Genomic DNA, 43,039 nt, shown 5'->3' with positions numbered 1-43,039 from the left:
ACGCAGCAGAACGCGGCGCTCGTCGAGCAGGCGGCGGCCGCCGCAGCGTCGCTCGAAGACCAGACGCGTCAACTGAAGGACGTGGTCAGCCAGTGGCAGATCGAGGGCGCAGCGCCCGCGCGCGGCGCGGCGAAGCCGAGCGCGGCCGTGGCGGCGGCGCGCCTGAACGGCGCCGCACCGCGCATCGAGCCGGCGCCGCTCAAAGCAGCCAGGCGGGACGATGCTGCGAAAGTTGCATCCGAGCCTAACGTCGCTGCGATTCGCGCCGTTAATCATGTAACAGGGCGGGTGACAGGGCAGGTGACAGGGGCGGCGAGCGCGAAGCCGCGCACGACGGCGGCATCCGCCGCCGCGGCGCCGGCCGCGGCAACCCGCACGGCGCGAGCCGCCATCGCCGCCGACGGCGACTGGGAAACCTTCTAAGGCAGTGTGACACGACCATGCAGGCTTTCGGCATCTCGTCCAGCAGCGGGCGATTCATCGAAGCGCGCGAACGCAACACGCATCGGGCCGCATGGCCGTTGAAAACCAGCATCGCGGCGGCAGTGCGCGATCGAGGACGAGGCAGCAACGAGGCATCATGATGGCAACGCGCCAGGCACGCATCGACACGAATGAGCGTCCGAGGACCTCGGATGTCGAACGCGATTTCGAATTCACAGCGGCGGACTTCGCCCGCATCCGCGAGCTGATTCACCGGCGCGCGGGCATCTCGCTGTCCGATCACAAGCGCGACATGGCGTACAGCCGCCTTGCGCGGCGCCTTCGCGCGTGCGGCATCGATACGTTCAGGCAGTATCTCGACCGGCTCGAAGCGCAGCAGGAGAGCGACGAATGGGAAGCCTTCGTCAACGCGCTGACCACCAACCTCACGGCGTTCTTTCGCGAGTCGCATCACTTTCCGATCCTCGCGGACTTCGTGAAAGGGCGTCAGCAGCCGGTGTCGGTGTGGTGCTCGGCGGCATCGACCGGAGAAGAGCCGTACTCGATCGCGATGACGCTGATCGAAGCGCTCGGCGATCACGCCGCACGCCAGTGCAGCGTGCTGTCCACGGATATCGACAGCCAGGTGCTCGCCAAGGCCGACGCGGGCGTGTATTCACTCGATCAGGTCAAGCACCTGAGCACGGAGCGCCTGAAGCGCTTCTTCCTGAAGGGCACGGGCGCGCACGCCGGGCTCGTGAAGGTGCGCCCGGAAGTGCGCGCGCTCGTGAAGTTCGAGCGCCTGAATCTCACCGAGGCGAACTACAACCTGAGGAGCCCGTTCGACGCGATCTTCTGCCGCAACGTGATGATCTATTTCGACAAGCCGACGCAGGCGCAAGTGCTCACGCGTTTCGAGCCGCTGATGAAGCCGGGCGCGCTGCTCTTTGCCGGGCACTCGGAGAACTTTACCTACGTGACGCAGGCGTTCAGGCTGCGCGGCCAGACCGTATACGAACTCGCGGGCGACGCGAAAGGTGCGGCCGCGCCGAGAAACGCGCGCGCGCTCGCCGGGGAAGTCGCATGAGCGGGCTGCCGATCGCGTCGAATCTCTACTTCGACACGCATTTCCAGAAACCCGGCGTGAAGCTCCTGCCGAACGAGTTCTACATGACGAGCGAGGACATGGTGCTCGTCACCGTGCTCGGCTCGTGCGTCGCGGCGTGCATCAACGACCGCACCGCGGGCATCGGCGGCATGAATCACTTCATGCTGCCCGACGACGGCTCGGACGCGTCGTACGCATCGTCGGATTCGATGCGCTATGGCGCCTACGCGATGGAAGTGCTCATCAACGAACTCATCAAGCGCGGCGGACGGCGCGAGCGCTTCGAGGCGAAGGTGTTCGGCGGCGGCGCGGTGCTCGCGGGCATGACGACTATCAACATCGGCGACCGGAACTCGGAGTTCGTGCGGCGCTATCTCGCGCTGGAAAAGATCCGCATCGTCGCGGAAGACCTGCAGGGCATGTATCCGCGCAAGGTCGCGTTCATGCCGCGCACCGGTCAGGTGATGGTCAAGAAGCTGAAGACGCAGCAGGACCCGAGCGTCGTCGAGCGCGAGCAGGCGCTCGCCACCCGCACGCCGGAAGAGCGGGCGGAACGGCTCGCGCGGGCGCGGGCGCGCGTGGAGTTGTTCAATCAGGCGGGCGTGGCCGCCGCGAAGGCGCGCATCGAACTGTCTGGCGCGCCGGCGCAGCGCGCGGAACCCGCCGGTACCGCAAAGGCGGCCGCGAAGCCGCGCATCGAATTGTTCGGGGCGGGCGCGAGCGTCATCGCGCGCAGCGAGCGCAGCACGAAGACGGCGGAGGAAGCATGACCACGACCCAGCATGCAGGGCACAAGATCAAGGTGCTGTGCGTCGACGATTCGGCGCTCGTGCGCAGCCTGATGACGGAGATCATCAATTCGCAACCCGACATGCACGTGTGCGCGACCGCGCCCGATCCGCTCGTCGCGCGCGAACTGATCAAGCAGCACAACCCGGACGTCCTGACGCTCGATGTCGAAATGCCGCGCATGGACGGCCTCGACTTTCTGGAAAAGCTGATGCGCCTGCGGCCGATGCCGGTCGTGATGGTGTCGTCGTTGACGGAGCGCGGCTCGGAAATCACGCTGCGCGCGCTCGAACTGGGCGCGGTGGATTTCGTGACGAAACCGCGCGTCGGCATCCGTGACGGCATGCTCGACTACGCGGAGAAGCTCGCCGACAAGGTGCGCGCGGCGTCGCGCGCGCGCGTGCGGCAGACGCCGCATGCCGCCCACGCGGCGGGCGGCGCGGCGGGCGTGCTGGCGAAGCCCGCGCCGCTCTTCAACAACCCGCTCGTGAGCACGGAGAAGCTGATCATCGTCGGCGCCTCGACGGGCGGCACCGAAGCGATCCGCGAACTGCTCGTGCCGTTGCCGCCCGACGCGCCCGCGGTCATGATCGCGCAGCACATGCCGCCCGGCTTCACGAAGTCGTTCGCGCAGCGCCTGAACGGCTTGTGCCGCATCGCGGTGAAGGAGGCCGAGCACGGCGAGCGCGTATTGCCGGGCCATGCGTATATCGCGCCGGGCCACGCTCACCTCGTGCTCGCGCGAAGCGGGGCGAACTATGTTGCGCACCTGTCGGATGCGCCGCCGGTGAACCGGCACCGGCCGTCGGTGGACGTGCTGTTTCGCTCGGCGGCGCAGCATGCGGGCAAGAACGCGCTCGGCGTGATCCTGACCGGCATGGGCCGCGACGGCGCCGCGGGCCTGCTCGACATGCAGCAGGCGGGCGCCTGGACGTTCGCGCAGGACGAGGCGAGCTGCGTGGTGTTCGGCATGCCGCGCGAGGCGATAGCAGCAGGCGGCGTGAGCGAGATCGCGCCGCTCGCGGAAATGAGCCGGCGCGTGATGGCGCGGCTCGCGTCGATGGGCGAACGCGTGCAGCGCGTCTGAGCGGCGGCGCAGGAATTCGAATGGAACGCGGCGAGAAGCCGTATTGAGAACACACTGGAGTGAGTGATGATGGACAAGAACATGAAGATCCTCGTCGTGGACGACTTCCCGACGATGCGCCGTATCGTGCGCAACCTGCTGAAGGAACTGGGCTATTCGAACGTCGATGAAGCCGAGGACGGCGCCGCCGGACTCGCCCGCCTGCGCGGCGGCGGCTTCGAATTCGTGATCTCCGACTGGAACATGCCGAACCTCGACGGCCTCGCGATGCTCCAGCAGATCCGCGCCGACGCGACGCTCGCGCATCTTCCGGTGTTGATGGTGACGGCGGAATCGAAGAAGGAAAACATCATCGCGGCGGCGCAGGCCGGCGCGAGCGGCTACGTGGTGAAGCCGTTCACGGCCGCCACGCTCGACGAGAAGCTCACCAAGATTCTCGAGAAGATGGCCAAAGCCGGGAGCTGATCGTGAACGATCTGACCAATCAAAGCGAACTCGCGGCCGCCACCGTCGAAAGCGACGGCGACACGTCGAGTGACCGCATCCTCGCGCGCATCGGCCAGCTGACGCGCACGCTGCGCGACTCGATGCGCGAACTCGGCCTTGACAAGCAGGTCGAGGCCGCCGCGCAAATGGTGCCCGACGCCCGCGACCGGCTGAAGTACGTCGCAACGATGACCGAGCAGGCCGCCGAGCGCGCGCTCACCGCGATCGAACTCGCCAAGCCGATGCAGGAAGCGATGCAGCGCGACGCGCAATCGCTCGACGCGCGCTGGGGGCAGTGGTACGAGGCGCCGCTCGGCCGCGCCGAGGCGGGCGCGCTGATCGCCGATACGCGCGGCTTTCTCCAGCAGGTGCCGGAAACCACGCAGGCGACCAACACGCAGTTGCTCGAGATCATGCTTGCGCAGGATTTCCAGGATCTGACGGGGCAGGTCATCAAGAAGATTACGGACGTCGTGTATCTGATCGAGCAGCAACTGCTCGGCGTGCTGCTCGAAAACATCGCGCCGGAGCGGCGCGAGCAGTTCGCGGCGTCGGCGGCGGCGCTGGTCTCGGCGAGCGGCAGTCCCGATACGCTGTTGAACGGCCCGCAGATCAATCCTGAAGGCCGCACCGATGTGGTCCAGGACCAGTCGCAGGTCGACGATCTGCTCGCGAGCCTCGGCTTCTAGCCCGCGCCTTCGTCTTGTCTCTGTCGCTTCGACGCATCGCGCGGGGCCGCACGGCAGTGCGGCTCCTCGTTTTTCCGGCTCGGCTTCTCCTCGCACGGCCCGCCTGACAAACCGCTCGGGCGGCGTGCGCTTCCAGACTCGGGACGGCCGGGCGGGGCTGGCATACTGCAATCTGTTACATCCTTCTGTCGCGATGATGGGGCATCATGGACGTTCGAGGGGTCATCCACTCCCCGGCCCCAGCCCATGGCCGGCGAAACACAGAGGAGACGAAGTGAAGCAAGCGATTCATTCCCGCAAGCGCCGCCTGGCCGCAGTGCTCGCCAGGCTGGCCGGTCTCGGCGCCGTGCTTGCCGCGGCGCCGGCGCACGCCGTGCTCGGCGGCGCTCCGATGGCGACGCCGCCCGGCGCCACGTCGAACCAGGCGGTCGCACGGGCGGCCGTGCAGGCGTCGGCACCGGCGTCCGGCACGTCGATGCCGGCTACGCCCGCGTCCTACACGGTGCGCAGCACGACGCTCGGCAATGGCACGGTGGTGAACGAATACGTATCGGCGGACGGCGTCGTGTTCGGCATCGCGTGGCAGGGGCGCCAGATGCCTGACATGCCGAGCCTGCTCGGCAGCTATTTCCCGCAGTACCTGCAGGGCCTGAACGCGCAGCGTGCGGCGCGCGGCAGCCGCGGGCCCGTGAGCGTGCAGGATTCCGGGCTCGTCGTGCATTCGGGCGGCCACATGGGTTCGTTCGTCGGCACGGCCTACCTGCCTGAAGCACTCCCCGCCGGCGTCAGCGGCAGCGACATCCAATAACGGACGGAGACCCGCACATGCGTCCGACGCCCTTCAGCATCGACCCATCCTCCCGCCGTTCCATGCGCTTCGTGCGCTGGCTGACCACGTTGTTCGTCGTGCTCGCGCTCGGGGCGTGCGGCGGTGGCGGCGGCGACAGTTCGAGCAGCAGTTCCGGCAGCGGATCGGGCGGTTCGGGTGGCTCCGGCGGCGGCTCGGGCGGCGGCTCGGCGAGCAACGCGAACAGCCAGCCGATCCCGGCGAACGGCTCGAACGCCGTGCCCATCACCGTCAACGCCGGGGCGGCGAAATTCGTGAATATCCCGAATGTCTCGGTCACGGTCTGCGCGCCCGGCACGACGACCTGCCAGACCATCGACAACATCCAGCTCGACACCGGCTCGTACGGCCTGCGGCTCGTAAGCGGCGCGGCGCAGCAGGTGCTCGGCAGCCTGCCGGTGAGCAGGGCGCAGGCGGGCGGCCAGCTCGCCGAATGCACGCAGTTCGCCGACGGCTTCACCTGGGGCACGGTGCGCCAGGCCGACGTGAAGATCGGCACCGAGGTAGCGAGCAACATTCCGATCCAGATCATCGGCGATCTCGCGACATCGACCGTGCCCGCCACCGGCTGCGTGAACGGCAGCAATGAGCGCACGACGGCCGACATCGGCGCGAACGGCATCCTCGGCGTGGGCACCGCGACCTTCGATTGCGGCACGTCCTGCCTCAACGCGGCGGACAGCATGTACTACTCGTGCCCGAACGGCGCGAACTGTACGCTGACGAGCGCGCCGCTCGCGCAGCAGGTCGTGAATCCGGTCACGCGCTTCGCCGTGAACAACAACGGCGTGATCGTGACGATGCCGCCGATTCCCGACAACGGCGCGGCGTCGGCGACCGGCACGCTCGTGTTCGGCATCGGCACGCAGAGCAACAACGCGCGCACCGGCGTGACCACCTTCGCAACCGACGGCTTCGGCAACCTGTTCGGCACCTACAAGAACACGTCGCCGACGACGTTCTTCGATTCCGGCTCGAACGGCAATTTCTTCGTCGACAGCACGATTGCCTTCTGCTCGTCGTCGAGGTTCTACTGCCCGGCTTCGGAACTCGCGCTGTCCACGGGAATCCGCGGACTCGACGGCACGACGGGCACCGTGAACTTCAGCGTGGTGAGCGCGCTCGCGCTCACGTCGGGCGGCGGGAAGTTCGCATTCGACAGCCTGGGCGGAAGTTTCGGCGACTCGCGCTTCTTCGACTTCGGCCTGCCGTTCTTCTACGGCAGGCACGTCTATTTCGGCTTCGACCTGCCGGGAACAAGCACGCCGTACGTGGCGTTCTGAAGGAAGCGGTCAGGACGAGACCCGGCCGATGCCGCCAGCATCGGCCGGGTTTTTCATTTCACGCGATGCTAGTGCGACGCGTCGCCTTTGCGCGGCTTGCGCGGCGCCTTTTCGAAGAGCATGTCGTAGAGCCAGCGCGGGGTCGCGTGCAGCAGCGCGCCCGCCACGCGCATCTGCCAGGGAAAGGTGGCGTAGCGCGCCTTGCGCTCGATCGCGTCGGCGGTCTTGCGCGCGAACGTGCTGGCGTCCATCAGGAACGGCATCCGGTACGGATTGTGCGCCGTCATTTCCGAGCGCACGTAGCCCGGCGCGATCGTCACCACCGATACGCCCAGCGGGCGCATCTCCACGCGCAGCGCTTCGAGATACCGCGCCGCCGCCGCCTTCGACGCGCTGTACGCGCCCGATCCCGGCAGCCCGCGCACGCCCGCCACGCTCGCGATGCCGACGAGCGTGCCGCGCCGCGCGGCGGTCATCGCCGGGACGAACGGCTCGAACGTCGCGACCATGCCGTAATAGTTGATGTTCATCACGTCGCGGAACGTGTCGAGATCGCCGTGGCCGGTCAGCGCGCCGCGGGAGATGCCCGCGTTCGCGATCACGACGTCCACCGGGCCATGCCCGGCGACGAAGCGCGCGGCGGCGTCGGCGAGCGTGGTGGCATCGCGCACGTCGGCGGGATAGATCGAAATGGGGGCGTGGGGAAAGCGTGCGGCGAACGCCGCGAGAGCGTCGGCGCGCCGGGCGACGAGGCCGACAGCGGCCCCGCGCCGGACATATTCCTCGGCGAGCGCGAGGCCGATGCCGCTGGACGCGCCGGTAATGAAAACCTTCAGCCGGGCGGCGTTCGCGCCGGCGTCCGTGGCGGCATTCGGGTTCACATCTTCTTTGCGCGAACCTGCTCGACCAGGAAGTCGAGCACCTGGATCGTGCCCGGCAGGCTGTTCGTCGCGGCCGGGCCGGTCTCGTACTTGCCCTGCACGGCGAGGGTCGGCACGCCGTCGATCTTGTAGTCCTGCAGGAGCTTCGCGTCGCGCTGCACCGCGCTTTGCGTCGAGAACGAGTTGTACGCGTCCATGAACTTCTTCTTGTCGACGCCCTGCGTCGCCAGGAAGTCGGCTTGCGCCTGCGGCGTCAGCAGGTAGTTCTTCTTCACGTGGATCTCGTTGAAGACGGCGGGCGTAAGCTTTTCCGCAAGACCGAGCGCGTCGAGCGCGTGGTAGAGCTTAGAGTGCGGGATGAAGTCGTCGCGGAAGGCGACCGGCACGCGCTTGAACACCACGTCCGGCCCCTGCTTCTTCGCCCATGCTTCGAGATACGGCTCGAATTCGTTGCAGTGCGGGCAGCCGTACCAGAAGAACTCGATGACTTCGACCTTGCCGGCGGCGGCATCGACGGGCTGGGCCGCCTGCAGCACCGTGTAGTCCTTTCCGGCGACCGGCGCGGCATGCGCCGCGTTCATGGCGCCCATCGCGCCGAATGCGATACCGAAGGAGATAGCGAGCGCACTAAGCAGTTTTTTCATGATGACGGAGAAGGTGCGTGAATTGGCGAAAATGGGATGGCGGAAGAACGTGGAAGGAACGTAAGTGGGACACAGGACCCTTAAGTCACACTTAAACGGCGCGTCGGACCCGCGCCGCGCCGCAATTTTCAGGGGCGCGGGTCCGCGATGCGCTGCTTATTGCTTCGAGAAACGGATCACGGCGGTATCGACGCCCGCGTCGGACAGGCGCTGGCGCACGTTGTTCATGTCCTCGAACTTCGTGAACGGGCCGATCCGCACGCGATAGTACGTGACGCCGCCCGCGTCGCGCTGCGTGACCTTCGATTCGAAGCCCTGGAAGCCGAGCCGCGCGCGCTGCTGCTCGGCGTCGGCCTGCGTCTTGTAGGCGCCGACCTGCAGGAAGTAGCCGGTATTCGCGTCGCCGGGCGCGGGCGGCGTGGCCTTCGCGGTGGCGGGCGCGGACGGGGTCTTCGGTGCCGCGGCGGTATCCGTGCCGTTTGCGCCAGGCGCGCTCGCCGGCGGCTTTTTCGCGATGGCCGGGCTCGCGCCCTGCGACGGCGAAGCTGCCTTCGGCGCATTGGCCGACGGCGGCACCTCGACGATCTGCGGCTCGTCGAGCATGCCCGACGACTGCGTCTGGTTGGTGGTCTGGCCCGGCGCGGTATTCGGCGGCGCGGGCTGGGCGGCCTGCGGCGGCACGGCTTGTCCCGGCGTCTTGCCCTGCAGCGGACGGTTAGGGTCGTAGGGCTGGCCCGTGGCCGGCGCGGCGCCGGACTCGGACGCGGGCGGCGCGACCTTCGCCACGAACGGCGTGGGCGCGCGCGTGATGTACAGCGCCACGATCACTGCGATTGCAAGGCCGACAATCAAGCCCAGCACGATACCGAGAAAGGTGCCTCCGGTCTGTTTCGACTGCTTCGACGTGCCGCGTGGTTTTGCCATCGTATGAATCACCTGCAAAAAGTCTTCTGAATGGCCGACGATTATAACGGCGGTCCGAAGCGGGGCAGAGCAAGGCCGTGCCGCCCGCGCGCGCCGAAAGCGGCTGATTGCGCGGCAGGCGGAGAGGCCGATGCACCGAGTGACAGTTACATCTTGACGGGAGCGGACACGCCGATCGTGGCCAGGCCGTTCGCGAGCACCTGACGCGTCGCCGCGAGCAGCGCAATGCGCGCGTTGCGCGGCGCTTCCTCGTCGACGAGAACGCGCTCCGCATTGTAGAACGAGTGGAATTCGCCCGCGAGGTCGCGCAGATAGAATGCGACCGCGTGCGGGGCCAGTTCGTCGGCGGCGTGAGCGAGCATGTCCGGATATTCGGCGAGCTTGTTGAGGAGCGCCATCGCGCGTTCGCTTTCGAGCGGCGCAAGACCGGCGTGCCCCGCCTGCGACAAGTCGCCGCCGTAGCGCGACTGCCAGTCGGCGAGGATCGTGCTGATGCGCGCATGCGCGTACTGCACGTAATACACCGGATTTTCGTCGTTCTGCTTGAGCGCGAGATCGATGTCGAACACGAACTCCGTATCCGCCTTGCGCGAGATCAGGAAGAAGCGCACGGCGTCGCGGCCGCGGCGGATCGTGTCTTCGTCGAGTTCGTCCGGTGCGGTTTCGCTGCCCGGCGCCATGCCGCCCGACCACTCGATCAGGTCGCGCACCGTCACGTAATTGCCCGCGCGCTTGGAAATCTTCACTTCCTGGCCGTCGCGCATCACCGTGACCATCTTGTGCAGCACGTAGTCGGGATAGCCTTTCGGAATGCCGACACCGAGGCCCTGCAGCCCGGCGCGCACCCGCGCGATCGTGCCGTGGTGGTCGGAGCCCTGCACGTTGATGACCTTCGTGAAGCCGCGCTCCCATTTGGCGACGTGATACGCGACGTCCGGCACGAAATAGGTGTACGAGCCGTCGGACTTGCGCATGACGCGGTCCTTGTCGTCGCCGTCGTCGGTGGTGCGCAGCCACAGCGCGCCGTCCTGCTCGTAGGTCTTGCCCGCGGCGACGAGCGCGTTCACGGTCGCTTCCACGCGGCCTTCCTTGTACAGCGACGACTCCAGATAGAACTGGTCGAATTTGACGCCGAACGCGGTCAGGTCCATGTCCTGCTCGTGGCGCAGATAGGCCACGGCGAACACGCGGATCGCTTCCAGATCCTCCACGTCGGCGCGGCCCTTGACCGGCTCGCCGTCCTTCGCCGCGACAGTCGCGCCAGCCAGGTAATCGCGGGCGATATCGGCGATGTACTCGCCGTTGTAGGCGGCCTCCGGCCAGCCATCGTCGCCCGGCTTCAGGCCACGGGCGCGCGCCTGCGTCGAGATCGCGAGATTGTTGATCTGCACGCCGGCGTCGTTGTAGTAGAACTCGCGGTGGACCGCGTAGCCCTGCGTCGCGAGCAGGTTGGAGAGGGCGTCGCCGAGCGTGGCCTGGCGGCCGTGGCCGACGTGCAGCGGCCCGGTCGGGTTGGCGGACACGAACTCGACCAGCACGCGCTTGCCGGCTTCACGCGACGAGCGGCCGTACGACACGCCTTCCGCGAGCACGGCCGGGACCACGGCTTGCTTGGCCGCTGCCGAGAGACGCAGGTTGATGAACCCGGGCCCGGCGACTTCGGCGCTCTCGACGAGGCCCTTCGCGAGCGGACTGGCGAGCACCGCATCGACGACCTGCTGCGCGAGCTGGCGCGGATTCGCGCGCAGCGGCTTGGCGAGCTGCATCGCGACATTCGACGCGACGTCGCCGTGCGCGGCGACCTTCGGGCGTTCGAGCACGATCGCCGGTTCGACGAAGGCGGCTTCGGTGGCGCCTTGAGTGGCGGCGGCGACCTGCCTGACGGCGTCGCCGAGCAGCGTTTCCAGGGTTTGTTTGTGTGCGGGCAGCATGCTGATTGTGATCCAGTGGAACGCGTCCGGTGTGGTGTGGCTCGACGTGGGCGCCGCGCGTCCCGGGCGTGCGCGCGAGCGTGAAATCGGGTTGTTGCCTGCGAGCGGCAATGCGCTTCAGGCACTCGCCAGATGCTTTTCAGGCGCGGCCCGGCGATTGTGATGCATCGAACACGTCGGCAAGTATGCGAATTGTCTTAGATACTAAAAGGGGATTTTAGCAGGTGCTAATATGTCGAATCAGGGTCGTAGTCAGGGAGACCGGCTCACCGCGGCGCTGCTGCGCGGCGTGTTTCGCTAACAACCCACTATAAGGAAGGACCTTGCCATGCTGATCACCTTCAAAACCAGCGCAGCACCGGACGTCATGATGCTGGAAAATCTGGCGGAATATCTGCTGGGCATCATCGGCAAGCATCTTGGCGAGCGCGGCGTCATCACTCACGACGAATTGCCCGCAGCGATCAAGAAGCTGGAACAGGCGGTCGTCGTCGACAAGAAAGAGCGTGAAGAACACGACGGCCATTTCCACGAAGGCGAAGAAGGCCACGAGCCGCACGAGATTCCGATCGGCCTCGCGCAGCGCGCCTATCCGTTCCTCGACATGCTGCGTCTCGCGCAAAAGGCGAATACCGATATTCTCTGGGGCGTATGACGCCCCGGGTGCGGCCGGCGTCGCTCAGGCGGCTGGCCCGCGGGGTTACCCGGTTCGGGGTTGCCCAGTTAAGCGGACGTTAAAAAAACCCGCATCGGCGACGATGCGGGTTTTTTTGCGGCGAAAGCGGGCAGGGACGCAACTGGCCGTGCGCGATTCACTGACTCTGGCCGTTGGTCGGCGCGACAGGCGCGCTCGCGCCCTTCTTCGCGGTCTTCTTCTTGGGCTTCTTCTTGTGCTCGGTCATCGGCGGCGAATACGACGACACGCTGCTGGCAGTCTGCTGCGCGAGGGCGACTGAGCCGCCGGAGGTGAACAGAATTGCGGCGGCAACGGCTACGGCGGGCGTCAGCTTCTTCATTCGGCATTCTCCGTGACAAGGCAAAGGGTGCGTGACCGTCGCCATGACGGACATGCGCAGCGCCAGTCTACGGAAATCAAAAATTCCTGACCGCGCCGTGCGGTGTTTTTCCCTATCACACGGCGCGTATGTTGGTCAGCGCAGCGGCGCGAGCGCCCGCTCGGCATCCGCCCGCGAAAGCGCCATGCGCTGCGCGAAGCTTTCCACCTGATCGTCGCCGATCTTGCCCACCGAAAAATACGTGCTGTCCGGATGCGCGAGATAGAAGCCCGAGACGCTCGCAGCCGGGAGCATCGCGAGCGATTCGGTCACGCTCATGCCGATCTCGCCCGCTTGCAGGATGTCGAACATGTCCTTTTTCACGAGGTGATCCGGACACGCCGGATAGCCCGGCGCCGGACGGATGCCGCGATACTTCTCCGCGATGAGCGCCGCGTTGTCGAGCGTCTCGCCTGCCGCGTAACCCCACAGCTCGCGGCGCACGCGCGCGTGCAGCGCCTCGGCGAACGCTTCGGCGAAGCGGTCAGCGAGCGCCTTCAGCATGATCGCGCTGTAGTCGTCGTGATCGGCTTCGAACTGCTGCTCTTTCTTGTCGACGCCGATTCCCGCCGTCACCGCGAAGAGGCCGATGTAGTCCGCAACGCCCGAGTCCTTCGGCGCGATGAAGTCCGCGAGCGACCGGTTCGGCCGCATCACGCCGTCTACGACGGGCCGCACGCTCTGCTGGCGCAGGTTGCGCCACGTCATCGCAACTGCGCTGCGGGATTCGTCGGTGTAGATCTCGATGTCGTCGTCGTTGACCGTGTTCGCGGGCAGCAGCATCAGGACGCCGTTCGCCGTCAGCCAGCGGCCCTGGATGATGCGCGAGAGCATAGACTTGCCGTCCGACAACACGCGCCGCGCCGATTCGCCGACGACCTCGTCGTTCAGGATCGCAGGATAGGGGCCGGCCAGATCCCAGGTCTGGAAGAAGGGCGCCCAGTCGATGTAGTTCGCCAGCTCCGCCAGATCGTAGTTCCTGAAGACGCGCCGGCCGATGAACGTCGGCTTCTTCGGCGTGTAGTTCGCCCAGTCGATCTTCGCCCTGTTCGCGCGCGCCTCGGCGTAGGTCACCATCGGCTGCGCCTTCTTGTTCGCGTGCTGCGTGCGGATGCGGTCGTAGTCCGACTTCAGTTCGTCCAGGTATTTCGCGGCGCCTTCGTCGGAGAGCAGACTCGACGCCACCGACACCGAGCGCGACGCATCCGGCACGTACACCACCGGCCCTTCGTAGTTGGGCGCGATCTTGACCGCCGTGTGCACGCGCGAGGTCGTCGCGCCGCCGATCAGAAGCGGCGTCTGCTTGCCGCGGAAATAGTCGTCGCGCTGCATTTCCGACGCGACGTAGGCCATTTCCTCGAGACTCGGCGTGATGAGCCCCGAGAGCCCGATGATGTCCGCGCCTTCCTCCTTCGCCTTCTGGAGGATGGTCGCGCACGGCACCATCACGCCCATGTTGACCACTTCGAAGTTGTTGCACTGGAGCACGACCGACACGATGTTCTTGCCGATGTCGTGCACGTCGCCCTTCACCGTGGCGATCACGATCTTGCCTTTGGGCCGCACGTCGGCGCCGGCGTCCGCCATGCGCTTCTTTTCTTCCTCGATGAAAGGGATCAGGTGCGCGACGGCCTGCTTCATTACGCGCGCCGACTTGACCACTTGCGGCAGGAACATCTTGCCCGCGCCGAACAGGTCGCCGACGACGTTCATGCCGTCCATCAGCGGCCCCTCGATCACGTTGATCGGGCGACCACCCGCCTTCTCGATCTTCGCGCGCACCTCCTCGGTGTCTTCGACGATGAAGTTCGTGATGCCGTGCACGAGCGCATGCGAGAGCCGCGCCTCGACCGGCTGGTTGCGCCATTCGAGGTTCTCTTCCTTCTTCGCGGCGCCGGTCTTGAACTTGTCGGCGATTTCGAGCAGCCGGTCCGTGCCGTCGTCGCGGCGGTTCAGCACCACGTCTTCGACGCGTTCGCGCAATTCGGGATCGAGGTCCTGATAGACGCCGAGTTGTCCGGCATTGACGATGCCCATGTCCATGCCGGCCTGAATCGCGTGATACAGGAACACCGTGTGGATCGCCTCGCGCACGGGATCGTTGCCGCGAAACGAGAACGACACGTTCGACACGCCGCCGCTCACCTTCGCGTAGGGCAGGTTCTGCTTGATCCAGCGCGTCGCGTTGATGAAATCGACGGCGTAGTTGTTGTGCTCCTCGATGCCCGTCGCGATCGCGAAGATGTTCGGATCGAAGATGATGTCTTCGGGCGGGAAGCCGACTTCGTTCACGAGGAAGTTGTAGGAGCGCTTGCAGATTTCGGTCTTGCGCTGGAAGGTGTCGGCCTGGCCCTGCTCGTCGAAGGCCATCACCACGGCGGCTGCGCCGTAGCGGCGGATCAGCGTTGCGTGATGGCGGAACGGCTCCTCGCCTTCCTTCAGCGAGATCGAATTCACAATCGCCTTGCCCTGCACGCACTTCAGGCCTGCCTCGATTACCTCGAACTTCGACGAGTCGATCATGATCGGCACGCGCGCGATATCCGGTTCGGACGCGATCAGATTCAGGAAGCGGACCATGGCCGCCTTCGAATCGAGCATCGCCTCGTCCATGTTGATATCGATCACCTGTGCGCCGTTTTCGACCTGCTGGCGCGCGACCGCGAGCGCTTCGTCGAACTGGCCGTTCAGGATCATGCGCGCGAACGCCTTCGACCCGGTCACGTTGGTGCGTTCGCCGACGTTGATGAAGAGGGAGCCGTCGGTGACGTTGAACGGCTCGAGGCCGGAGAGGCGCATCGTGTGATCGGTCATGGTGTGCTGTGGGTGGTTGTCGTGATCAGGCGGCATCGCGATAGTGTGACGGCCATTTGCGCGGCTTCACGTCGGCGAGGGCTTTGGCGATTTCCGCGATGTGCTCCGGCGTCGTCCCGCAGCACCCGCCCGCGAGATTCACGAGTCCCGCTTCGGCAAACTCCTTCAGCAAGCCCGAGGTTACGTCGGGCGTTTCGTCGAAGCCCGTGTCGCTCATCGGATTCGGCAGGCCCGCGTTCGGATAGCACGAGACGTACGTGTCGCAGAGCTTCGCCAGTTCGGCGATGTACGGGCGCATCAGCGCCGCGCCGAGCGCGCAGTTGAGCCCGAACGTCAGCGGCCGCGCATGGCGCAGCGAATTCCAGAACGCCTCGACCGTCTGTCCCGACAGAATCCGCCCCGACGCATCCGTCACCGTGCCCGAGATCATGATCGGCACGAGTTCGCCGGTGTCCTCGAACAGCTGGTCGAGCGCGAAGAGCGCAGCCTTTGCATTCAGCGTGTCGAAGATCGTCTCGACGAGAAACAGGTCGCAGCCGGCGTCGAGCAGCGCCTTCGCCTGCTCGTAGTATGCGTCGCGCAGTTCGTCGAAGGTCACGTTGCGCGCGCCAGGATCGTTCACGTCGGGCGAGATGCTCGCCGTTTTCGGCGTCGGCCCGATCGCGCCCGCGACAAAGCGCGGCTTTTCCGGTGTCGAATATTTGTCGCAGGCTTCGCGCGCGAGCTTCGCCGACGCCGCGTTCATCTCGGCGGCGAGATCCTCCATGCCGTAGTCGGCCTGCGCGACGCGCGTGGCGCCGAACGTGTTCGTTTCCACGATGTCCGCGCCCGCGGCGAGATACTGGTCGTGAATCTCGCGGATCACCTGCGGCTGCGTGATCGACAGCAGTTCGTTGTTGCCCTTGATGTCCCGCCCGTAATCCTTGAACCGCTCGCCGCGATAGGCGGCTTCGTCGAGCTTGTAGCGCTGGATCATCGTGCCCATCGCGCCATCGAGAATCAGGATGCGTTGTTGCAGCAGTGCGGGCAGCGTGGCGCCGCGCGTGTGCTCGCGACGGGGCGTGCGCGCCGCCGAGGGGGCGGTGGGAATGGCGGTCTGGGTCATGGCAGGCAAGGCTCGTACCGGTATCGGAATAGGCTGACATTGTAGACGCAGCGGCGCCGTGCCGCCGTGGGCGCGGGCACGTTCACGGCACGTATGCGCCCACGCCGGCCGTAAACGAAAAACCCCGCCGGTGCGGCGGGGTATCCTGGGGTGTCGCCTGGTACGGTGTCGACGCAGGGCTCTTCGCGGCTGTCAGTGAAGGGTCAGTGAAGGATCACCGGCTGGTTCATCAAGATGTCGAACTGGCCGAGGAACTCGTCGACGTCTTCTAGCGACTGTTCTTCCTCGATCAGTTTTTGAACATGCTCACGAAAGCTGGCCGCCAGTGCGCCGTCGATGAAAATTTCCCGCTGCATGTTCTTGTCTACGATCTCGTAGCCACCCGCCTTCATGGCGATGTGGTTGTCCTGCGGCGGAAATTCGACAACACAATAATTAGGGCTGTTGTAGATCATTTGCATGGCGACACTCCTTATTCCTGATTGCTCCTGGCATTCCTTCACCATATCTGGAGCGTTTGGGGTGGAATTCAAGGGGTGGCCTCGACGTGTTGCCAAAAGCCCATCGAGGCTTTCTTTTAGACAGAACTCCGCAAAAATGTTTCAAGAATCGCAGTAAATCGCTGAGAATCTTCGATCGGTGACAAATGTGCCGCGTCGAGTATTTCAAATCGCGCGCCGGGCACCGTGTCGGCGATCACCTTTGACGCAGCATTCGGCGTGCCCGAGTCATGTTTTCCCGCCACGACGAGCGTGGGCCTGGCGACGGACGCAAGCCTGCCGCGCACGTCGAAGTCGCGGACCGCTTCGGCCGCTCGCGCGAAGCCCTCCGCCGGCGTGCGCGCGATCGTTTCCGCGATCTGCTCGACGACCTCCGGATGGGCACGGCGAAACCCCGTCGTGAGCCATCGTTCGAGCGTCACTTCCACAATACTCGCAGTCCCGCTTTGGCGCACGGATGACGCGCGCTGCCCGAATGTGGGGCGCGCTTCCTCCGGCGTGAAGGCCGGGGCGCCGACCACTGTCAACGTATCGACGCGCGCCTGATGATCCGCCGCGAACTGCTGCGCGACCATCCCGCCGATCGACAGCCCGACCACGTGCGTGCTCGGCGCGCCCAGGCGGTCGAGGAGTTCGGCGAGGTCGTCGGCGAGTGTCGCGATGCTGAACGCGTCGGGCGAAACCGCCGTCTGGCCGTGCCCGCGCAGGTCGTAGCGCAGCACGGTGTAGTCGTTGCGGAAGTAGCCGGCCAGTTGGTCCCACACAGACAGGTCGCCCGCCAGTTGGTGAATGAACGTCAGCCAGGGGCCGCCGCCTTCGTTGCTAAGCACGTAACGCGTGTCGATGCCGTTGATCGTCACCTGCATGTTGGCTCCGGAAAGAATGCGGTTGGTCGGGGCGCGAGCGCCGCCCGTGCCAGGGTCAGGGCTTGTCGGGCTGCGCGGGCGCGGTTTCCCGGGACGCATCCGGCGTGCCCGGTGCAGCCGGTGCCGTGACGCCACCCGGAGCGGCGTCGTTCGACGCGCCCGGGCCGTTCAGGCCAGCCGGCGCATCGGGCGTCGGGATTCTGCCGCGCCAGAGCAGTTCGATCTGCATGCCGCTCGGCTCCGTCTGCACGATGCGCACGGGCAGCCAGCCGAGCGATTGCGCGAGCCAGATGTCGAGGCGCCGCCGGTCGCCCTCGCGGCGCGGCAGGCGCACGAAATGCCGCGCGGTCACGGGGCCGCCGCGCACCTGAACGGTTTCGTCGCCGACTGTCTGAATCGGCCACATTTCGCTGCTGTCGTTGTCCGCCACGCTGAACTGGCGCGTGACACCCGGTTTGTACGTGTCTGGCGCGCCGCGCACGAGGCTCGCAAGCTGCATCACGACGCTGAAGCGGTCCTGAGCGCCGTCCGCGAGCGGCTGGTTCGCCGGCGTGCGCGTGTAGACGAGCTGCTTCGTTTCGCGGTTGAAGATGGTCACGTCGGCGGCGCGGCGGCCGCGCTGCTCGGAATACTGCTCGGGCGCGATGCCGAAGCGGTCGATGTGGCCCTTGCTCGAATAGACGTACGGACCGACGAACGGCAGCGGGATCGACACGATCATCTCGTAGTGCTGGCCGTCGTTGGTCCAGTGAATCGTGCCGGTCTGGTTCATCATGCCGTTCACGAGCGTGTCGTAGCGCAATTCGCCGCTTGGCGGGACGTCGAATTTGTCGCCCGGCGCCGCCTGCGCCGCGGCGGCGGCCGAAGCTGCCGCGGCCTGAGCTGCAGCAGCCTGGGCCGCCGCGGCGGCCTCGGACGCGGCCTGGGCGGCGGCTGCCTCGCTTGCCGCGATCGCTGCCGCCTGCGCGTCCGCTTCGTGTCGCTCGACGCTCAAAACAGGCGCGGGCTTCGGCGCCGGCTTCGGTGCGGGTTTCGGCGCAGGCGCAGGGGGCGGCACGGGTTGAGGCGCAGGCTGTGGCGCCTGTTCGACCGGCTTCGGCGTCAGCAGCTCGACTTGCACCGGAATATCTCCGGCGGGCGGCGGATTCGACACGCTCTTGCCGCGCTCGATCCAGCGTGCCGCGCTCCAGTGCAGCGCGGCGACGGCTGCGAGCACGAGCACCCAGCGGCCCCAGCGGCGCGGGGGCGCGGAAAAGGGTGCATGGCGGGGCGGCTCCTCGGAAGCGGGGCGCGGGCGGCGAAACGGGGAAAACGGCATCGACTTGCTCGGGGACGCTCGTGGCGTGGGGGTGAAACGCGTATGACATGCGGCGTCGGAGCGATGTTCCGCGCGGGCTTCTGGCTCACCGAACGATCGGGATTGCATCGGTGCAGGCGCGAATCACATCGACGCAACGCGTGCGCGCCACATGATGCACGCTCAGCGCTCGCCGGGCTTGTACCCCAACTGATAGGACAGGTTCCCGGCGCATTCGCGCAGTTCGGTGTCGATTTCGCCGCCCCAGCGCGTATCGAACGCGCCTTCATGACCGAGCGCGATGAGCCCGAGCGCCAGTTCGCCGTTCGAATCGAACACGGGCGTGCAGAACGCGTGAATCGTCGGCAGCAGCATGCCTTCGACGCGCGCCGCGCCGTGTTCCCGCACCTCGGCGAGCAGCGGCTCGATGTCCGCCATCGACTGCCGCGTGGCGGCGAGTTCGCGTTGAAGCATCGCGTCTGTCTTGCTGCGGGGCAGATACGCGGCGAAAAGCAGCCCCGTCGCCGAGGAGAGGAGCGGCATCACGTCGCCCAGCTTGAGCGACGCCTTCGCCGGATAGCTCGACTCCATCCAGTGCACGACAGTCGGTCCCTGATTGCCCCACACCGCGATGCCGACGGTCTGATCGAGCCGGTCGCGCAGTTCGGTGAGCGCGATGCGCGCGAGCTTCACGCCATCGACGCGTGCAAGCCGCGCAAGCCCCATCTGCAGCGCGAAGCCGCCGAGTTCGTAGCGTCCCGACACCGGGTCCTGCGACGCGAGCCCGAGCCGCTGGAAACTCACGAGATAGCGGTGCGCCTTCGCCGGGCTCATGCCGGCGCGCTGCGCGAGGTCGCGCAGCATCATGGCGCGCGGCTCGTTGGTCAGCACGTCGAGCAGGCGAAATCCCACTTCGATCGACTGGATTCCCGAGCGCGACTTTTCCTCCGTGCCTTCAACGGCATCGGCCGCGTCATCGGTGTCCTGCGCTTCGTCGGCGTCGTCGGCCGGAGGGGAAAATTTGGCGGGCATCGCGTTTTGGGCCATCTTGGGGCCGTCCTGAACCATCGTTTGTGGCGGGCGGCGTATCCGCCCATGATTCATCATCGTAAAATAGATTTACTTTATCGTCACCCGACGTCAACCCACTACACCAGGCTTTATGAAACTTGCCACGCTGAAGGACGGCACGCGCGACGGACAACTGATCGCCGTTTCGCGCGACCTGCGCACCGGCGCGATCGCCGATGCGATCGTGCCGACACTGCAATGCGCGCTCGACGACTGGGCCTTCTACGCGCCGCAATTGCTCGATCTCTATGACGCGCTGAATCAGGGCCGCGCCCGCAACGCGTTCGCGTTCGACCCGAAATCGTGCATGGCGCCGCTGCCGCGCGCCTTCCAGTGGGCAGACGGCTCCGCGTATGTGAATCACGTCGAGCTCGTGCGGCGTGCGCGCGGCGCCGAGATGCCGCCCGAGTTCTGGACCGACCCGCTGATGTATCAGGGCGGCAGCGACGACTTTCTCGGCCCGGCCGACGACATCGTCTGTGCATCCGAGGCGTTCGGCATCGACTTCGAGGCGGAGATCGCCACGATCACGAGCGACGTGCCGATGGCGGCGACCCCCGACGCCGCGCTCAGGCAGGTGCGCCTGCTGATGCTCGTGAACGACGTGTCGCTGCGCAACCTGATTCCGGCCGAGCTGGCGAAGGGCTTCGGCTTCTTCCAGAGCAAGCCCGCGACGGCGTTCTCGCCGGTGGCCGTCACGCCCGACGAACTCGGCGGCGCGTGGCGCGAAGGGCGCGTGCATCGCCCGATGATCGTGCACTGGAACGGCAGCAAGGTCGGCCAGCCGGATTGCGGCACGGACATGGTGTTCCACTTCGGCCAGCTGATCGCGCATGCGGCGAAAACGCGCAACCTGCGCGCCGGGTCGATCGTCGGCTCGGGCACGATCTCGAACAAGGACGCGAAGCGCGGCTATTGCTGCATCGCCGAGAAGCGGTGCCTCGAAACCATCGAGCACGGCGCGCCGCAGACCGAATTCATGAAGTTCGGCGACAGCGTGAAGATCGAGATGTTCGATGAAGCCGGCAAGTCGATCTTCGGGGCGATCGATCAGGCGGTCGTCCCGCTGCACGGCTGAGCGTGCCGCGCGGCGCAACGGGTTTCGCCCGATGCGCCCGAAGCGCCCGCCGCCTTACACTTGCCGCAGCGCAAAACGCGCACAAGACAAGAACAAAACGAAAAGGAGCTTGCGATGGGTCAGTGGGGATCGATGGTGAGGCGCCTCGTGGCGGGCGTGTCGATGACGATATCGGCGGCGGCTTTCGCACAGGCGCCGCACGTGAAGATCGGCCTGGTGCTCTCGCTCACGGGGCCCGCCGCCTCGCTCGGCATTCCCGCACGCGACACCGTCGCGCTGCTGCCGAAGGAAATGGGGGGAAGGCCGGTCGACTACATCGTGCTCGACGACGCCTCCGACACGACCCAGGCCGTGCAGACCACGAAGAAGCTGATCTCGGAAGATCACGCTGACGCCGTCATCGGTTCCTCGATCACGCCGAACTCGCTCGCGATGATCGACGTGGTCGCCGAGGGCACGACGCCGATGATCTCGCTCGCGTCGTCGTCGAAGATCATCGAGCCCGTCGACGCCAAGCGCCACTGGGTATTCAAGACCCCGCAAACCGACGCGATGATGGCATCGGCCATCGCCGAGCACGCGAGCAATCACGGCGTGAAGACGATGGCCTACATCGGCCAGGCCGACGCGCTCGGCGAGACGTTCTACGTCGAGGTCGCGAAGTTCGCGCAGCTGCACAAGATCACGATGGTCGCGAACGAGCGCTTCAACCGCACCGATCCGAGCGTGACCGGCCAGATTCTCAAGATCCTGGCGGCGAAGCCGGATGCGGTCGTCGTCGGCGCGGCCGGGACGCCCGCTGCATTGCCGCCGAAGACGCTCGTCATGCGCGGCTACAAGGGCAAGATCTATCACAACCACGGCACCGGCAACCGCGACTTCCTGCGCGTGTGCGGCGCCGACTGCAACGGCACGTTCCTGCCGGCGAGCCCGGTGCTCGTCGCCGCGCAGCTGCCCGACGACCATCCCGCGAAACGCCTCGCGCTCGCCTACATCAAGCTGTACGAGGCGAAACAGGGGCCGGGGTCGGTGTCGGCGTTCGGCTCGTATGCGTGGGACGCGGGCATGCTGCTCAATCGCGCGGTGCCGGTCGCGCTGAAGGCGGGCGAGCCCGGCACGCCGGAATTCCGCCGCGCGCTGCGCGACGCGCTGGAAGGCACTCAGGGTTTCGCCGATACCAACGGCCTCGTCAACATGACGCCGACCGATCACATCGGCCTCGATCAGCGTGCGCGCGTGATGGTGGAAATCCGCGACGGAAAGTGGGTGTACCAGCCGCGCTGAAGGCCCTTTCCACGAGCGATGAGCGAGGAGGCAACCGACATGAGCGATTTATCTTTCTACGCGAACTACACGGCGCTGGAATTGCGGCGGCATCCGCACGGCGTGCTCGAAATCGTGATGAGCGGCGTGGGCACGAACAAGAGCGGACTCTCGACCGCCGATGCGTCGCTGCATCGCCAGCTGGCGGAAATCTGGCGCGACATCGACCGTGATCCGGATACGCGGGTCGCGCTGATCCGCGGCGAGGGCAAGGGCTTTTCGGCGGGCGGCGACCTCGGCCTCGTCGAGGAGATGGCGGCGGATTTCGACGTGCGCACGCGCGTCTGGCGCGAGGCGCGCGATCTCGTCTATAACGTGATCAACTGCAGCAAGCCGATCGTGTCCGCAATGCACGGGCCGGCGGTCGGCGCGGGGCTCGTGGCGGGGCTGCTCGCCGATATCTCGATTGCGTCGAAGTCGGCGCGCATCATCGACGGTCACACGCGGCTCGGCGTGGCCGCGGGCGATCATGCGGCGATCATCTGGCCGCTCCTGTGCGGCATGGCGAAGGCGAAGTACTACCTGCTGCTGTGCGAGCCGGTGAGCGGCGAGGAGGCGGAGCGCATCGGCCTCGTATCGCTTGCCGTCGAAGAGAACGAACTGATGCCGAAGGCGATCGAAGTGGCGAACCGGCTCGCGCAGGGTTCGCAGACCGCGATCCGCTGGACCAAGTACGCGCTGAACAACTGGCTGCGCTCGGCGGGCCCGGCGTTTGACGCATCGCTTGCGCTGGAGTTCATGGGCTTCGCCGGGCCCGACGTGCAGGAAGGCATACGTTCGCTGCGCGAGCGGCGCCCGCCGGATTTTCCGGGCGGATCGCCCTTCTGAAGCGGGCACGATCAAACATCCGCGGGACGCGCCTTGATCATCGGCGTCCCGCTTATCTGGAGCAGGAGAGCATGACCGATATCCCCGGCGGCACGCCGCCATTTGGAAGTTTCCCCGGCTTTCCCGGCTTTTCTCAACAGGACATGATGGAAAAAATGTGGGATCTGATGCGCCTCAATCCGTTTGCCGCCGCGGCGATTCCGGGCGGCGCGCAGGGCATGGGACCGTCGCTGTCGATGATGTCGGACATGCTTGCGCCGCTCGCGAGCATCGAGGAAATCGACAAGCGCGTGACCGACATGCGCGCCGTCGAGCAATGGCTCAAGCTCAACCTGAACATGCTGCAATCGGCAATCCAGGCGCTCGAGGTGCAGCGCGCGACGCTTGCCACGCTGCGCGCGTTCGGCGCGTATGCGCAGACATCGGTGGAGAAGGCGCAGGCGCCCGCCGAGAAGCCGAAGGCACCGCCCGGATGGCCGATGAACAAGCCGGAGCAGAAGGAAGCGCCGAAGGCGGCCGAGGAACCCGCGCGGGCTGCGGACAGGCCCGAGGAGCCGAAGACCTCGGGTGAGGCAAGCGGCAACGAGGTGACGTTCGATCCTTCGGGCTGGTGGAACGTGCTTCAGACGCAGTTCAACCAGCTTGCGAGCCTCGCCATGACGCAACCTGCCGGAATGGTCGCGCCCACGCCCGCTCAGGGGGCGGCCGGCGGTGCGAAGGAGGAAAAGGCGGGTGAACCCAAGCGCGCGGCGGTCGCGAAGAAGGCCCCTGCGAGAAAGCCGGCGGCGAAGAAAAAGCCCGAGTGAGCGGGCCTGGCGGTGGGTCTGCCACGGTGTCTGCCACCGTGTCCGCAGGTAGGTGAGGCGACCTCTGGAAAGCGCGGCGCGAGGCGCGCGCCGCGCTTTCCGAAGCCTTACTGCTTCATCGGCGACGATGCGGCGTGGTCCATGCTCATCGCGTCCTTCTTCATGCCGTCGTGCGGCTTTTTCATCGCGTCTTTCGACATGGCGTCTTTCGACATGGCGTCTTTCGACATCGAGTCCTTCGACATCGCGTCCTTCGACATCGAATCGTGGGACATCGCGCCGCTCTGCTGAGCGAACGCCAGCGAGCCAGTCAGAGCGAGCGTTGCAGCCATTGCTGCGGTCACAAAGAATTTCATTTCAACCTCGTTTTTGTATCAAAGCAATCCGGTCCAGCCGGGGCGAATCGAAGATCCGTCGCGTCGATCGAGTTCGGCGCGTCAGGAGCCTCCGAACCAGTTGTATCCCTGATCGACCCAATAGCCGCCGGGGAACGTGTTGGTGACAAAAATCTCCATGACGTGCTTCGGATTCTTGTAGCCGAGCTTGGTCGGCATCCGCAGCTTCATCGGATATCCGTATTTCACCGGCAGCGTTTCGCCGTCGTAGGTGAAGGTGAGGAGCGTCTGCGGATGCAGCGCCGTCGCCATGTCGATGCTTTCGTAATAGTCGTCCGCGCACTTGAAGCCGACGTACTTCGCGCTCGTATCCGCGCCCACGCGCTTCAGGAATTCCGAGAACGGCGTGCCGCCCCAGCGGCCGATCGCGCTCCAGCCTTCCACGCAGATGTGCCGCGTGATCTGCTCGGCGTGCGGCAGCGCGTAGAGCTCGGTCAGCGTCCAGGCCCGCCCGCTCGCGACCAGCCCGCTCACCTTCAGGCGAAAGTCGTCGCCGTCGACCACGGGGGCTTTGTCCACGCCGTAGAACGCGTTGAACGGAAACGGCCGTGTCATTTCGGCACGGGTGTAGGTCGGCGCGAGGCGGTTCGGGTCGAAAAGCCACCCCTGCACGCCGTCGTTCAGGCGCGATACGCGGGCAAGGAAGGTCTCGACCGACTTGTTGTCGGAAAGACTGCAGCCGGTCAGCATCGCAAGTCCGCCGAGCGATATCAGCTGCTTGCCGAAGAGCCGCCGCGAAGGCATCTTCAGTTCGCGCCGCGCGTCGATTAGGAGCAATTCGCGGTCGAGTTCCGGCGCGATCAGGCTGGCCTTGCGGCCGGGTTCGTCGAATTTCATGGTGAGGTCCTCGATGTACTGTCTTGTCGCGCGGGCGTGGCGTTCAGCGTCCGCGAATCATCGTGAGCAGCGAGCGCGGCACGAGCGCGACCATCGCCACATGCACGACGATGAAGCCGACGATCAGCGCCATCGCGCAGAAGTGGACGACGCGCGCTCTGTCGTAGCCGCCCATCAGCTCGCGCAGCAGCGGGAACTGCACGGATTTCCAGATCACGAGCCCGGACAGCACGAGCACGACGAGGTCCACGATTGCGACGAGATACGCGAGCTTCTGCACCGCGTTGTAGCGGCTGAGATCGTCGTGCGTCAGGTGGCCGGTGAGCGCGAGCCGCAGATCGTTCAGGACCGCGCGCGGCGACAGCGGCAGGAACTTGCGCGCGAAACGGCCGGTGACCGCGTTCATCACCAGATAGAAGATGCCGTTGAAGAACAGCAGCCACATGGCGGCGAAGTGCCATTGCAGCGCGCCGCCGAGCCAGCCGCCCATCGTGATGCCCACGGGAATCATGAAGCCCTTGAACACGGGCGACGCATCATAGATGCGCCATCCCGAGAGGATCATCACAACCACGGCCACCGCATTGAGCCAATGCGAAATCCGCAGCCAGATGGGCTGAATGGTGCGGGCGTGTCCGGGCGAGCCGTCGTGCGAATGTTGCGCGGTCATTTCCGTTTCCTTTAAGCTGTATCGTGCTGCAGCGTGATGGGTTGCTGTTTAGTCGCACGGCGGTCCGGCGCATTACATCGTCGGGAAAAGAATCTTATCGGCGGGCGGTTTCGGCCCCCACGGTCCTGTTACGAAACGTTGCGTTTGCCCGGGCGCTCTTTCAAATTGCTGACGTAAAGCAATCCTTGCTGTCTTCTCATGAGTGAACTCACTTCAATCGGCTTTAATCCCGATCTCGGGCGTCTGCGCGACATGCTGCTGCGTTTTGCGATCCTGCAACTGCGCGATCGCACCGAAGCCGAGGATGCGGTTCAGGAAGCGATGCTCGCGTCGGTGGCGCGCATCGGTGAATTTCGCGGCCAGGCACAGTTCAGTACCTGGGTTTTCGCGATTCTCAAGAACAAGATCATCGACACGTTTCGCTCACGAGCGCGCAATACCGCGGCACGCGTCTACGAGGACGAGCTCCCGGCGGATGCCTTCGATGCCCTTTTCACCGACCACGGCCACTGGAAGAAGGAAGATCGTCCGTCGCCGTGGGGCGACCCCGAGGCGACGCTCGCACAGAACCAGTTCTGGACCGTGTTCCAGGTGTGCCTCGACAACCTGCCGCCCGCGACCGCGCGCGTTTTCATGATGCGCGAGTTCCTCGACGTATCGGTCGACGACGTGTGCATCGAGCTCGCCATCACGAAATCCAATTGCGGCGTGATCCTGCATCGCGCGAAGATGGCGCTGAGGCTGTGCCTGCAGAACCGCTGGTTCGACGAAAAGGGTGAGTGATGCTCAACTGCAAGGAAGCGACCCGGCTGATGTCGGATGAAATGGACGAGCGGCCGACGCTGCACGAGCGCAATCGCCTGCGCCTGCATCTGATCACCTGCAGCGGCTGCCGCAACTACCGGCGCGATCTGCAGCTGCTGCGGCGCGCGTGCCGCTCGATGGTCCAGCGTACCATCGACGTCTCATCAGACGAATGACGAAAGTTTGTCTAACCCTTGGAAGAATCTCGTCTATGATGGAAACGTCCTGTACGGGCGCTTTTCCGTATTAAATAAGACGCATACCCGATTTGCCCGGCTGCACAACCTGGTCAATTTCGCGTTTTGTCCATGACAAACCCATCAGAGTCGAATCCCGGCACCGCCAGCCACGACGAGGCGTTTTCACCCGCGCTCTCGGGTATCGGCATTGGCGCGATCGCGCATGAAATCGGCCTCACGAAGGATACGCTGCGCGTGTGGGAGCGCCGCTACGGCTTTCCGCAGCCGTCACGCTCGGCGGGCGGCGAGCGTCTCTACCCGCAGGAGCAGGTGACCAAGCTCAGGCTCGTCAAGCGCCTGCTCGACGCCGGGCACCGGCCGAGCAAGGTGCTCGCCCAGTCGATCGAGGTGTTGCAGCAGCTGGCGGAGTCGTCGGGCGTGGGGCAGGATGCGCCGGATACCGAGCTGGATCACCTCGTCGCGCTCCTGCGCGCGGGCGCTTACGACGATTTCCGCTTCGAACTCCTCAAGCGCGCGACCCGCGACGGGCTCGAGCGCTTCGTGATCGATGTCGCGGCGCCGCTGTCCGCGCGGGTCGGCAACGCGTGGGCGGCGGGAACGCTGCAGGTCTACCACGAGCACCTGTTCAGCGAGGCGATGCAGGTGACGCTGCGCACGCTGCTGCGCCCGCTCTCCGACGCGCTGCGCGGGCGCGGCGGCAAGCCGCGCATGCTGCTCACCACGCTGAGCGGCGAGAGCCACGGGCTCGGCATCCTGATGGCAGAGGCGATGTTCTCGCTCGCGGAGTGCGAGTGCATCGGGCTCGGGCCGCAGACGCCGCTGCACGACATCGTCAACGCGGTGACCGCGCACGACGTGGATATTGTCGCGCTCTCATTCACTGCCGTGATGCCGGCGCAGGCCATTGCGAGCGGGCTTGGCGAACTGCGCCATCTGTTGCCGCCCGAGGTGCAGATCTGGGTGGGCGGCAGCAGTCCGGCGCTGCGCCGCAAGCTTCAGGACGGTGTCACGCACGTGCCCGGACTTACCCCGATCGACGATGCCGTCGCGCAATGGCGTCAGGCCGCCGTGCTATGATCGATAAGGCTTTCGCGCCGGCTGGCGGCGGTTTCTGACTCGCCACGCGGCGGCGCAAGGCGTACGCAAGCGGAATGCGGCGCAGGCGCAACAGCGGCACCGCGACACAACGCGACACACGAATGTCACTTATGTCACTTAAGGCGCGCGCCATGCGGATCGCACGGCTGTAATGCGCGGCAGGCATGCTGCGCATTCGGCGCGGATGCGCCATGCGTCGGCTTTGACTTCGTTCATACCTCAGGCACAGGTTTCGCTCCTCACCCACGGTTGAAAAAAACGCAACGTCGCACTGGAAGTGCGGTGTTCCTGCAACGGGCAAAATGTCGCAGGGCATCGCGGCAGGCGCTGATTGCGGTTTTATCGCGTTTGGGCGTCTGATTCCCGCGTAAAATTGAAAGCTTGGTTGCTCGGCGCGTGAGCCCTCGCGCGCCGGGCCGAAAGTAACTACAGACATAATGTCGCACTAAGTGGCAGATCAGGGGTGGACTATGAACACCATGCTTTATCCGGAACTTTATAAATCGCTGGAATCGGTCCGTTGGGATATGGAGAAGGACATCCCCTGGGACAAGTTCGATGCGTCCCTGCTCACCGACGAGCAGGCGAAGACCATCAAGATGAACGCGATCACCGAATGGTCCGCACTTCCCGCAACCGAGATGTTCCTGCGCGATAACCACCACGACAGCGATTTCTCCGCGTTCATGAGCGTGTGGTTCTTCGAGGAGCAGAAGCATTCGCTCGTGCTGATGGAGTACCTGCGGCGTTTCAAGCCGGATATGGTCCCGTCGGAGGAGGAACTGCACGCGGTCCGCTTCGAGTTCGATCCGGCGCCCCCGCTCGAAACGCTGATGCTGCACTTCTGTGGCGAGATTCGCCTGAACCACTGGTATCGCCGTGCCGCCGAGTGGCACACGGAGCCCGTGATCAAGCACATCTACGAGACCATCTCGCGCGATGAAGCCCGCCACGGCGGCGCGTATCTGCGCTACATGAAGAAGGCGATGGCGCAGGCGGGCGACACCGCGCGCGCGGCGTTCGCGAAGATCGGCGTGCTGATGGCGTCGGCGCGGCGCACCGAAAAGCCGTTGCACCCGACCAATCTGCACGTCAACCAGGCGCTCTTTCCGCGCGACACGATCCAGTCGCGCCTGCCGGACCCGGAATGGCTCGAGCGCTGGCTCGACGACCAGATCCGCTTCGACGACAGCTGGGAAAAGAAGGTGGTCGAGCGGATTCTGCACAACCTGTCGCTTTTGTTCGAACGCTCGTTCGTGACCGCGCAGGAACTGAACCGCTATCGCAAGGAAGTGGTGCAGCGCATCCAGGCTGCGCCGGGATCGGCCGGCCAGCAGCCGGCCTGAATCCGCATTTTTCGCAAGACTGCGGGACAGAAAAAACCCGCCGGACTGAGTCCGGCGGGTTTTTTTTAGCGCGCGTGTTCGGGGCGCTTGAGCCGCGCAAGCCGCGCGAGCCCGAGAACCTCCGCCGCGTCGGGAAAAGGGGCGTCCGTTCCCGGACGCCGGCCACGCGATTGCGCCAGCCGGCCCGGCCGCGCGAACGCTCGTGGCAAAATGCGCCCTGTTCCAATCCTTCAACGAGCGCCGCGATGCCCGCCATTTTCGAACGCAAGATCACCACACGCGACGCACTCGCAGCCCTTCGCCCGACGCTCTCCGGCCCGGTCGTGTTCACGAACGGCGTCTTCGACATCCTGCATCGCGGCCATGTCACGTATCTCGCCGACGCCAAGGCGCTCGGCGCGACGCTGATCGTCGGCGTGAACAGCGATGCGTCGGTGCGCACGCTCGGCAAGGGCGACGACCGCCCGATCAACCGGGAAGACGACCGCATGGCGCTGCTCGCGGCGCTGGAAAGCGTCGACTGGGTCGTGAAATTCGAGGAAACGACGCCCATCGAGCTGATCGGCGCACTGCGCCCCGACGTGCTCGTCAAGGGCGGCGACTACGACATGGACAAGCTCGCCGAATCGGCGCTCGTGCGCAGCTGGGGCGGCAAGGCGCTCGCCATCGCGTTCGAGCACGACCGGTCGACAACCGCGCTTCTGAAGAAAGTGCGAGCCGCGAACCAAGAGGCGGACTGAACGGCGAACCGGGACCGCTACTGCCCGAGCGGCGACGATGTCACCGGCGCCGCGGGCGCCGGGCCGCCCACCACCGGCTGGTCGGCTTCCTCGGCGCGCAGCGCACGGGTCGTCAGCCATTCGGGATGCACCTGCTGCAGCAGGTGATGCGGCTCGCGGGCTCCCGCCGACGGCAACGGCCCGAACCCGCCGTGCGCCACGGCGAACATCAGCAGATTGGCCAGTACCAGAAACGCGATCAGCCAGCGCAGCATGTCGGATGCTCCGTCAGGAAAGGGTGCACGCCGCCGGCTCCCGCGCGATCAGCGCGAGCCCGGACAGCACGAGTGAGTCATGGCGCGTGTGCGGCACGCGCAGCACGCCGGCAATCTCGCTTGCCGCGCCGCCGCCGAGGACGAGCCGCACGTCCGCTTGCCAGTCGGCGCGCAGGTCCTGCCACGCGCGCTCGATCAGCCCCGCCTGCGCGAGCAGGCATCCCGACGACAGCGCCGTGCGCGTATCGGTGGCGAATGCGCTGCGGGCTGTGTCGAGCGCGCGGCGGGCGGAATCGGCGTTGAGCGTCGGCAACTGCGCGGTGTGGGTGCCGAGCGAATGCATCATCAGCGACCAGCCCGGCGCGATCAGCCCGCCCGTGAACGTGCCGTCGGCGCAGAGCGCCTCGAGCGTCGTCGCGGTGCCGAAGGTCGCGATCAGCAGGTTTTCGCCGGGAAACGCGGCGCGGGCGCCGATGAGCCCGGCCCACCGGTCGCTGCCGAGCGCCGACGGTTCTTCATAGCAATTCGTCACGCCGCACTGGCGCGCCTGGGCGCGAATGGTCGTGCGCGGCAGGCCGGGCCAGCGGGCGTCGATCAGCCGGTCGATGCGCCGCGCCACCGCGTCCCCTGCGACGTTGGATATCCACGCGTCCAGCGGCTTCGGCAGGGCGGACCACTCGGGCACGGCCGTGTCGGTGGCGTCCGCCCGTTCGTGCTCGAACGCGCCGCCGGGCGCCGCGCCGTCGTCCGCGATCAGCGACCACTTGATCCGGCTGTTGCCCGCGTCGATCAGCAGACGCGCCGCCGCGTTCACGGACGCTGCTCCGCGAGCCGCAGCGTGACGTCGCCGGTCGCGGCGGTGCGCAAGCCAGCGGGCGTGTCGATCTGCAACTGGCCGTTGTCGTCGACGCCCGTCGCGACGCCGCGCGCCACTTCCACGCCCTGTTCGAGCAGCACGACTTCCTGGCCCGTGTAGGCGTGCGCCGCGAGCCACGGCTGGCGAAACGGCCGAAAACCCTCGGCTTCGAAGCGCTCGAGGGTCACATCGAGTGCGTTGAGGAGCGCGGCGAGCGTATCGGTGAGATTGGCGTTGGGCCAGGCCCGCGACAGCGCCGTCGGCGCATTGCCCGGCGCGAGGCTGCTCGCGTGGCGGTTCGCCTCGTCGACCTGCGCGGCGAGCTCGGCCGCGCCGTGCAGGTTGATGCCGATGCCGATCACGACGGCCGTCGCCTGCGGGGTGTTCCAGGCCGTCTCGATCAGGATGCCGGCGAGCTTGCCGTCGTCGATCAGGACGTCGTTCGGCCACTTGAGCGCGAGTCGCGCCGATGCCGAGAGCGGCAGGGTGGCGAGCGCATCGAGCACGGCGGTGCCCACCGCGAGGCTCAGGCCCGCGAGCCCCTCGATCGGCCGTTGCAACACGCACGCGGTCGAAAAAAGCAGCGCATTGCCCGGCTGCGCAACCCACGGACGCCCGCGCCGCCCGCGCCCCGCCGTCTGCGAGTACGCGACGCGCACGAGCGGCGCGGCCGGCGCACCGGCCGGCGCTGCCCGCGGCAGTTCTTTCATCCGCGCCATCAGGTCCGCATTGGTGGACCCGGTTTCATCGACGATTTCGACCGGCCAGCCGCGCACCGGGCGCGCGGCCAGCAGTGTTGCGAGCCGCTCGCGGTCGATGCGCCACGGGGCGTCGAGCGGAAAGGACGATTGAGCTGAGTTCATGACCCTATTGTAGCGGGATGCCGCCGAACGCCAATCCCAACGGCGCTTTCGACCGTATGTGCCCAATGCGCCGACCAACCTTCGCTACAATGTCTTCTCCCTTTCCCCCGAGCGATTTCCTTCCTTGAACTTCGACACTCCGCCCCGACTGCGAGTGGAAGCCGGTAAGCAGGGCAAGGTGGTCCGGCTCTCCGGCCAGTGGACGGCGCTCGCCCTCGCGCGTGACCGGGCGAAGAGCGGCGTCACGCGGCGCTTGCGCGCGATCGGCAGGGAAGCCATTCCAAACTGGGATCTGCTCGCGATCGAGCGGCTCGATCACGTCGGCGGCCAGGCGCTGTGGCGCATCTGGGGCCGGCGCATGCCGGCGGTCGTGGCGCTGTCGGATACGCAGCGCGAGATATTCGAGCGCGTCGCGCTCCTCGATGCCGAGCGCGAGGAGCCGGAACCCGTCGATCGCACGAATCCGGTCACGCGCTTCGGCCTGCTGCTGTTTTCGTTCTTCGAGCACCTGCACGGCGGCCTTGCGATGTTCGGCGGCTTCGTGCTCGACCTGATCGGCCTCGTGCGGCGCCCGAAGCGCGTTCCGTGGACGGAAATCTCGGCCAACATCTACAGCGCCGGCACCCAGGCGCTCGCGATCACGGCGCTCGTCGCGTTCCTGATCGGCATCGTGCTGAGCTACCTGTCCGCGCAGCAATTGCGCGTATTCGGCGCGAACCAGTACATCGTGAACATTCTCGGGTTGTCGGTGATTCGGGAACTCGGGCCCGTGCTGTCCGCGATTCTCGTCGCGGGCCGCTCGGGGTCGGCAATCACCGCGCAGATCGGCGTGATGCGCGTGACCGAGGAACTCGATGCGATGCAGGTCATGGGCATCCCCCACGGCCTGCGCCTCGTGCTGCCGCGCGTGATCGCGCTCGGCATCGCGATGCCGCTGCTGGTAATGTGGACCAACATCGTCGCGCTTTCCGGCGGCGCGCTCGCGGCGAAGCTCGTGCTTTCCATCGACGTGTCGTTCTTCGTGCGGTCGCTGCCGAGCGTCGTGCCGATCGCCAACCTGTGGATCGGGCTCGGCAAGGGCGTCGTGTTCGGCATGCTGATCGCGCTCGCCGCGTGCCACTTCGGCTTTCGCATCAAGGCGAATTCGCAGAGCCTCGGCGAAGGCACGACCACCTCGGTGGTCACCTCGATCACGATCGTGATCCTCGCGGACGCCGTGTTCGCGATCCTCTTCCAGAACGTGGGGCTCTGATGTCGACGACGCTTGCCACCGCAGTTCGCCACCAGCCGCCGCCCGTCATCGCGGAGCCGGTCATCGAAGTCGTGGACGTCACGAAGCGCTATGGCCGCACGGTGATCCACGAGCATCTGAACCTGCAGGTGCGGCGCGGCGAGATCGTGGCGCTGCTCGGCGGCTCCGGCTCCGGCAAGACGACGCTCGTGCGGCAGATTCTCGGGCTGGAATCGCCGAGTTCGGGCCGGATCCGCGTGCTCGGCGAGGAGTGGGCGAACATGGACACCGAGACCGCGCGCATCCTGCGCACGCGCTCCGGCATGATGTTCCAGCAGGGCGCTCTGTTTTCGTCGCTGTCGGTGTACGACAACATCGCGCAGCCGTTTCGCGAGCTCGGCAAGATTCCGGAGGACCTGATCCGCGAGTTTGTGATGCTGAAGTTGGAAATGGTCGGGCTGTCGTGCAAGCACGCGAGCAAGATGCCCGCGGCGCTCTCGGGCGGCATGATAAAGCGCGTGGGCATCGCGCGGGCGATTGCGCTCGAGCCCGAACTGCTCTTTCTCGACGAACCGACCGCCGGGCTCGACCCGAAGGCGTCCGATGAGTTCGTCGACCTGATCGCCACGCTGCATCGCGCGCTCGGCCTGACGGTCGTCATGGTGACGCACGATCTCGATACGATGGTCGCGCTCTCCACGCGCGTCGCGGTGCTGGCCGACCGGCGCGTGCTGGTCGCCGCGCCCGTGGAGGAGGCCGTGGCGGTCGATCATCCGTTCATCCGCGAATATTTCCTCGGCCGGCGCGGGCGGCGCGCGCTGCAGGCGCTGCCGTCCGAGCGGCGCGCGAGGCTGCCGGCCGTCGCGCTGGAAGAAGCGCCGCTCGATTGAAATGACGCGCGTGCGGGCGCATGCAAGCGCATAAAGAGCAAAGAAAGGGAACGAAGAGGAACCTGTCGATGGAAAACAAATCCCATGCGTTCTGGGCCGGGCTGTTCACTATTGCGCTCGCAACGGCGATCGGGCTGACGGTGTTCTTTTTCAACGTCGATCGCACGGTGCGCGTGCCGTATGACCTGATCGCGCGCACCAACGTGACGGGGCTCTTCACCGATGCCGCCGTGCGCTACCGCGGGCTCGGCGTGGGCAAGGTGGAGTCGATCCGGTTCGACCGGGCGCATCCGGGGCAGATCCGCATCCGGATCCTCGTCGACAAGAACGCGCCGATGACGCACTCCACCTTCGCCACGCTCGGCTTTCAGGGCGTGACGGGCATCGCGTTCGTGCAGCTCGACGACACCGGCCGCGACACGCGCGCGCTGCCGTCGTCGGCGAAGGACGTGGCCGAGGTGCCGATGCGCCCGGGCATCTTCGACCAGTTGCAGCAGCGCGGCGACGTGATCCTGCGCAAGTTCGAGCGCCTCGCCGACGACGCGGACAGGTTCCTGTCGGACGACGTGCGCGAGCAGCTGATGCAGACCACGAAGAGCCTGAAGGGCGCCGCCGACGGCATCGCGACGCTCGCGAGCCAGGTCGGACCGGCGACCGCGCGCTTGCCGCAGACGCTGACTCAACTGGACAAGGCGCTCGCGTCGACGAACGTGCTGATCCAGAGCCTGAACCGGCCGGACGGACCGTTCGTGATGAACCTGAACAAGGCGGGCACGGCGGCGGAGCAGGCGGGCACGGCGCTCGCCGACATCAATGACTCGCTGCGCGAGGTGACCGCGCGCGTCGGCTACGAGACGCTGCCGCGCGTCAATTCGTTCGCGGACGACGTCAGCAGCGCGGCACGCTCGATCGACCGCGCCGCCGACACGTTCAGCACGAATCCGCGCAGCGTGCTGTTCGGCGCGCCGGCGCAGGCGCCCGGGCCGGGCGAGCCGGGGTTCACCTGGCCCGCGAACCCGAAGCCCTGAGGCGCGGGGGCACTGCGGCACGGCCCGGAAAGGCCGTGCCATCCGTCTGGAAATCCGGCGGACCGGAGTTTGACGTTTCGACGCATTGAAGAAAGGAACTGTAATGCCACACACGATCTTGCAGGCGATGCGCGCGGCGCCGCGCCGCGGCCTTCCGGTGCTGATCCTCGCGCTGTCGGCGGCAGTGCTCGCCGGCTGCGCGTCGGGGCCGCCCGCGGCGGTGTCGAACATCCGCTACGATCTCGGCGCGCCCGCGCAGATCGGCACCCCCGGCAACCTGCCGCCGGTGAAGGTGCTCGCGGTGAGCGCGCCGCGCGCCCTCGATACCGACGCGTTCATCTACCGGCTCAAATACGCCGACGCGCAGCGCACCGGCAGCTATTCGAACAGCCACTGGACGATGCCGCCCGCGCAATTGCTCACGCAGCGCCTGCGCGAGGCGCTGTCGGCGCGCGGACCCGTGCTCACGGGCGCGGACCCGGTGCGCGCGCCGCTCCTGCAGGCCGAGCTGATCGGCTTCGAGCAGGTATTCGATGCGCCGGACCAGAGCCACGGCCTCGTGTCGGTGCGCGCGACGCTCTCGCAGCAGGGCCGCGTGGTGGGCCAGCGCACGTTCGTCGCGCGCGCGCCCGCCAGTACCGGCGACGCCGCCGGCGGCGCGCAGGCGCTTGCCGCCGCCTCTGACGACCTCATCGCGCAGATGACCGCCTGGCTCGGCGTGCAGCCGCTCGTCGCCTCGAAATGACGGGGCGCTTGGCCGCCGTGCCACGGCGCGCGGTGCGCACGGGCCGCGCATGATCCTCAAGCAGTGGCAGCGCCGCCCGTCGGCGTTTTCGCGGCAGGCGCTCGCCGCGTATGCGGCGCTCGTCGTGTATGGGTCGCTCTATCCGTTTTCCGGCTGGCGCTCGCTCGGCCTCGGGCCGTTCGCGTTTCTCACCGATCCGATCCCCCAGTACGTGACGGCATTCGATGTCGTCACGAACGTGCTCGGCTACGTTCCGCTCGGCGCGCTGATCGCGCTCGCGCTCCATCCGCGCTGGCGCGGCGCGCTCGCGGTGTGCCTCGCGTTCCTGGGCGGCGCGCTCCTGTCCGGCGCGATGGAGGCGATCCAGACCTATCTGCCGACGCGCGTCGCGTCGAACCTCGATCTCGCCGCGAACGCGCTCGGCGCGCTGATCGGCGGCGCGCTGACGGCGCCCGCGACGAGCATGCTGCTCGATCGCGGCCTGCTGCGGCGCATACGCTTCACGTGGTTCGAGCGCGACGCCACGTACGTGATCGGCCTCTCCGCGTTGTGGCCGTTCGCGATCATGTTTCCCACGCCGTTCCTGTTCGGCGTCGGCGACCTGCCGCATGTGCTGTGGGACGGGCTCGATCCCTCGATGCAGGATGCGATCCTCGCGTGGACGCCCGCCGCGTGGGACGTCCCGAGCTGGCCCGACGACTTCGGCGCGCTTCTGCCCGATGACTCGTGGGAAGCGCTGATCACGTCGTGCAGCCTGTTCACGGCGCTCGTGCTCGCGACGCTGCGCATGCGCGAGCGCGCGCCGCGCATGCGGCTGATGCTCGGGCTCGTCGCAGCGACGCTCGGCGCGAAGGCGGGCGCGTCGTTCCTGCAGTCCCGCGCGGGCCTGACCTTCGACTGGGCAACGGACGGCGCGCTCGAAGGCATCGCGATCGGCACGGTGGCGGGCATGCTCTCGCTGTCGCTGCCGCGCGCGCTGCGCGCCGCGTTTGCGGGCATCGCGCTCGTGATCTCGCTCGTGCTCGTGAACCTGCTGCCGGTGAATCCGTACTTCGACATCGTGCTCGCCGACTGGCGGCAGGGGCGCTATCTGCATTTCAACGGGCTTGCGCACTGGCTCGCGTGGGTCTGGCCGTATGCGGCGCTCGGCTGGCTCGCGTCGGCGGCGGAGCACGCGTGGCTCGCGCGGCGCCGCGGCGGCCACGGCGGTGACAGGCGTCGCTCGCTATAATCGACGGACACACCCATCACCGACGCTCATGGAACCCTTCTACAAGTATCACGTGTTCTTCTGCCTGAACCAGCGCGATGCCGATGCGCCGCGGCCTTGCTGCGCGAACTGCAACGCGCAGGCGATGCAGGAGCACGCCAAGAAACGCGTGAAGCAGCTCGGGCTCGCGGGCGACGGCAAGGTCCGCATCAATAAGGCGGGGTGCCTCGAGCGCTGCGAACTCGGGCCGGTGGTGGTCGTGTATCCGGAGGGCACGTGGTACACGTACGTGGATGAAAGCGATATCGACGAAATCGTGGACTCGCATCTTGTGAACGGCAAGATCGTCGAGCGGCTTCTGATCGACCAACCGGCGTCCGCCTGAGCGCGCCTCGTGAACGCATGAACGCACAAACCGAAAAATTCCTGATTGACGGCCCCGCGGGCAAGATCGAAGTGGCGCTCGACCGCGCGGACGGCACGCCGCGCGGCATCGCGCTCGTCGCGCATCCGCATCCGCTTTTCGGCGGCTCGATGGACAACAAGGTCGCGCAGACTCTGGCGCGCACCCTCGTGCAGCTCGGCTACACGACGTATCGCTCGAATTTTCGCGGCGTCGGCGCGACCGCGGGCGAGCACGACAAGGGCATCGGCGAGCGCGACGACCTGCGCGCGGTGATCGCGCACATGCAGGCGCAGCCCGGGCAGGCCGACGCGCCGCTCGTGCTGGCTGGCTTCTCGTTCGGCACGTTCGTGCTCTCGCACGTGGCGAAGCAGTTGCGCGAGGCCGGGCAGCCCATCGAGCGGATGGTGTTCGTCGGCACGGCGGTGAGCAACTGGGACGTGGCCGAGGTGCCGGAAAACACGCTCGTCATTCACGGCGAAGTCGACGACACGGTGCCGATCGCCTCGGTCTACGACTGGGCGCGGCCGCAGGAGCTGCCGGTCGTCGTAATTCCCGGCGGCGAGCATTTTTTTCACCGCAAGCTGCACATCCTGAAGCGCGTGATCGTCGACGCCTGGCGCTGACGCACGGGCGGGCCACGAAATGCGGCGCAGGCGATTCGCTCGCCCGCGCCGTTTTCGTTTGCGCGCGGGGAAAAACGCGAATCCGCGCCACAGTAGGCCGTTTTCGCGTCGAGGCGGTATCGGGCGGCGCGTATAATGTCGCAGACTTTTACGCTGCAACCTGACCGTTCAGCGATCGATCTGGCGCCCGGCGCGGCCTTCGCCCCGCCTCGGCGCCGCTTGAGAACCGATCGCGCGGCCATCTGTCCAACGAGCGCTTTTTCGGGGCACCCGCGGTACGTCCGCTGCCCGAGCGAAACAACGCGCCCGACCGGCCCGACGGTCCGCCTGTTCAACCCGCGCCTCGCCGATTACAAAAAGACGTCGACGAAGCGCCGAAGCCTTTTCTGCCAACCCGATCCTATGCGCTTTTCCCCTTCCGGCCTGTCCTTCTTCGTCCCCGAGTCACATCAACGCGCATTGCATCGCGCCGTCACCACGGCAATCGTGCTCCCCGCGACGCTCGCCGCGGCCAGCGCGTTCGGGCAGGTGCCGCCGCCCGAGGTGACCGCGCGCTCGTGGGTGCTCGTCGACGCCACCAGCAACCAGGTGCTTGCCTCCGGCAATCCGGACGAGCGCGTCGAACCGGCGTCCCTCACCAAGCTGATGACGGCGTATCTCGTCTTCGACGCGCTGAAGTCGAAGAAGATCAACATGGACCAGACGGTGATGCCGAGCGAGTCCGTGCGCCGCGTGCGCACCGACGAGTCGCGCATGTTCGTCGAGGCGAACAAGCCGGTGACGGTCCACGATCTCGTGTACGGCATGATCGTGCAGTCGGGCAACGACGCCGCGATCGCGCTCGCGGAACTGGTCGGCGGCAGCGAGTCGAACTTCGTCGCGCTGATGAACGCGGCCGCGAAGAACATCGGCATGAAGAACACGCACTACGCCGACGTGAACGGCATGCCCGATCCGCAGCACTACACCACGGCGGGCGATCTCTCGGTGCTCTCCACGCGCCTGATCCGCGACTTCCCCGAGTATTACGACATCTTCTCGGTGAAGGACTTCACCTACAACAAGATCCGCCAGCCGAACCGCAACCGCCTGCTGTGGCTCGATCCGACCGTTGACGGCCTGAAGACCGGCCACACCAAGGCGGCCGGCTACTGCCTCATCGCCACGGCGAAGCGTCCGCTCACGGGCGTGCCCGACGCGAACCGGCGCCTGGTGGCGGTGATGATGGGCGAGCCGAAAGAGCACAACCGCGTGCAGGACAGCCTGAAGATGCTGAACTACGGCTACACCGCCTACGATGCGCTGCGGCTCTACAAGGCAGATCAGGTGATCGAGTCGCCGCGCATCTACAAGGGCGCCGAGAACAACGTGAAGGCGGGCGTCGCGACCGATCAGTACATCACCGTGCCGAAGGGCATGGGCGACAAGGTCAAGCCGACCGTGACGCACAACCCGCTCATCGTCGCGCCGGTGAAGAAGGGCCAGCAGATCGGCACCGTCAAGATGATGGCGGACGGCAAGGAAGTCGCGCAGTTCCCGCTCGTCGCGCTGCAGGACGTGCCGGAGGCGGGCATCGTCGGGCGCCTGTGGGACTCGGCGCTCCTGATGTGGGAAAAGCGCAAGCAGTGAGCGCAAGCGAAGCGTCAAGCAACATGAGCAACAGGCAATGAGGAGCCGCCGCGATGAGCCAGCCAGGAAGCGTTGAAGCCGATCCCGTCGTCTATCTGAACGGCGAATGGGGGCCGTTGTCCGAAGCGCGCATTCCGGTGCTCGATCGCGGCTTCATTTTCGGCGACGGCGTCTATGAAGTCGTGCCGCTCTATGCCACGCCGGGCGGCCGCGCGCCGTTCAGGCTCGCCGCGCATCTCGCGCGGCTCTCGCGCAGCCTCGGCAAGATCCGTATCGACAATCCGCTCGACGACGCCGGATGGCGTTCGCTGATCGCGCGTGCGATCGACGCGAATCAGGGCGAAGGCGACGCGCTCGTCTACATTCAGGTGACGCGCGGTGTCGCAAAGAAGCGCGGCCACGCGTTTCCGGCCGGGCTCACGCCGACCGTCTTCATGATGGTCACGCCGCTCACGTTCCCGAGCGACGCGAGCCGCGCCAAGGGCGCGAGCGCCGTGACCGCCGAGGACAAGCGCTGGCTGCATTGCGATATCAAGTCGGTGTCGCTGCTCGGCAACGTGCTGATGGCGCAGCATGCCGTCGAACACGATGCGCTGGAAACGATCCAGTTGCGCGACGGCCTCCTGACCGAGGGGTCGTCGTCGAACGTGTGGGTCGTGAAGGACGGCCGGCTTGCCGGCGCGCCGCGCGGGCCGCGCATTCTGGAAGGCATTCGCTACCGGCTCGTCGAGGAACTGGCGGCGGAGTCGGGCGTTGCGTTCGAGGAGCGCGACATCACCGAAGCCGAACTGCGCGCCGCCGACGAAATCATGATCAGCTCGGCTACCAAGGAAGTCATGCCGATCACCCTGCTGGACGGCAAGCCAGTCGGGACCGGCCGCCCCGGCGCGGTCTATGCTGCACTGTATGAGGCCTACCAGCGGGCGAAGGCGCGCGAACTGCATGAATGGTCCGAGCGCGGTCCGGGCGCGCCCAAGTGAAGGAGAAAGCCATGACGACCCCCGACAAACCCGAAACCCCCGACGCCGACGCGCTGTTCAATTTTCCCTGCGACTTTCCGATCAAGGTGATGGGCAAGACGCACCCGGAATTTCAGGACACGATCGTCACGGTGATCCGCCAGTTCGACGGCGAATTCGACGTGACGCGCATCGAGACGCGGCCGTCGTCCGGCGGCAACTACACCGGCCTCACCGTTACCGTGCGCGCGCAGAGCCGCGCCCATCTCGACGACATCTATCGCGCGCTGACCGGCCATCCGATGGTCAAGATCGTACTTTGACCTGCGCGGCGGGCGCATCGCACGCGGCCGGCGTGCGCTCGTAGATCAGCCTGAACTGCTCGGACTCGCTGAAAATCCACGCGCGGAACGCCTGCACGCGCGCCGTTTGCAGGAGCGCCGGCGGACAGACGAAAAAATAGGTCCACGGGCTCGGCCCGTCGACGTTGAAAAGCCGCACGACCCGCCCCGCCACGATTTCGTGCATCGCGAGCGAGCGGCGCACGAGCGCGATCCCCTGGCGATCGATCGCGGCCTGCAGCAGATTCGACGAATCCTCATATAAAACACCCCTTTTCGGCTCGACCATGTCGGCGAGCCCGGCGGTGTCGAACCATGGCCGCCACAGTTCGTCGCTCGAACGCAGGAGCTGGAGGTTCGCGAGATCGGCGGGCGTGCGGGGCAGCTTGCCGTCGTTGTAGTCCGGTGCGCAGACGGGGAAAAACACCTCGTCGAGCAGCTTCTCCACGTGCAGCCCCGCATATTTCCCCTGGCCGAAGCGGATCGCGACATCGACGTCGTCGCGCGTGAAATCGGTGAGCGCGTTCGTCGACAGCAGCTCGAGGTCGATTTCCGGGTGCCTTTCGATAAACCCGCCGATGCGCGGCGTCACCCAGCGCGCCGAAAACGACGACTGCAGCGACACGACGAGCCGCCGGTCGCGGTCGCCCGAGCGCACCTGGCGCGTGGCTTCGGCGAGCGTGACGAGTGCCGCGCGCACGTCGGATGCGTACTGGCGGCCTCCGTCGGTCAGGCGCACGCGCTTGCCGTCGCGGGTGAAAAGCGCCACGCCGAGCTCGGCTTCGAGCGCGCGAATCTGGTGGCTCACGGCGCCATGGGTGACGAAGAGCTCGTCGGCGGCACGCGAGAAGCTCTCGTGGCGCGCGGCGGCTTCGAAGGCGCGCAGCGCGTTGAGGGCGGGGAGGTGGCGGAGGTCCATGAATGGGTCGGTCTGCGGTTTGACGTCGCTATTGGTGTGGACCAACGTGGATTAGGTCCACCTGGGAGCAACCATGAGAACCGTCAATATTCACGAGGCGAAAACGCTTTTTTCAAGGCTCGTCCTAGCCAGAGGTTCCGCTGGATCGCTTGCTAATATATCTCACATAGCCGTGAAAATTGCTCGTTTTGCCGGGAGCCATATGGGGCATACGATTGTAGCCATCGAAACCACTCCCTGGCGGAGCCGATCATGCGAGAAATTTCCACAAGCGTTACCTTCGAGGTCAAGCCCGGCGAAACCGTACCGATGAGGATCGTGCGCGGCACGCGGCTGACCGTGCACGGCGCGGCGGTCTGGGCAACCCGCAGCAACGACACCGAAGACTACTGGCTTGCCCCCGGCGACAAGCTCAAGCTGCGCGAGCGCGAGCGTCTCTGGCTGAGCGTGGAGGGGGATCGGCCGGCGCACGTCGTCTTCACGATCGTGCCGCGCTGCGACCAGCGCGCGATGACGTGGCTCGCGGCCAGCATGGAGCGGCTCGCCGCGCGCTTCCGCTCCGGCTGGCGGACGGTGTGACGCTGCGATGCGATGGCGGGCGAGCTTCGGCCGACGCCATCGTCGCGCCTGAACCCCCGGCGGGCGCCGCACGATTTCGGTAAACTACCGGGACAATGTCCGCCACGCCGCTCATCTCCCCGCTGAACCCCGATCCCGCCGCCGGGAGCGCTCCGCGCTCCGGCGCGCAGCCCGTCACGGTGCGCTGGCGCGGGCTCGAACCCTACACCGACAGCTTCGACGCGATGCGCGCGTTCACCGCCGCCCGCACGCCCGACACCCCCGATGAAATCTGGCTCGTCGAGCATCCGCGCGTGTTCACGCTCGGTCTCGCCGGCGATCCGGCGCACCTGCTGATCGCCGACAGCGGCATTCCGCTCGTCAAGGTCGATCGCGGGGGCCAGATCACGTATCACGGGCCGGGGCAGGTGGTTGCGTATCTGCTGCTCGACTTGCGCCGCCGAAGGCTGATGGTCCGCGAACTCGTCTCGCGGATCGAGGCGGCCGTGATCGACACGCTGGCGTCGTATAATCTCGCAACCGACCGTAAGGCTGGCGCCCCGGGAATCTACGTGGCGCACCCGCAGCAGGGCGGAGCCGAT

At 66.5% G+C, this 43,039-nt stretch carries 47 protein-coding genes and 1 pseudogene (1 of these 48 running past the window's edge); 30 read left to right on the top strand and 18 right to left on the bottom strand.

Features of this window, described 5'->3' with window-relative positions; all coding sequences use genetic code 11:
* The 8 genes and pseudogenes from BG61_RS43165 to BG61_RS01775 form a co-directional block, all read left to right on the top strand.
* A pseudogene (locus BG61_RS43165) lies at positions 1–423 on the top strand (methyl-accepting chemotaxis protein); the annotation flags it as partial.
* A gap of 157 nt (positions 424–580) precedes the next feature.
* Complete coding sequence (locus BG61_RS01805; RefSeq protein WP_035941480.1) at positions 581–1,510, top strand: CheR family methyltransferase; 930 nt, start codon at positions 581–583, stop codon at positions 1,508–1,510.
* Positions 1,507–2,301: a chemoreceptor glutamine deamidase CheD gene (cheD, locus tag BG61_RS01800; protein ID WP_035941479.1), complete on the top strand. Its 795-nt coding sequence runs from the start codon at positions 1,507–1,509 to the stop codon at positions 2,299–2,301. The genes BG61_RS01805 and cheD overlap by 4 nt, the downstream gene beginning before the upstream one ends.
* Positions 2,298–3,407 (top strand): protein-glutamate methylesterase/protein-glutamine glutaminase, encoded by a 1,110-nt coding sequence (locus BG61_RS01795; protein WP_035941477.1) that lies wholly within the window; start codon positions 2,298–2,300, stop codon positions 3,405–3,407. Before cheD ends, BG61_RS01795 begins: the two co-directional genes overlap by 4 nt.
* A 69-nt stretch (positions 3,408–3,476) precedes the next feature.
* Complete coding sequence (gene cheY / locus BG61_RS01790) at positions 3,477–3,872, top strand: chemotaxis response regulator CheY (RefSeq protein WP_035941555.1); 396 nt, start codon at positions 3,477–3,479, stop codon at positions 3,870–3,872.
* 11 nt (positions 3,873–3,883) lie between these two features.
* Entirely contained in the window at positions 3,884–4,582 is a 699-nt protein-coding gene (cheZ, locus tag BG61_RS01785; protein WP_051672212.1) for a protein phosphatase CheZ, read from the top strand.
* A gap of 274 nt (positions 4,583–4,856) precedes the next feature.
* Positions 4,857–5,390 carry a DUF2844 domain-containing protein gene (locus BG61_RS01780; protein WP_370818112.1) on the top strand — a complete coding sequence of 178 codons (534 nt, stop codon included), beginning with the start codon at positions 4,857–4,859 and terminating at the stop codon, positions 5,388–5,390.
* Between the two features lie 17 nt (positions 5,391–5,407).
* Positions 5,408–6,712 (top strand): DUF3443 domain-containing protein, encoded by a 1,305-nt coding sequence (locus tag BG61_RS01775; protein WP_081867958.1) that lies wholly within the window; start codon positions 5,408–5,410, stop codon positions 6,710–6,712.
* 68 nt (positions 6,713–6,780) lie between these two features.
* Here the strand turns inward: BG61_RS01775 and BG61_RS01770 are convergent, their stop codons facing one another.
* The 4 genes from BG61_RS01770 to argS form a co-directional block, all read right to left on the bottom strand.
* Entirely contained in the window at positions 6,781–7,548 is a 768-nt protein-coding gene (locus BG61_RS01770) for an SDR family oxidoreductase (protein WP_035941551.1), read from the bottom strand.
* Between the two features lie 41 nt (positions 7,549–7,589).
* Positions 7,590–8,237, bottom strand: coding sequence for a thiol:disulfide interchange protein DsbA/DsbL (locus BG61_RS01765; RefSeq protein WP_035941472.1), 648 nt, complete (start codon positions 8,235–8,237; stop codon positions 7,590–7,592).
* Between the two features lie 156 nt (positions 8,238–8,393).
* Positions 8,394–9,161, bottom strand: coding sequence for an SPOR domain-containing protein (locus tag BG61_RS01760; protein ID WP_035941549.1), 768 nt, complete (start codon positions 9,159–9,161; stop codon positions 8,394–8,396).
* A gap of 146 nt (positions 9,162–9,307) precedes the next feature.
* Positions 9,308–11,092, bottom strand: a complete 1,785-nt coding sequence (gene argS / locus BG61_RS01755; protein ID WP_035941547.1) for an arginine--tRNA ligase — start codon at positions 11,090–11,092, stop codon at positions 9,308–9,310.
* Between the two features lie 328 nt (positions 11,093–11,420).
* Between argS and BG61_RS01750 the strand changes: the two genes are divergently transcribed.
* Complete coding sequence (locus tag BG61_RS01750; RefSeq protein ID WP_035941470.1) at positions 11,421–11,747, top strand: DUF1840 domain-containing protein; 327 nt, start codon at positions 11,421–11,423, stop codon at positions 11,745–11,747.
* 157 nt (positions 11,748–11,904) lie between these two features.
* Here BG61_RS01750 and BG61_RS01745 read toward each other — a convergent pair whose 3' ends face one another.
* From BG61_RS01745 to BG61_RS01715, 7 genes are all read right to left on the bottom strand, one after another.
* Positions 11,905–12,108 carry a hypothetical protein gene (locus BG61_RS01745; protein ID WP_035941468.1) on the bottom strand — a complete coding sequence of 68 codons (204 nt, stop codon included), beginning with the start codon at positions 12,106–12,108 and terminating at the stop codon, positions 11,905–11,907.
* A gap of 135 nt (positions 12,109–12,243) precedes the next feature.
* A complete protein-coding gene (gene metH, locus BG61_RS01740; protein ID WP_075584110.1) occupies positions 12,244–14,961 on the bottom strand; it encodes a methionine synthase in 2,718 nt (905 codons plus the stop codon).
* Positions 14,962–14,986: 25 nt separating this feature from the next.
* Positions 14,987–16,066, bottom strand: coding sequence for a homocysteine S-methyltransferase family protein (locus BG61_RS01735; RefSeq protein ID WP_035941466.1), 1,080 nt, complete (start codon positions 16,064–16,066; stop codon positions 14,987–14,989).
* 203 nt (positions 16,067–16,269) lie between these two features.
* A complete protein-coding gene (locus tag BG61_RS01730) occupies positions 16,270–16,527 on the bottom strand; it encodes a BTH_I0359 family protein (RefSeq protein WP_035941465.1) in 258 nt (85 codons plus the stop codon).
* 116 nt (positions 16,528–16,643) lie between these two features.
* Positions 16,644–17,432, bottom strand: a complete 789-nt coding sequence (locus BG61_RS01725) for an alpha/beta fold hydrolase (RefSeq protein WP_035941464.1) — start codon at positions 17,430–17,432, stop codon at positions 16,644–16,646.
* Between the two features lie 55 nt (positions 17,433–17,487).
* Entirely contained in the window at positions 17,488–18,750 is a 1,263-nt protein-coding gene (locus BG61_RS01720) for a DUF3108 domain-containing protein (protein ID WP_035941463.1), read from the bottom strand.
* 162 nt (positions 18,751–18,912) lie between these two features.
* Positions 18,913–19,797 carry an IclR family transcriptional regulator gene (locus tag BG61_RS01715; protein WP_370818111.1) on the bottom strand — a complete coding sequence of 295 codons (885 nt, stop codon included), beginning with the start codon at positions 19,795–19,797 and terminating at the stop codon, positions 18,913–18,915.
* A gap of 94 nt (positions 19,798–19,891) precedes the next feature.
* On the opposite strand from BG61_RS01715, the gene BG61_RS01710 reads away from it, so the two are divergent.
* The 4 genes from BG61_RS01710 (at position 19,892) to BG61_RS01695 (ending at position 23,835) form a co-directional block, all read left to right on the top strand.
* On the top strand, positions 19,892–20,878 hold the full coding sequence (locus tag BG61_RS01710) for a fumarylacetoacetate hydrolase family protein (protein WP_035941462.1): 987 nt from the start codon (positions 19,892–19,894) through the stop codon (positions 20,876–20,878).
* A gap of 132 nt (positions 20,879–21,010) precedes the next feature.
* On the top strand, positions 21,011–22,162 hold the full coding sequence (locus tag BG61_RS01705) for an ABC transporter substrate-binding protein (protein WP_370818115.1): 1,152 nt from the start codon (positions 21,011–21,013) through the stop codon (positions 22,160–22,162).
* 39 nt (positions 22,163–22,201) lie between these two features.
* Positions 22,202–23,029, top strand: coding sequence for an enoyl-CoA hydratase/isomerase family protein (locus BG61_RS01700; RefSeq protein ID WP_035941542.1), 828 nt, complete (start codon positions 22,202–22,204; stop codon positions 23,027–23,029).
* Between the two features lie 71 nt (positions 23,030–23,100).
* Complete coding sequence (locus tag BG61_RS01695; RefSeq protein WP_035941459.1) at positions 23,101–23,835, top strand: PhaM family polyhydroxyalkanoate granule multifunctional regulatory protein; 735 nt, start codon at positions 23,101–23,103, stop codon at positions 23,833–23,835.
* Between the two features lie 107 nt (positions 23,836–23,942).
* On the opposite strand, the gene BG61_RS01690 is transcribed toward BG61_RS01695, so the two are convergent.
* The 3 genes from BG61_RS01690 to BG61_RS01680 all read right to left on the bottom strand — a co-directional run bounded on the left by BG61_RS01690 (position 23,943) and on the right by BG61_RS01680 (position 25,737).
* Positions 23,943–24,191, bottom strand: a complete 249-nt coding sequence (locus tag BG61_RS01690; protein ID WP_035941456.1) for a pentapeptide MXKDX repeat protein — start codon at positions 24,189–24,191, stop codon at positions 23,943–23,945.
* Between the two features lie 81 nt (positions 24,192–24,272).
* Positions 24,273–25,067 carry a molybdopterin-dependent oxidoreductase gene (locus tag BG61_RS01685; protein WP_035941454.1) on the bottom strand — a complete coding sequence of 265 codons (795 nt, stop codon included), beginning with the start codon at positions 25,065–25,067 and terminating at the stop codon, positions 24,273–24,275.
* Between the two features lie 43 nt (positions 25,068–25,110).
* Entirely contained in the window at positions 25,111–25,737 is a 627-nt protein-coding gene (locus BG61_RS01680) for a cytochrome b/b6 domain-containing protein (protein ID WP_035941452.1), read from the bottom strand.
* Positions 25,738–25,935: 198 nt separating this feature from the next.
* On the opposite strand from BG61_RS01680, the gene BG61_RS01675 reads away from it, so the two are divergent.
* The 5 genes from BG61_RS01675 to rfaE2 all read left to right on the top strand — a co-directional run bounded on the left by BG61_RS01675 (position 25,936) and on the right by rfaE2 (position 29,925).
* Positions 25,936–26,520, top strand: coding sequence for a sigma-70 family RNA polymerase sigma factor (locus BG61_RS01675; protein ID WP_035941450.1), 585 nt, complete (start codon positions 25,936–25,938; stop codon positions 26,518–26,520).
* Complete coding sequence (locus tag BG61_RS01670; RefSeq protein ID WP_035941448.1) at positions 26,520–26,717, top strand: anti-sigma factor family protein; 198 nt, start codon at positions 26,520–26,522, stop codon at positions 26,715–26,717. The genes BG61_RS01675 and BG61_RS01670 overlap by 1 nt, the downstream gene beginning before the upstream one ends.
* 132 nt (positions 26,718–26,849) lie before the next feature.
* Positions 26,850–27,818, top strand: coding sequence for a MerR family transcriptional regulator (locus tag BG61_RS01665; RefSeq protein ID WP_035941447.1), 969 nt, complete (start codon positions 26,850–26,852; stop codon positions 27,816–27,818).
* Positions 27,819–28,309: 491 nt separating this feature from the next.
* Positions 28,310–29,185, top strand: a complete 876-nt coding sequence (locus tag BG61_RS01660; protein WP_035941446.1) for a ferritin family protein — start codon at positions 28,310–28,312, stop codon at positions 29,183–29,185.
* Positions 29,186–29,430: 245 nt separating this feature from the next.
* Positions 29,431–29,925, top strand: a complete 495-nt coding sequence (gene rfaE2 / locus BG61_RS01655) for a D-glycero-beta-D-manno-heptose 1-phosphate adenylyltransferase (RefSeq protein WP_035941445.1) — start codon at positions 29,431–29,433, stop codon at positions 29,923–29,925.
* Positions 29,926–29,942: 17 nt separating this feature from the next.
* Here rfaE2 and BG61_RS01650 read toward each other — a convergent pair whose 3' ends face one another.
* From BG61_RS01650 to BG61_RS01640, 3 genes are read right to left on the bottom strand one after another with little or no spacing between them, the layout of a single operon-like run.
* Complete coding sequence (locus BG61_RS01650; RefSeq protein WP_035941443.1) at positions 29,943–30,179, bottom strand: hypothetical protein; 237 nt, start codon at positions 30,177–30,179, stop codon at positions 29,943–29,945.
* A 13-nt stretch (positions 30,180–30,192) separates the two neighbouring features.
* Positions 30,193–30,993 (bottom strand): type III pantothenate kinase, encoded by an 801-nt coding sequence (locus tag BG61_RS01645; protein WP_035941442.1) that lies wholly within the window; start codon positions 30,991–30,993, stop codon positions 30,193–30,195.
* Positions 30,990–31,898, bottom strand: a complete 909-nt coding sequence (locus BG61_RS01640; protein ID WP_035941441.1) for a biotin--[acetyl-CoA-carboxylase] ligase — start codon at positions 31,896–31,898, stop codon at positions 30,990–30,992. Before BG61_RS01640 ends, BG61_RS01645 begins: the two co-directional genes overlap by 4 nt.
* Before the next feature lie 124 nt (positions 31,899–32,022).
* Between BG61_RS01640 and BG61_RS01635 the strand changes: the two genes are divergently transcribed.
* The 10 genes from BG61_RS01635 (at position 32,023) to BG61_RS01590 (ending at position 40,942) form a co-directional block, all read left to right on the top strand.
* Positions 32,023–33,150 (top strand): MlaE family ABC transporter permease, encoded by a 1,128-nt coding sequence (locus tag BG61_RS01635; RefSeq protein WP_035941440.1) that lies wholly within the window; start codon positions 32,023–32,025, stop codon positions 33,148–33,150.
* Positions 33,150–34,019: an ABC transporter ATP-binding protein gene (locus BG61_RS01630; RefSeq protein ID WP_035941439.1), complete on the top strand. Its 870-nt coding sequence runs from the start codon at positions 33,150–33,152 to the stop codon at positions 34,017–34,019. The genes BG61_RS01635 and BG61_RS01630 overlap by 1 nt, the downstream gene beginning before the upstream one ends.
* A gap of 68 nt (positions 34,020–34,087) precedes the next feature.
* A complete protein-coding gene (locus BG61_RS01625) occupies positions 34,088–35,047 on the top strand; it encodes an MlaD family protein (protein WP_035941438.1) in 960 nt (319 codons plus the stop codon).
* Between the two features lie 103 nt (positions 35,048–35,150).
* On the top strand, positions 35,151–35,792 hold the full coding sequence (locus BG61_RS01620) for an ABC-type transport auxiliary lipoprotein family protein (RefSeq protein ID WP_035941437.1): 642 nt from the start codon (positions 35,151–35,153) through the stop codon (positions 35,790–35,792).
* Between the two features lie 49 nt (positions 35,793–35,841).
* Complete coding sequence (locus BG61_RS01615) at positions 35,842–37,023, top strand: VanZ family protein (RefSeq protein ID WP_035941435.1); 1,182 nt, start codon at positions 35,842–35,844, stop codon at positions 37,021–37,023.
* 28 nt (positions 37,024–37,051) lie between these two features.
* Positions 37,052–37,387 (top strand): (2Fe-2S) ferredoxin domain-containing protein, encoded by a 336-nt coding sequence (locus tag BG61_RS01610; RefSeq protein ID WP_035941433.1) that lies wholly within the window; start codon positions 37,052–37,054, stop codon positions 37,385–37,387.
* A gap of 17 nt (positions 37,388–37,404) precedes the next feature.
* A complete protein-coding gene (locus BG61_RS01605; protein WP_035941431.1) occupies positions 37,405–38,031 on the top strand; it encodes an alpha/beta hydrolase in 627 nt (208 codons plus the stop codon).
* Between the two features lie 402 nt (positions 38,032–38,433).
* Positions 38,434–39,660 (top strand): D-alanyl-D-alanine carboxypeptidase family protein, encoded by a 1,227-nt coding sequence (locus tag BG61_RS01600; protein ID WP_035941430.1) that lies wholly within the window; start codon positions 38,434–38,436, stop codon positions 39,658–39,660.
* A 53-nt stretch (positions 39,661–39,713) separates the two neighbouring features.
* Positions 39,714–40,640 carry a D-amino acid aminotransferase gene (locus BG61_RS01595; protein WP_035941428.1) on the top strand — a complete coding sequence of 309 codons (927 nt, stop codon included), beginning with the start codon at positions 39,714–39,716 and terminating at the stop codon, positions 40,638–40,640.
* Positions 40,641–40,651: 11 nt separating this feature from the next.
* Positions 40,652–40,942 carry a DUF493 family protein gene (locus BG61_RS01590; protein ID WP_035941427.1) on the top strand — a complete coding sequence of 97 codons (291 nt, stop codon included), beginning with the start codon at positions 40,652–40,654 and terminating at the stop codon, positions 40,940–40,942.
* Here the strand turns inward: BG61_RS01590 and BG61_RS01585 are convergent.
* On the bottom strand, positions 40,926–41,879 hold the full coding sequence (locus BG61_RS01585; RefSeq protein ID WP_035941426.1) for a transcriptional regulator GcvA: 954 nt from the start codon (positions 41,877–41,879) through the stop codon (positions 40,926–40,928). The genes BG61_RS01590 and BG61_RS01585 overlap by 17 nt on opposite strands.
* Positions 41,880–42,131: 252 nt before the next feature.
* Between BG61_RS01585 and BG61_RS01580 the strand changes: the two genes are divergently transcribed.
* Both BG61_RS01580 and lipB read left to right on the top strand, forming a co-directional pair.
* Entirely contained in the window at positions 42,132–42,458 is a 327-nt protein-coding gene (locus tag BG61_RS01580) for a DUF2917 domain-containing protein (protein WP_035941425.1), read from the top strand.
* 95 nt (positions 42,459–42,553) lie between these two features.
* On the top strand, positions 42,554–43,039 hold the 5' portion of the coding sequence (gene lipB / locus BG61_RS01575; RefSeq protein WP_035941423.1) for a lipoyl(octanoyl) transferase LipB. Its footprint extends 288 nt past the window's final position; 486 of the gene's 774 nt are visible here — the first part of the coding sequence; it begins with the start codon at positions 42,554–42,556; its stop codon lies beyond the right edge, outside the window.

It is taken from the genome of Caballeronia glathei (assembly GCF_000698595.1).
Classification (GTDB): Bacteria; Pseudomonadota; Gammaproteobacteria; order Burkholderiales; family Burkholderiaceae; genus Caballeronia; species Caballeronia glathei.
The sequence above is the reverse complement of the archived record's forward strand: the minus strand, read 5'-3'. Positions and strand labels throughout refer to the sequence as shown.

Excerpts from the sequence above, each read along its gene's own strand:
- BG61_RS01805 (WP_035941480.1), top strand. The coding sequence starts at position 581 with ATGATGGCAACGCGCCAGGCACGCATCGACACGAATGAGCGTCCGAGG.
- BG61_RS01605 (WP_035941431.1), top strand. The coding sequence starts at position 37,405 with ATGAACGCACAAACCGAAAAATTCCTGATTGACGGCCCCGCGGGCAAG.
- BG61_RS01675 (WP_035941450.1), top strand. The coding sequence starts at position 25,936 with ATGAGTGAACTCACTTCAATCGGCTTTAATCCCGATCTCGGGCGTCTG.
- BG61_RS01600 (WP_035941430.1), top strand. The coding sequence starts at position 38,434 with ATGCGCTTTTCCCCTTCCGGCCTGTCCTTCTTCGTCCCCGAGTCACAT.
- BG61_RS01775 (WP_081867958.1), top strand. The coding sequence starts at position 5,408 with ATGCGTCCGACGCCCTTCAGCATCGACCCATCCTCCCGCCGTTCCATG.
- BG61_RS01750 (WP_035941470.1), top strand. The coding sequence starts at position 11,421 with ATGCTGATCACCTTCAAAACCAGCGCAGCACCGGACGTCATGATGCTG.
- BG61_RS01640 (WP_035941441.1), bottom strand. The coding sequence starts at position 31,898 with ATGAACTCAGCTCAATCGTCCTTTCCGCTCGACGCCCCGTGGCGCATC.
- metH (WP_075584110.1), bottom strand. The coding sequence starts at position 14,961 with ATGACCGATCACACGATGCGCCTCTCCGGCCTCGAGCCGTTCAACGTC.
- BG61_RS01670 (WP_035941448.1), top strand. The coding sequence starts at position 26,520 with ATGCTCAACTGCAAGGAAGCGACCCGGCTGATGTCGGATGAAATGGAC.
- BG61_RS01730 (WP_035941465.1), bottom strand. The coding sequence starts at position 16,527 with ATGCAAATGATCTACAACAGCCCTAATTATTGTGTTGTCGAATTTCCG.
- BG61_RS01745 (WP_035941468.1), bottom strand. The coding sequence starts at position 12,108 with ATGAAGAAGCTGACGCCCGCCGTAGCCGTTGCCGCCGCAATTCTGTTC.
- BG61_RS01620 (WP_035941437.1), top strand. The coding sequence starts at position 35,151 with ATGCCACACACGATCTTGCAGGCGATGCGCGCGGCGCCGCGCCGCGGC.
- cheD (WP_035941479.1), top strand. The coding sequence starts at position 1,507 with ATGAGCGGGCTGCCGATCGCGTCGAATCTCTACTTCGACACGCATTTC.
- BG61_RS01615 (WP_035941435.1), top strand. The coding sequence starts at position 35,842 with ATGATCCTCAAGCAGTGGCAGCGCCGCCCGTCGGCGTTTTCGCGGCAG.
- BG61_RS01705 (WP_370818115.1), top strand. The coding sequence starts at position 21,011 with ATGGTGAGGCGCCTCGTGGCGGGCGTGTCGATGACGATATCGGCGGCG.
- BG61_RS01765 (WP_035941472.1), bottom strand. The coding sequence starts at position 8,237 with ATGAAAAAACTGCTTAGTGCGCTCGCTATCTCCTTCGGTATCGCATTC.
- BG61_RS01695 (WP_035941459.1), top strand. The coding sequence starts at position 23,101 with ATGACCGATATCCCCGGCGGCACGCCGCCATTTGGAAGTTTCCCCGGC.
- BG61_RS01610 (WP_035941433.1), top strand. The coding sequence starts at position 37,052 with ATGGAACCCTTCTACAAGTATCACGTGTTCTTCTGCCTGAACCAGCGC.
- BG61_RS01760 (WP_035941549.1), bottom strand. The coding sequence starts at position 9,161 with ATGGCAAAACCACGCGGCACGTCGAAGCAGTCGAAACAGACCGGAGGC.
- BG61_RS01630 (WP_035941439.1), top strand. The coding sequence starts at position 33,150 with ATGTCGACGACGCTTGCCACCGCAGTTCGCCACCAGCCGCCGCCCGTC.
- BG61_RS01625 (WP_035941438.1), top strand. The coding sequence starts at position 34,088 with ATGGAAAACAAATCCCATGCGTTCTGGGCCGGGCTGTTCACTATTGCG.
- BG61_RS01665 (WP_035941447.1), top strand. The coding sequence starts at position 26,850 with ATGACAAACCCATCAGAGTCGAATCCCGGCACCGCCAGCCACGACGAG.
- BG61_RS01685 (WP_035941454.1), bottom strand. The coding sequence starts at position 25,067 with ATGAAATTCGACGAACCCGGCCGCAAGGCCAGCCTGATCGCGCCGGAA.
- BG61_RS01590 (WP_035941427.1), top strand. The coding sequence starts at position 40,652 with ATGACGACCCCCGACAAACCCGAAACCCCCGACGCCGACGCGCTGTTC.
- BG61_RS01660 (WP_035941446.1), top strand. The coding sequence starts at position 28,310 with ATGAACACCATGCTTTATCCGGAACTTTATAAATCGCTGGAATCGGTC.
- BG61_RS01720 (WP_035941463.1), bottom strand. The coding sequence starts at position 18,750 with ATGCCGTTTTCCCCGTTTCGCCGCCCGCGCCCCGCTTCCGAGGAGCCG.
- BG61_RS01680 (WP_035941452.1), bottom strand. The coding sequence starts at position 25,737 with ATGACCGCGCAACATTCGCACGACGGCTCGCCCGGACACGCCCGCACC.
- BG61_RS01715 (WP_370818111.1), bottom strand. The coding sequence starts at position 19,797 with ATGGTTCAGGACGGCCCCAAGATGGCCCAAAACGCGATGCCCGCCAAA.
- BG61_RS01690 (WP_035941456.1), bottom strand. The coding sequence starts at position 24,191 with ATGAAATTCTTTGTGACCGCAGCAATGGCTGCAACGCTCGCTCTGACT.
- BG61_RS01595 (WP_035941428.1), top strand. The coding sequence starts at position 39,714 with ATGAGCCAGCCAGGAAGCGTTGAAGCCGATCCCGTCGTCTATCTGAAC.
- BG61_RS01735 (WP_035941466.1), bottom strand. The coding sequence starts at position 16,066 with ATGACCCAGACCGCCATTCCCACCGCCCCCTCGGCGGCGCGCACGCCC.
- BG61_RS01700 (WP_035941542.1), top strand. The coding sequence starts at position 22,202 with ATGAGCGATTTATCTTTCTACGCGAACTACACGGCGCTGGAATTGCGG.
- rfaE2 (WP_035941445.1), top strand. The coding sequence starts at position 29,431 with ATGCCCGCCATTTTCGAACGCAAGATCACCACACGCGACGCACTCGCA.
- BG61_RS01710 (WP_035941462.1), top strand. The coding sequence starts at position 19,892 with ATGAAACTTGCCACGCTGAAGGACGGCACGCGCGACGGACAACTGATC.
- BG61_RS01725 (WP_035941464.1), bottom strand. The coding sequence starts at position 17,432 with ATGCAGGTGACGATCAACGGCATCGACACGCGTTACGTGCTTAGCAAC.
- BG61_RS01650 (WP_035941443.1), bottom strand. The coding sequence starts at position 30,179 with ATGCTGCGCTGGCTGATCGCGTTTCTGGTACTGGCCAATCTGCTGATG.
- BG61_RS01585 (WP_035941426.1), bottom strand. The coding sequence starts at position 41,879 with ATGGACCTCCGCCACCTCCCCGCCCTCAACGCGCTGCGCGCCTTCGAA.
- BG61_RS01580 (WP_035941425.1), top strand. The coding sequence starts at position 42,132 with ATGCGAGAAATTTCCACAAGCGTTACCTTCGAGGTCAAGCCCGGCGAA.
- BG61_RS01795 (WP_035941477.1), top strand. The coding sequence starts at position 2,298 with ATGACCACGACCCAGCATGCAGGGCACAAGATCAAGGTGCTGTGCGTC.
- argS (WP_035941547.1), bottom strand. The coding sequence starts at position 11,092 with ATGCTGCCCGCACACAAACAAACCCTGGAAACGCTGCTCGGCGACGCC.
- cheY (WP_035941555.1), top strand. The coding sequence starts at position 3,477 with ATGGACAAGAACATGAAGATCCTCGTCGTGGACGACTTCCCGACGATG.